The sequence below is a fragment of the Streptomyces smyrnaeus genome, from assembly GCF_017676345.1.
GTDB classification, from domain to species: Bacteria; Actinomycetota; Actinomycetes; order Streptomycetales; family Streptomycetaceae; genus Streptomyces; species Streptomyces smyrnaeus.
On the sequence record NZ_JAFFZM010000009.1, the window covers coordinates 286389 to 338292 of the forward strand.

General features: G+C 72.8%; 34 protein-coding genes (1 of these 34 running past the window's edge). 26 read left to right on the top strand and 8 right to left on the bottom strand.

What is annotated here, in order from left to right; translation table 11 throughout:
• From JW613_RS17345 to JW613_RS17365, 5 genes are all read left to right on the top strand, one after another.
• Nucleotides 1-296 carry the 3' portion of a serine/threonine-protein kinase gene (locus JW613_RS17345; protein WP_209211711.1) on the top strand. Its footprint begins 1330 nt before the window's first position, so 296 of the gene's 1626 nt are visible here — the last part of the coding sequence; the start codon falls outside the window, past its left edge; it ends in the stop codon at nucleotides 294-296.
• Between the two features lie 125 nt (nucleotides 297-421).
• A complete protein-coding gene (locus JW613_RS17350) occupies nucleotides 422-1528 on the top strand; it encodes an NAD(P)H-dependent flavin oxidoreductase (protein WP_209211712.1) in 1107 nt (368 codons plus the stop codon).
• A 38-nt stretch (nucleotides 1529-1566) separates the two neighbouring features.
• Complete coding sequence (locus JW613_RS17355; protein WP_209211713.1) at nucleotides 1567-3120, top strand: acyl-CoA synthetase; 1554 nt, start codon at nucleotides 1567-1569, stop codon at nucleotides 3118-3120.
• Between the two features lie 163 nt (nucleotides 3121-3283).
• On the top strand, nucleotides 3284-4738 hold the full coding sequence (locus JW613_RS17360) for an amino acid permease (protein ID WP_099878447.1): 1455 nt from the start codon (nucleotides 3284-3286) through the stop codon (nucleotides 4736-4738).
• Nucleotides 4739-4756: 18 nt separating this feature from the next.
• A complete protein-coding gene (locus tag JW613_RS17365) occupies nucleotides 4757-5461 on the top strand; it encodes an alpha/beta fold hydrolase (protein ID WP_209211714.1) in 705 nt (234 codons plus the stop codon).
• Nucleotides 5462-5576: 115 nt separating this feature from the next.
• Here the strand turns inward: JW613_RS17365 and JW613_RS17370 are convergent, their stop codons facing one another.
• On the bottom strand, nucleotides 5577-7271 hold the full coding sequence (locus JW613_RS17370; RefSeq protein ID WP_209211715.1) for an acyl-CoA synthetase: 1695 nt from the start codon (nucleotides 7269-7271) through the stop codon (nucleotides 5577-5579).
• Between the two features lie 235 nt (nucleotides 7272-7506).
• On the opposite strand from JW613_RS17370, the gene JW613_RS17375 reads away from it, so the two are divergent.
• From JW613_RS17375 to JW613_RS17405, 7 genes are all read left to right on the top strand, one after another.
• On the top strand, nucleotides 7507-8307 hold the full coding sequence (locus JW613_RS17375; protein WP_209211716.1) for a crotonase/enoyl-CoA hydratase family protein: 801 nt from the start codon (nucleotides 7507-7509) through the stop codon (nucleotides 8305-8307).
• A gap of 63 nt (nucleotides 8308-8370) precedes the next feature.
• On the top strand, nucleotides 8371-9312 hold the full coding sequence (locus JW613_RS17380) for a Zn-ribbon domain-containing OB-fold protein (protein WP_372447954.1): 942 nt from the start codon (nucleotides 8371-8373) through the stop codon (nucleotides 9310-9312).
• Nucleotides 9309-10418 carry a thiolase family protein gene (locus JW613_RS17385; RefSeq protein ID WP_209211718.1) on the top strand — a complete coding sequence of 370 codons (1110 nt, stop codon included), beginning with the start codon at nucleotides 9309-9311 and terminating at the stop codon, nucleotides 10416-10418. The genes JW613_RS17380 and JW613_RS17385 overlap by 4 nt, the downstream gene beginning before the upstream one ends.
• The gene (locus tag JW613_RS17390; protein ID WP_209211719.1) at nucleotides 10415-11608 is read left to right on the top strand and encodes a thiolase family protein; all 1194 of its coding nucleotides are present in this window, start codon (nucleotides 10415-10417) and stop codon (nucleotides 11606-11608) included. The genes JW613_RS17385 and JW613_RS17390 overlap by 4 nt, the downstream gene beginning before the upstream one ends.
• Nucleotides 11609-11717: 109 nt before the next feature.
• Entirely contained in the window at nucleotides 11718-11957 is a 240-nt protein-coding gene (locus JW613_RS17395; protein ID WP_099878435.1) for a DUF397 domain-containing protein, read from the top strand.
• A 131-nt stretch (nucleotides 11958-12088) separates the two neighbouring features.
• Nucleotides 12089-13993, top strand: a complete 1905-nt coding sequence (locus JW613_RS17400; protein ID WP_209211720.1) for an AAA family ATPase — start codon at nucleotides 12089-12091, stop codon at nucleotides 13991-13993.
• Nucleotides 13994-14073: 80 nt separating this feature from the next.
• Nucleotides 14074-14571 carry a hypothetical protein gene (locus JW613_RS17405; RefSeq protein ID WP_209211721.1) on the top strand — a complete coding sequence of 166 codons (498 nt, stop codon included), beginning with the start codon at nucleotides 14074-14076 and terminating at the stop codon, nucleotides 14569-14571.
• Between the two features lie 122 nt (nucleotides 14572-14693).
• Here JW613_RS17405 and JW613_RS17410 read toward each other — a convergent pair whose 3' ends face one another.
• A complete protein-coding gene (locus tag JW613_RS17410; protein WP_307865930.1) occupies nucleotides 14694-16676 on the bottom strand; it encodes an N-acetylmuramoyl-L-alanine amidase in 1983 nt (660 codons plus the stop codon).
• Between the two features lie 318 nt (nucleotides 16677-16994).
• Entirely contained in the window at nucleotides 16995-18197 is a 1203-nt protein-coding gene (locus JW613_RS17415) for an aminoglycoside phosphotransferase family protein (protein ID WP_209211723.1), read from the bottom strand.
• A gap of 246 nt (nucleotides 18198-18443) precedes the next feature.
• Here JW613_RS17415 and JW613_RS17420 point away from each other — a divergent pair, with 246 nt between their 5' ends.
• The gene (locus tag JW613_RS17420) at nucleotides 18444-20009 is read left to right on the top strand and encodes a DNA-binding protein NsdB (RefSeq protein ID WP_209211724.1); all 1566 of its coding nucleotides are present in this window, start codon (nucleotides 18444-18446) and stop codon (nucleotides 20007-20009) included.
• Nucleotides 20010-20140: 131 nt separating this feature from the next.
• On the opposite strand, the gene JW613_RS17425 is transcribed toward JW613_RS17420, so the two are convergent.
• Nucleotides 20141-21718, bottom strand: a complete 1578-nt coding sequence (locus JW613_RS17425; protein WP_209211725.1) for a PP2C family protein-serine/threonine phosphatase — start codon at nucleotides 21716-21718, stop codon at nucleotides 20141-20143.
• A gap of 303 nt (nucleotides 21719-22021) precedes the next feature.
• Between JW613_RS17425 and JW613_RS17430 the strand changes: the two genes are divergently transcribed.
• From JW613_RS17430 to JW613_RS17475, 10 genes are all read left to right on the top strand, one after another.
• A complete protein-coding gene (locus JW613_RS17430) occupies nucleotides 22022-23500 on the top strand; it encodes a HEAT repeat domain-containing protein (RefSeq protein WP_209211760.1) in 1479 nt (492 codons plus the stop codon).
• Between the two features lie 76 nt (nucleotides 23501-23576).
• Complete coding sequence (locus JW613_RS17435) at nucleotides 23577-27203, top strand: hydantoinase B/oxoprolinase family protein (protein ID WP_209211726.1); 3627 nt, start codon at nucleotides 23577-23579, stop codon at nucleotides 27201-27203.
• Nucleotides 27204-27321: 118 nt separating this feature from the next.
• A complete protein-coding gene (locus tag JW613_RS17440; protein ID WP_209211727.1) occupies nucleotides 27322-28020 on the top strand; it encodes a GntR family transcriptional regulator in 699 nt (232 codons plus the stop codon).
• Nucleotides 28021-28133: 113 nt separating this feature from the next.
• Complete coding sequence (locus JW613_RS17445; protein ID WP_209211728.1) at nucleotides 28134-29675, top strand: hypothetical protein; 1542 nt, start codon at nucleotides 28134-28136, stop codon at nucleotides 29673-29675.
• Between the two features lie 114 nt (nucleotides 29676-29789).
• Nucleotides 29790-30608 (top strand): hypothetical protein, encoded by an 819-nt coding sequence (locus JW613_RS17450; protein WP_307865932.1) that lies wholly within the window; start codon nucleotides 29790-29792, stop codon nucleotides 30606-30608.
• A gap of 92 nt (nucleotides 30609-30700) precedes the next feature.
• A complete protein-coding gene (locus JW613_RS17455; RefSeq protein ID WP_209211730.1) occupies nucleotides 30701-35716 on the top strand; it encodes a hypothetical protein in 5016 nt (1671 codons plus the stop codon).
• A 578-nt stretch (nucleotides 35717-36294) separates the two neighbouring features.
• A complete protein-coding gene (locus JW613_RS17460) occupies nucleotides 36295-39024 on the top strand; it encodes a sensor histidine kinase (RefSeq protein WP_209211731.1) in 2730 nt (909 codons plus the stop codon).
• On the top strand, nucleotides 39021-39467 hold the full coding sequence (locus JW613_RS17465; RefSeq protein ID WP_209211732.1) for a roadblock/LC7 domain-containing protein: 447 nt from the start codon (nucleotides 39021-39023) through the stop codon (nucleotides 39465-39467). The genes JW613_RS17460 and JW613_RS17465 overlap by 4 nt, the downstream gene beginning before the upstream one ends.
• A gap of 58 nt (nucleotides 39468-39525) precedes the next feature.
• Entirely contained in the window at nucleotides 39526-39963 is a 438-nt protein-coding gene (locus tag JW613_RS17470) for a DUF742 domain-containing protein (protein WP_209211733.1), read from the top strand.
• Nucleotides 39944-40549 (top strand): GTP-binding protein, encoded by a 606-nt coding sequence (locus JW613_RS17475; protein WP_209211734.1) that lies wholly within the window; start codon nucleotides 39944-39946, stop codon nucleotides 40547-40549. Before JW613_RS17470 ends, JW613_RS17475 begins: the two co-directional genes overlap by 20 nt.
• Before the next feature lie 33 nt (nucleotides 40550-40582).
• Here JW613_RS17475 and glpK read toward each other — a convergent pair whose 3' ends face one another.
• Nucleotides 40583-42088 (bottom strand): glycerol kinase GlpK, encoded by a 1506-nt coding sequence (gene glpK, locus JW613_RS17480; protein ID WP_209211735.1) that lies wholly within the window; start codon nucleotides 42086-42088, stop codon nucleotides 40583-40585.
• Between the two features lie 542 nt (nucleotides 42089-42630).
• Between glpK and JW613_RS17485 the strand changes: the two genes are divergently transcribed.
• Nucleotides 42631-43476, top strand: a complete 846-nt coding sequence (locus JW613_RS17485) for a M15 family metallopeptidase (protein ID WP_209211736.1) — start codon at nucleotides 42631-42633, stop codon at nucleotides 43474-43476.
• A 211-nt stretch (nucleotides 43477-43687) separates the two neighbouring features.
• On the top strand, nucleotides 43688-44503 hold the full coding sequence (locus tag JW613_RS17490) for an SAM-dependent methyltransferase (protein WP_209211737.1): 816 nt from the start codon (nucleotides 43688-43690) through the stop codon (nucleotides 44501-44503).
• Nucleotides 44504-44528: 25 nt separating this feature from the next.
• On the opposite strand, the gene JW613_RS17495 is transcribed toward JW613_RS17490, so the two are convergent.
• On the bottom strand, nucleotides 44529-46967 hold the full coding sequence (locus JW613_RS17495; RefSeq protein ID WP_209211738.1) for a glycoside hydrolase family 31 protein: 2439 nt from the start codon (nucleotides 46965-46967) through the stop codon (nucleotides 44529-44531).
• Between the two features lie 201 nt (nucleotides 46968-47168).
• Between JW613_RS17495 and JW613_RS17500 the strand changes: the two genes are divergently transcribed.
• Nucleotides 47169-49208: an acetoacetate--CoA ligase gene (locus JW613_RS17500; protein ID WP_209211739.1), complete on the top strand. Its 2040-nt coding sequence runs from the start codon at nucleotides 47169-47171 to the stop codon at nucleotides 49206-49208.
• A gap of 86 nt (nucleotides 49209-49294) precedes the next feature.
• Here JW613_RS17500 and ptsP read toward each other — a convergent pair whose 3' ends face one another.
• Nucleotides 49295-50965, bottom strand: a complete 1671-nt coding sequence (gene ptsP / locus JW613_RS17505) for a phosphoenolpyruvate--protein phosphotransferase (protein WP_209211740.1) — start codon at nucleotides 50963-50965, stop codon at nucleotides 49295-49297.
• A gap of 127 nt (nucleotides 50966-51092) precedes the next feature.
• The gene (locus JW613_RS17510; RefSeq protein WP_099878389.1) at nucleotides 51093-51542 is read right to left on the bottom strand and encodes a PTS sugar transporter subunit IIA; all 450 of its coding nucleotides are present in this window, start codon (nucleotides 51540-51542) and stop codon (nucleotides 51093-51095) included.
• Nucleotides 51543-51904 lie beyond the last annotated feature (362 nt).

Genomic DNA, 51904 nt, shown 5'->3' on the forward strand with positions numbered 1-51904 from the left:
CGGCGGCGCTGGAGGAGTACGCGCGCACCGCCGCCGGCCGCGCGGCGGTGCTGGGACCCGACCATCCCGACACGCTCGCGGTCCGGCACGAGCTCGGCCACGCGCTGGGGCGGCTCGGCCGCTGGGCGGAGGCGCTGGAGGTGCACCGGCAGGTGACCGCCGTCCGCGAACGCGTGCTGGGTCCCGACGACCCGGCGACGGCGGCCAGCCGGAACGACGAGGCGCACTGCCTGGAGCGGCTGGGCCGCCCGGGGGAGGCGGCCGAGGTCTACCGGGAACTGGCGCGCAGGCGCTGAACCGCGGTCGGAAGAGCGGCCGGGAGCGCGGCCGGGAGCGCGGCAGGGGGGACGGGCGGCGGTTATCTGACGCGGCATCAGAAAATGTCTTCCCTCGGCGGCGCCGCTGCGGCATCCTGCCGCCCATGCAGACGGAGCTGAGCAGACAGCTGGGAGCAGAGCACGCCATCTTCGGCTTCACGCCCTTCCCCGCCGTCGCGGCGGCCCTCACCCGCGCGGGCGGCTTCGGCGTGCTCGGCGCCGTGCGCTACGGCGCCGCCGACGACCTCAAACGCGACCTCGACTGGCTGGAGGCGCACACCGACGGGCTGCCCTACGGCCTCGATGTGGTGATGCCGGCCCAGAAGGTCGAAGGGGTCACCGAGGACGAGATCGAGGCGATGATCCCTGAGGAGCACCGGCAGTACGTGCGCGACATCCTGGCCGCACACGACGTACCCGAACTCCCGGAGGGCGAACGGAGCGGCTGGCGCATCACCGGCTGGATGGAGAGCGTCGCCCGCAGCCAGCTGGACGTGGCCTTCGACTACCCCGTCAAACTCCTGGCCAACGCGCTGGGCTCGCCCCCGCCCGACGTCGTCGAACGGGCGCACCGCGGCGGCATACCGGTCGCGGCGCTGGCCGGCAGCCCCCGGCACGCGGAGCGGCACAAGGAAGCCGGCATCGACATCGTGGTGGCCCAGGGGTACGAGGCGGGCGGCCACACCGGGGAGATCGCCTCCATGGTCCTCACCCCCGAGGTGGTGCGTGCCGTCGATCCGCTGCCGGTGCTGTGCGCAGGCGGCATCGGCAGCGGCGAACAGCTCGCCGCCGCACTGGCGTTGGGCGCCCAGGGCGCCTGGCTCGGCTCGGTGTGGCTGACGACCACCGAGGCCGACCTGGGCTCGCGCGCACTGACCCGCAAGCTGCTGGCCGCCGGGCCGGGGGACACGGTGCGGTCGCGGGCGCTCACCGGAAAACCCGCGCGGTTGCTGCGGACCGCGTGGACGGACGCCTGGGAGGCGGGGGAGGGCAGGCCGGGCCCCCTGCCGATGCCCCTGCAGGGCCTGCTGGTGGCCGAGGCCAACTCGCGCATCCAACGGTGGGAGGTGGAGCCGCTGCTGGGCACCCCCGTGGGGCAGATCGTCGGCTCCATGGACAGCGAGCGGTCCGTGCAGGCCGTCGTCGACGACCTCACCCGCGGTTTCGACCGCGCGCTCGCCCGGCTCAACGCCATCGCGGACCGGCACTGAGGGGCTTGGTTCGAACCCCGTCCGAAAGGAGAACCAAGGTGGACGCACCCAACGGGTTCTGGGCCCAGGCCCAGCGCGATCCGGGGCGCACCGTACTCGTCGCGCCGAACGGCACCACGTGGTCCGCGGCCCGTCTCCACGAGGAGTGCAACAAACTCACGCACGCCCTCGCGGCGGCGGGCCTGTCGCAGGGCGACGCTTTCGCGACCGTCCTGCCCAACGGCCCGGAGTTCATCGCCGCCTATCTGGCCGCCGCCCAGTCCGGCCTCTACATGGTCCCGGTCAACCACCATCTGGTGGGTGCGGAGATCGCCTGGATCCTCTCCGACTCGGGTGCCAAGCTCCTGCTGGCGCACGCCCGCTTCGGGGAGACCGTGCGAGCGGCCGCCGACGAGGCGAAGGTGCCCCCTTCCCACCGCTACGCCATCGGGCGGATCGACGGCTTCCGGCCGTACGCCGATCTGCTGCGCGGCCGATCGGGGGAGGCCCCGGCAGACCGGGACCGCACCAACGGCTGGGTCATGAACTACACATCGGGCACCACGGGCCGCCCGCGCGGCATCCGGCGGCCGCTGACGGGCAAGCGACCGGAGGAGACGCATCTCGGCGGCTTTCTCGGCATCTTCGGCATCAAGCCGTTCGACGACAACGTCCATCTGGTGTGCTCCCCGCTGTACCACACCGCCGTACTCCAGTTCGCGGCAGCGGCGCTGCACATCGGGCACCGGCTGGTGGTGATGGACAAGTGGGAGCCCGAGGAGATGCTGCGGCTGATCGACCGCCACCGCTGTACGCACACGCACATGGTGCCGACACAGTTCCACCGGCTGCTCGCGCTGCCGGACGAGACGCGCGCGGCGTACGACGTCTCTTCGATGCGGCACGCCATCCACGGGGCCGCGCCCTGCCCCGACCATGTGAAGCGGGCCATGATCGAGTGGTGGGGAGGCTGTGTGGAGGAGTACTACGCCGCCAGCGAGGGCGGCGGAGCGTTCGCGACCGCGGAGGACTGGCTGAAGAAGCCCGGCACGGTCGGCAAGGCCTGGCCGATCAGCGAGCTGGCGGTCTTCGACGAGGAGGGCAACCGGCTGGGGCCGGGGGAGCTGGGCACCGTCTACATGAAGATGAGCACCGGCGGATTCTCGTACCACAAGGACGAGGGGAAGACGCGCAGCAACCGGATCGGGGACTTCTTCACGGTCGGCGACCTCGGATATCTGGACGAGGACGGCTATCTCTTCCTCCGTGACCGCAAGATCGACATGATCATCTCCGGTGGAGTGAACATCTATCCCGCCGAGATAGAGGCCGCGCTGCTCACCCACCCCGCCGTGGCGGACGCGGCCGCCTTCGGGGTGCCGCACGACGACTGGGGCGAGGAGGTCAAGGCCGTCGTCGAGCCGGCGCCGGGCCATCGGCCCGGGCCGCAGCTCGCGGCGGCGATCCTGGACCACTGCGCGGGACGACTCGCCGGATACAAATGCCCCAAAACGGTGGACTTCACCGACGCGATGCCCCGCGACCCCAACGGCAAGCTCTACAAGCGCAGACTGCGAGAACCGTACTGGAGGGAACGCGAACGGCCACTGTGACGGGCGTCGCTTCGCGGGACCGGACGGGTACGTCTGGGAGCCATGCCTGAGAGAAACCTCGTGGTCACTTTTCACCCCTTCCTGGCGCGGCCATGATGATCACGCGGCGTCGTGGGTGCTGCCCATGGCGACGCCGTCATACGCACCAACGTCAGGAGGACCCATGGCCGGGCTCTGGAGCGGCGAGGGCGTACTGCGCCGCAAACCCATCGAGCACATCGAGGACACCGAGGGCGGGGCCGGACCGCAGCTGTCCCGTACCCTGGGCCTGCGGCATCTGACCGCGATCGGCGTCGGCGGCATCATCGGAGCGGGTGTCTTCAGCCTCGCGGGCACGGTCGCCAACGGCAAGGCGGGCCCCGCCGTGCTGATCTCCTTCCTCGTCGCCGGATTGGCCAGCGCGTGCGCCGCGCTCTCCTACGCCGAGTTCGCCGGGCTGATCCCGAAGGCGGGCTCCGCCTACACCTACGGCTACGCCGTGCTGGGCGAGCTCGGCGGCTGGTTCATCGGCTGGGACCTGCTGCTGGAGTACACGGCCATCGTCGCGGTGGTGGCCATCGGTATCTCCGGCTACTTCTCCTTCCTGCTGGGGGAGACCGGTCTCGAACTGCCCACCTGGATGCTCGGCGCACCCGGGACCGGCGACGGGCACCGCGTCGACCTGTTCGCCGCGGTGCTGTGCCTGCTGATCGCCTATCTGCTCACCCTGGGCATCAAGAACGCGGCCCGCTTCGAGCTGATCGTGGTCGCCCTCAAGGTGGCGGTCGTCCTGCTGGTGATCGTGGTCGGCGTCTTCCACGTCAAGACCGGCAACTACCACCCGTTCTTCCCCTTCGGCATCACCGGCGCGTTCACCGGGGCCGCGACCGTCTTCTTCGCGGTCTTCGGCTACGACGCGATGAGTACGGCGGCCGAGGAGTCCAAGGACGCCCAGAGGCACATGCCCAAGGCGATCATCTACTCACTGGCCATCTCCATGGTGCTGTACGTGGCCGTCTGCCTGGTGCTGACCGGTATGCAGAACTACAAGGACATCGACCCCGAGAGCGGCTTCTCCACCGCGTTCAAGTCGGTCGGGCTCAGCGGTATCGCCGATGTCATCGCCGTCGGCGCCATCATCGGCATCCTCACCGTGATGTTCACCTTCATGCTCGGCGTCACCCGCGTCTGGTTCTCCATGAGCCGCGACGGGCTGCTGCCCAAGTGGTTCGCCAAGACCGACCCGGTGCGCCATGTGCCGGTGCGCGTCACCTGGATCGTGGGGTGCGTCTCCGCCGTCATCGCGGGATTCCTGCCCATCGAGGAGGCGGCCGAACTGACGAACATCGGCATCCTGCTGGCCTTCGTCGTGGTCTGTGTCGCCGTCATCGTCCTGCGCTACCGGCGGCCCGACCTGCCGCGCACCTTCAAGGTCCCCGGAATGCCCGTCACCCCGGCGCTCGGGGTGGTGTTCTCGATCTGGCTGACCACCTACCTCACCTGGCAGACCTGGCTGCGCTTCGCCATCTGGCTGGCCGTCGGACTGATCGTCTATTTCGGCTACTCCTACCGCAGGTCCGAGCTGGCCAAGCGCCCTGCCGACACCCTGCCGCCCTCCTCGGGGAAGCGGGACGAGTAGCGGGGTACGGTCCCCCGTATGAGCGAAAACGGAACGCAGACGGTTCGCACGGGCGGGATCCGGCTCAGCTATCGCTCCTGGGGAGCCGAGGTGGGAGTCCCCGTCGTCCTGCTCCACTGCCTCGGTGAGGACGGCGAGGACTGGCGCGGTCCGCTCATCTCGGGCCTGGCCGGCCGGCATCCCGTCCATGCGCTCGATCTGCGCGGACACGGTGAGAGCGACTGGCCCGGCAGTTACGCCCTGGACGACTTCGTCGGTGACCTGCGGGGATTCCTGGACGAGCTCGGCATCGACAAGGCGATCGTCGTCGGCCACTCCTTCGGCTCCGTCGTCGCCTATCTGTTCGCCCAGGAGCATCCCGAGCGGGTGGAGCGACTGGTGCTGGAGGAGACCGGAGCCATGCGCCCCCTCCAGCCGCCGCAGGAGGTGCCGGAACCGCCACCGGGCATCCCCGCCTTCGACTGGGAGGTGAAGGTCCAGTGGGCCCGGCAGCGCAATGACCCCGATCCGCGGTGGTGGGACCGGCTCGGTGCCATCACCGCTCCCACCCTGCTGCTGGGCGGTGGCGACGGCAGCCACCTTCCGCAGCAGGACCTGCACCTGATGGCCGAGCGGATGCCCGACGCGCGCGTCCTGACCATCGACGGCGCCGGCCATCTCGTCCACGAGGCCCGCCCGATGGAGTTCACCAAGGCGGTGCTGGACTTCTTGGCGGAGGACTGAACCCTCCCCTCGGCGGCGGTTACCCAGCCGCCACACAGCGGCCCGGCGGCGCCGAACCGGGCCCGGCCCTGGGCCGGTTCGGCGTGCCTCCCCGGGCTGCGGCCGGGAGGCCCCGTCACCGCGGTCGCGGTGTCTGTTCCTCGCGCGAGGAGGGGGGAGGGGGCGCCCCCTCGACCAGGGTCCGGCGGGCCCAGCGATAGTCGGCCTTGCCGCTCGGCGAGCGGTGGATGTGCTCCGTGAGCACAATGGTGCGCGGCACCTTGTACCCGGCGAGTCGGGTGCGGGCGTGTTCCCGTATCCCTTCGGCCGTCAGCGGCGCGGTGGCGTCGGCCCGCAACTGGACGACGGCGGCCACACGGTGCCCCCACTTCTCGTCGGGAACGCCGGCGACGAGCGCGTCGTAGATGCCCGGGTGGGACTTGAGGGCTTCCTCGACCTCTTCGGGGTAGACCTTCTCGCCGCCGGTGTTGATGCACTGGGAGCCCCGTCCCAGCACGGTGACGACCCCGTCGTCGTCGACGGTCGCCAGGTCGCCCAGCAGCACCCATCGCGCACCTTCGGCCTCGAAGAACGTCTCCGCGCTCTTGGCCGGATCGTTGTAGTAGCCGAGCGGCACATGGCCGCGCAGCGCGATACGGCCCACCTCGCCGGGCGGTACCGGCTGCCGGGTGGCGGGGTCGACCACGGCCGTGTCGTCGTTGACGGTGATCCGGAAGCCCTTGGCCGGGCCGGAGTCCGCCGTCGCCGTGCCGTTGAATCCGGACTCGGAGGAGCCGAAGTTGTTGATGAGGGTGGTGTGCGGCACCAGCGCCGCGAACTGCTCCCGTACCGTCTCGGAGAGGATCGCCCCGGAGCTGGAGACCACGAGCAGGGACGAGCAGTCGGTGCCGTGCAGCGGCCCGGCCAGCGCGTCCACCAGGGGCCGCAGCATCGCGTCGCCCACCAGCGAGATCGCCGTGACCTTCTCGCGTTCGACGGTGCGCAGCACCTCCTCGGGGACGAACTTGCGGTGCAGCACCACCTTCTGGCCGTAGTTCAGCCCGATGAAGAGGGTCAGTGTGGACGTGCCGTGCATCAGCGGAGGCGTGGGGAAGAACACCAGCCCCTCGCCGCCGGCCGCGACCCGTTCGGCCAGTTCCTCGGGCCGGGAGACCGGCGGGCCGGTGGGCGCGCCGCCGCCGAGGCCGGAGAAGAACAGGTCCTCGGCCCGCCACATCACCCCCTTGGGCATTCCGGTGGTGCCGCCGGTGTAGATGAGGAACAGATCGTCGGGCGAGCGGGGGCCGAAGTCCCGCTCCGGTGATCCCGCCGCCTCGGTGTCCGTGAACTCCGCGAAGGCGACGGGCGCGACAGCGCGGGCGGGGTCCGGTGCGGACGGCCCGTCCGGCGGGGCGGCGCCCACCCGCACCAGCTGCCGCAGCTGGGGGGCCTGCGGTACCGCTGCCACGACCCGGGCGGTGAACTCGCCGTCGAAGACGACCGCGGCCAGGTCGGCGTCCCGGTACAGATAGACCAGCTCCTCCTGGACGTACCGGTAGTTGACGTTGACGGGGACGGCGCGGATCTTCAGGCAGGCCAGCAGCGTCTGCACGTACTCGACGCCGTTGTACAGGTGCAGCCCGACGTGCTCTCCGGGCCGGATGCCGCTGTCGGCGAAGTGGTGCGCGAGCCGGTTGGCCGCGTGGTCCAGCTCGGCGTACGTCAGCCTGCGTTCGGCGCCGGTTCCGGGGTGGTCCAGATGAACCAGCGCTTCGCGGTCGGGGACGGTGTCGACGATCGACTCGAACAGGTCGGCAAGGTTGTACTCCACGGCGCGCTCCTCCATACCCCGGCCCGGCGTACGTGCTCGTCTCGCGTGCGCCCCCGTGCGTGTTCGCGTGCTCGCGTACTGGTGTCGTCCGGCGTCATCAGAGCACCGGTGCGCGGAGACGGGAAGAGCTTCCGCACAAGAAATATGACGCAGCGTCAGAAAACCCTTGAAGTTGGCGCGCCGTTACTGCAACCTGTTCCAGATCCTGAGGCGGCCTGCGACGGGAGGAACCGCGATGGGCGGCACCGAGCATCTGACCGTGGAGCGCGAGGGCGCCACCCTCGTGCTCACCCTCAACCGTCCCGAAGCCAAGAACGCCCTCTCCCTCTCCCTGCTGGTGGGCCTGTACGACGGCTGGCTGGAGGCCGACGCGGACGACACCATCCGCTCCGTCGTCCTCACCGGCGCGGGCGGCACCTTCTGCGCGGGCATGGACCTCAAGGCACTCGCCGGGGACGGCATGGCCGGTGAGCACCACCGCGAGCGGCTGCGCGAGGACCCCGACCTGCACTGGAAGGCGATGCTGCGCCACCACAGGCCGCGCAAACCGGTCATCGCGGCCGTCGAGGGCCACTGCGTCGCCGGCGGTACGGAGATGCTCCAGGGCACCGACATCCGCGTCGCCGGCGAGAGCGCCGTCTTCGGCCTCTACGAGGTCCGCCGCGGACTGTTCCCCATCGGCGGCTCGACGGTACGGCTCCCACGCCAGATCCCCCGTACGCACGCGCTGGAGATGCTGCTCACCGGGCGCCCGTACAGCGCGCAAGAGGCGGCGGGCATCGGGCTCGTCGGACGCGTCGTACCCGACGGCACGGCGCTGGACGCGGCGCTGGAGACGGCCGAACGCATCAACGCCTGCGGTCCGTTGGCCGTCGAAGCGGTGAAGGCCTCCGTCTATGAGACGGCGGCCATGAGCGAGCAGGAGGGGCTGGCCGCCGAGTTGGAGCGCGGCTGGCCCGTATTCGACACCGCCGACGCGAAGGAGGGCGCCCGGGCCTTCGCGGAGAAGCGCCGGCCGCGGTTCCGCCGGGAGTAGGTGCGCAACCGATCAGCCACAGACGGAGAGGTACCCACCTTGAATGCGGCTCCCTCACACAAAGTGCTCAGCGCACCGTTGGTCGTCGAGTTCCCCTTCACCCGCTCCCTCGGACCCGTGCAGAGCGCCTTTCTCACCGGGCTCCGCGAACGGACGGTCCTCGGCGTCAAGGCGTCCGACGGCCGCACCCTGGTCCCGCCCACCGAATACGACCCCGTCACGGCCGAGGAGCTCCGCGACCTGGTGGAGGTGGGCCGCACGGGCACCGTCACCACCTGGTCGTGGAACGACCGCCCCCGCAGAGGACAGCCCCTGCGACACCCCTTCGCCTGGGTGCTGGTCCGCCTCGACGGCGCCGACACCGCACTGCTGCACGCCCTGGACGCGCCGGAGGGCCCACAGGCGGTCAACACCGGTATGCGCGTGCGCATCCGCTGGGCGGAGCACCGCAGCGGCGCCATCACCGACATCGCCTGCTTCGAACCCGACGACAGCGTCCCGTCCACCCACCGGGCGCAGCCGCACCCGGGCGAGTTCGCCGACCCGGTCACCGGCATCGTGGCCGAGGCCCGCCTCGACTACACCTACACCCCTGGCCGCGCCCAGACCCGCTACCTCGACGCCCTGACCACCCGCCGCACGCTGGGCGAGCGCTGCCCGCGGTGCCACAAGGTCTACGTTCCACCGCGCGGCGCCTGCCCCACCTGCGGAGTGCCCACCGGGGAACAGGTCGAGGTCGGCCCGCGCGGGACCGTCACCACCTTCTGCGTGGTCAACATCAAGGCCAAGGGGCTGGACATCGAGGTGCCGTACGTCTACGCGCACATCGCCCTCGACGGCGCCGGACTCGCGCTGCACGGCCGTATCGCGGGCATCCCCTACGACCAGGTGCGCATGGGCCTGCGCGTCGAGCCCGTCTGGACCGAAGGCGGACGCTACCCGGACCACTACCGGCCCACCGGCGAACCCGACGCCGACTACGAGACGTACAAGGAGTTGCTGTGACGAGCCGAGCCGGGCGCCGGGAGGTCGCCGTGGTCGCCTTCGCGCAGACGGAGCACGTCCGCGCGGCGGACAACCTCTCCGAGGTCGAGATGCTGATGCCGGTGCTGCGCGAGGTGCTCGACAGCACGGGGCTGGCCGCCGGCCAGATCGACTTCACCTGCTCCGGCTCCTGCGACTACCTGGCCGGCCGCGCCTTCTCCTTCACCATGGCGCTGGACGGCGTGGGCGCCTGGCCGCCGATCTCCGAGTCGCACGTGGAGATGGACGGTGCCTGGGCGCTCCACGAGGCGTGGGTCAAGATCCTCACCGGCGAGGCCGAGACCGCGCTGGTGTACTCCTACGGCGAGTCCTCTGCGGGCGATCTGCCCGAGGTCCTCACCCGGCAGCTCGACCCGTACTATCTCGGCCCGCTGTGGCCCGACTCCGTCTCGCTCGCCGCACTCCAGGCCCGCGCCCTGCTCGACGCCGGGGAGACCGACGAGCGGGAGCTGGCCGGCATCGCCGCCCGTAGCAGAAAGGCGGCCGAGGACAACCCGCACGCCCAACTCAGCGGCTCGCCCGGCGTCGACACGCTGCTGGAGAGCGACTACCTCGCCCGACCGCTGCGACCGCACGACGTGCCCCCGGTCACCGACGGGGCCGCCGCCGTGGTGCTCGCCGCCGGGGACACCGCCCGCCGGCTGACCCGCCGTCCCGCCTGGATCAGCGGTATGGACCACCGGATCGAGGCGCACAGCCCGGGCGTACGCGACCTGACCGACTCGCCCTCGACCCGGCTGGCCGCCGAGCGCGCCGGGCTGTTCGACGCCGGGTCGCCACCACCGGAAGTCGCCGAACTGCACGCCCCGTTCACCGCCCAGGAGGTCGTGCTGCGCAAAGCGCTGCGGCTCGACAGGAGCACCGCTGTCAACCCCTCGGGCGGGCCGCTCGCGGCCAACCCCGTCATGGCGGCCGGGCTCGTCCGGATCGGCGAGGCCGCGGCCCGGGTGAGCCGGGGCGAGGCCCGCCGCGCGGTCGCGCACGCCACCTCGGGGCCCTGCCTGCAGCAGAACCTCGTCGCGGTCCTGGAGTCCGACGGCGCCGGAGCCGAAGGAGAACGCCCATGAGCACCCCGACCAGCCTCGGTGGGAGCGGCAAGGAACCCGTCGGTGTCGTGGGCATCGGCCAGACCAAGCATGTCTCGGCGCGACGGGACGTCTCGATGGCGGGGCTGGTGCGGGAGGCCGCGGTACGGGCGCTGGCGGACGCCGAGTTGGGCTGGGCCGACATCGACGCCGTGGTGATCGGCAAGGCACCCGACTTCTTCGAGGGCGTCATGATGCCCGAGCTGTATCTGGCCGACGCGCTCGGCGCGGTCGGCAAGCCCATGCTGCGCGTGCACACGGCCGGCTCCGTCGGCGGCAGTACCGCGCTGGTCGCCGCCAACCTGGTGGCGGCACGTGTGCACCGCACCGTGCTGACCCTGGCCTTCGAGAAGCAGTCCGAGTCGAACGCCATGTGGGGCCTGTCGCTGCCGGTACCGTTCCAGCAGCCGCTGCTGGCGGGCGCCGGCGGGTTCTTCGCACCGCACGTCCGCGCCTATATGCACCGCACCTCGGCACCCGACCACATCGGCGCGCTGGTCGCCTACAAGGACCGCCGCAACGCGCTGAAGAACCCGTACGCGCACCTCCACGAGGAGGACATCACGCTGGAGAAGGTGCGCTCCTCACCGATGCTGTGGGACCCCATCCGCTACTCGGAGACCTGCCCCTCCTCCGACGGGGCCTGCGCCATGGTGCTGACCGACCGCGCCGGTGCGGCACACGCCCCACGCCCGGCCGCCTGGGTGCACGGTGGCGCGATGCGCAGCGAACCCACGCTCTTCGCGGGCAAGGACGCCGTCTCGCCGCGCGCGGGCCGGGACTGCGCGGCCGACGTCTACCGCCAGGCGGGCATCGGCGAGCCGCGCCGCGAGATCGACGCCGTGGAGATGTATGTGCCCTTCTCCTGGTACGAGCCGATGTGGCTGGAGAACCTCGGCTTCGCCAAGGAGGGGGAGGGGTGGAAGATGACCGAGTCCGGTGCGACCGAACTCGACGGAGAGCTGCCCGTCAACCCGTCGGGCGGCGTGCTGTCCACCAACCCCATCGGCGCCTCCGGGATGCTCCGCTTCGCCGAGGCGGCCCTCCAGGTGCGCGGTGCGGCGGGCGCACACCAGGTGCCGGGGGCGCGCAGGGCACTCGGTCACGCCTACGGGGGCGGCTCCCAGTTCTTCGCCATGTGGCTGGTAGCCGACGAGCCGCCCACCGGCTGAGCCCCACTGCGACACGGCCCCGCGGCACCGGGCGCGGCACCTCGTTTTCCCCGGTGCCGCGCCCTGTCCGAGCGGCCCGGGCCGTGGTTAGGGTGGCGCCGGGACGACGATGACCGGGAGGAGCACCAGCGTGGCCGACAGCACCATCGGGCAGCCCGAACTCGACCTCAGCGGGGCGCAGTGGCAGTCGAGCAGCCGGGGCACCGGCGATGTCGAGATCGCCTTCGTGGAGGGGTTCGTGGCGATGCGGCACGGCCGCCAGCCCGACAAACCCGCGCTCATCTTCGAGCCGGGGGAGTGGCGCGCCTTCGTACGCGGGGCGCGCGAGGGCGAGTTCGATCTGACGTGACGCGCCCCGCGCCGCACCTTTCCCCGCTTCTCTGCCGCAGGCGCCCTCGGCGGGCGTAAGCTCTGGGCATCTGCCCGAGCACGAGGACGGCGAAGACAGCACGGACGGCACGGACGGCGAGGACGGCGACGGTGGCGCTGCTGGAGCGGGAGGCCGAACTCACCGCGGTGGAGCACACCGTGACCGCGCTGTGCGGCACCGGCGCCCCGGATGTGGACGGCCGAACGGCTGAACGGGCAGGCGGTCTCCTCGCCTTCACCGGGGCGCTGGGGCTCGGCAAGACGGCGCTCCTGCGCGAGATCCAAGCGCGGGTGGCCGCACGCGGGGGCACCGTCCTGTACGCGTGCGGAGGCGAGCAGGAGCAGGAGGTCGGCTTCCATCTCGTCCGTCGGCTGCTGAGGCCGCTGCTCCCCGCGCTCGACGAACGCCGGCTCCGCGCCGAGCTCGGCAGCTGGTACGACCTCGCCGCACCCGCCGCCGGACTGCCCGCCCCCGACCCGGCCGTGGTGCCGCACCCGCGCGGCGTACGCCTGGCCCTCGACCGGCTCTTCGCCCACCTCGCCGAGCGCCACGCGCCGCTCGCCGTCCTCGTCGACGACGTCCACTGGGCCGACCCCGCGTCCTTGGCCTGGCTGACCGGATTCGCCCCACGCGTCCCCGAACTCCCGCTCCTGTGCGCGCTCGGCTACGACCCGCGCGAACCGCGCCCCGAAGTGGCGGCTCTCCACTCGGCCCTGGAGAACGGCCGGGCCGAACCGCCGTACGGCCTCGCCGAGCTGAGCACCGACGCGGTGGCCGAACTGGTACGCGGGGTCTGTGCCGGCGAGACCGACACCGCCTTCGCCCAGGAGTGCCGGAAACTCACCGGCGGCAACCCCCGGGCGGTGACCGAGCTGCTGCACCGGGCCCAGGCGGCGGGGATCCAGCCGCACCCCGACAGCCGGCCGCGGCTGGCCGAACTAGCCCCGGCCTCGCCCGACGGGGAACTCCTCCACCGGCTGGAGAAGCTGGGCCCCGACTGCGTACGGCTCAGCTGGGCCGTCGCCGTACTCGGCGCCGACGCCACCCTCCCGTTCGCCGCCCGCGTCGCCGGGCTCCGCGCCGAGGCCGCCCGCGGCGCGGCGGACCGGCTCCGCGAGGCGCGGATGCTGGACGCGCCAGACGGCGCGGGCGACGCGCCCCTGACCTTCCGCCATCCCGCCCTCGCCGGAGAGGTCTACCGGGCCGTCCCCGCCGGTATCCGCACCGCCCTGCACGGCCAGACGGCCGCCGCCCTCGCCGCGGCCCCCGGTACACCCCGCGGCTCCTCCGTGCGTCACCTGCTGGAGGTCCACCCCGACGGCGACCCCGTGCTCGTCGACGAGCTGCGGCGGGCCGCGCACGAGTACACGAGGGCGGGCGCGCCCGACGCCGCCTACCGGTGTCTGGGCCGCGCCCTTCGGGAACCGCCCACCCGGCGTGAGCGGCCCGACGTCCTGTACGAGCTGGCCGCAGCGGCCTTCCGCTCCGGCGCACCGGCCGCCACCGTCCACCATCTGCGTGCCGCACTCGAAGAGCCCGCCTGCGACACGGAGCAGCGCCTGCGGGCCGTCCGCCTGCTGGTCCGGGCCCTGTCCCGCACCGGGCGCCCCGAGGAGGCCCTGCGCACCCTCGAAGCGGAGGTGCGGCGCGCCACCGACCCCGCCGACCGGGAGGCACTGCACGCCGAGCTGAGCCTGTGGCGCGCGCTGCACTCCGCGGCCGACGACGAGAGACCTCCGCCCGTCCCGGCCCTGCGCGCCTGGTACGCCCTGCGACACGGCGAACCCGCCGACACGGTGCTCCGGCTCGCGGAGGACGCCGTCGCCGCCGGACTGCCCTGGACGGACGACCCATGGGGCTGCGAGACCCCGGCCCTGGTGGTGCGGGCCTTCCTGCACTGCGGCCGTCCCGACCGCGCCGAGCACCTGTTACGGCAAGGGATCGCCGCCTGCGAGCGCGTCGGCCTGCACGGCGAGCACCTCGCCCTCGCCCGCACGCTCCTCGACCGCCCCTGAGCGGTCCTGGGCCCTTGCGCGAGTCGCCGTAACGGGGCACTGACTGGGGGCGATCACCGGGGGCCACGTACTATTGCGGCATGTCGTTCCTCCGCCGCCGCAGCGCCGCCGTGCCCGCAGGCCCGGACTTCGATGTCCTGGCCATGGACCCGTCCGACTGGCCGGGGAATCTCGGCGCGGGCCTGCTGCCCGCACCGGACGGCACCTGCCAGGGCGTCTTCCTGCGCTACGACCTGTTCGGCGGACGCGGCCCCGCGATGATCATCGGCAATCTCCCCGAGGGCTCCCCGGCCCGGGACGTCGACGAGGGCGATGTGCCCTTCGAGGTGGCGCATCTTCTGTCCGCGCTGGAGAACGACGAGCACGTCGAGGTCGTCGGCACCGAGGACGACCCGGTGATGCACGAGGACAACCTGCTGATCGTGCGCCGTATCAAGCTGTCCGAAGACCGGATCTCCTGCGTCCAGTTCGACCGCAGCGACGGGGTGCTGGTCACCATCGCGAGCTGGGACCGACCCATCACCAACGATCTGTACGCCCTGCTCAAGCCGCTGCCGGCCGAGATGTTCCAGCAGTAGCCGACCGCACCCGTGCGGCGCCCACCCGCGCCGGTGGGCCGGTGACGCGGTACGCCACGAGGGCGGCGGCACTCGTGCGTGCCGGCCGCCCCCGGACGTCCTGCCGATCGGGTGCGACCAGGTCAGCGGAGCACGCGGACGTCCTCCGCCTTGACGAACGCCACCCGATGTCCGAGCTGGATCTGGTAGTACCGCTGCTTGCCCCGTACCACCTGGAAGTCCTTCGCGTCCGGGTCGTAGGTGACGGCGTACAGATACTCGCCCGGCACCTTGGGGCCCGCCACATAGCGCTGTCCGGCGGCGAACTTGTACGGCAGCGGGGAGAGCGCCTGCGCCGGTACGCCCTCCGGGTACGCGGCCTGCTCCGGGTAGGCGCGTCCGTACACCGGGACCTCGTCGAGCCCGGCGCGCGGTGTGAGCACAGCGCCCCGCCCCGGAACGGCGGTCGGCCGGTCTGCCGGGTTGTGGAACCACGCCTTCTGCCCGAGGTACCAGATCGCTGTCCACTCGCCCCTACGGTCCGCGACGGCGTACTGCTGGCCGGTGGTGGCCCGCGCCCCGGTGTCGTTCACTCCCGTGGTCGACGGTGTGCCGTCGGGCCGCAGCCCGACGTCCTTGACCAGCGGCGAGGAGGCGTCCGGCGCTTGGTGCAGCCGCACGGCGGACGAGCCGTGCTCGGGGCAGGTCCTGCCCGCGGACCCGCATCCGGTGAACACCGGCTTGTGCTCGTCGTAGGTGGGCCGGATCGTCACCACGCCCGACTTGTGGCCCGCCTTCGCGGTGAAGGGCTTGCCCATCAGAGTGAAATAGTGCTGCCAGTCCCAGTACGGGCCCGGGTCGGTGTGCATGCCCTTGATGCTGGAGGTGGTCGGCCCCGGCACATTGTCGTGGCCGAGGACGTGCTGCCGGTCCAGCGGGATGTCGTACCGCTTGGCCAGGTACTTCACCAGCCGCGCCGAACTGCGGTACATGGCCTCCGTGTACCAGGCGTCCGGGTCGGTCAGGAACCCCTCGTGCTCCAGTCCGACCGACTTGGAGTTGATGTACCAGTTGCCCGCGTGCCACGCGGCGTCCTTGTTGCGCACGTGCTGTGCCACGTGCCCGTCGGACGATCGGAGCGTGTAGTTCCACGACACGTACTTGGGGTTGGTCACCAGATCGAGTGTCGTCTCGTACGTGGCCTCGGTGTCGTGGACGACGATGTACTCGATCTTCTGCGACCGGGGCCGCCGCGCCTTGTCGTGGTTGCCGTAGTCCTCGTCGCCGTTCTCGTCGGTCCACTTCTCGTACGGCGCCGGGTACCACTCGCAGTCCACGCTGCGCGGGCACTCCGCGCGGCCGTCGGCCCGGCGCGCCCGGTCGGCCTCCGCGGGCGGGCGCAGCTTCGGCGCGGCCCGCAGAGCGACGGTCTGACCTGTGTCGGTGGTACGGCGCTCGCCCGCCCGCAGGACGTCGAACACGTCATCGGCGAACGCGGTGGCGTCCGGCCCGCCCCGGCCGCCGCCCGGGTACGCGGCAACCGCCTCGTACCAGTCCGCCGGGTCGGAGCTGAGCGGGCGGCCCAGCCGCCGCTGGGCGTCCGCCAGCAGTGCGGCACCGCCCCGCACGTTCGCCTCCGTCGAGGAGCGCAGCCGGTCGGCGGGGAGCCCGGTGAGCTCGGCGGCGCGCTTCAGTGTCCGCAGCCGGGCGGGCAGCTTCCCCGCCGGCTTCGGTTCGGCCGGTTCGGCGGCGAAGCGCGCCGGTCGCCGACTGTCCCCCCGGGCGTCCTCCGCACCGGTGTGGTGGCCCTGCTGCCGGGAGGAGGCCAGCGCCGTCCGCGCGTCGGTGAGGTGCATCGGGCCGTAACCGCCGGAGACGCTGGGCGCCCCCTGATGCGCGTCCCAGCGCGACTGGAGGTACGAGACACCCAGCAGCACGCTCTCGGGCACGTGGTAGCGGTCGGCGGCAGCGGCGAACTGCTGCTGGAGCGTGTCGGCGCGCGGCTGGTCGGCGGTCGCCCGGGTGCCTGCCGCCAGCAGTGGGACGACAAGAGCGGCTGCCGCCGCACCGACCACCGCACGGCGGGCGGTTCGGCGGGTGGTGCGTCTGTCTCGGAATCCGCTCACGCGTCTGTCGGCGCGTGAGCCGCCGCCTGTGTTGCTGCGGCCGTCGTCGGCTGGTGTGTTGTCGGGGGCACGGACGGATCGTGGCAATGCCGCCTCCTGGGACCGGGCGCCGTGGGATCACGTGCGCGAGCAGTCCTCAGACGTACCCATTTGCCGACGATCCGTCAATCATTCCGCACAGTGTGCCCCTTCCGTCGTCGGGCCGCCGGACGAACCCGCACGTCACCCCGGTGGCCAGGCCTGCCAGGCACTCGGGGCGTCACCGGTGCAGACCGGTGACGCCGCCGTGCCGCACCCGATCGGGCGATCCGCCCCCGTTCAGCGGGTGCCCACTGCTGCGCGTACGGCCCGGCGAGCAGTGGCGCAGTCGTCGTGCAGCCTGCGCAGCAGCAGTCGCTGCTCCTCGCCCGTCGGCATCCCACCCGCCCGGACCGCGGCGGCGGCCTCAGCCGCGATCTGCGGGGAGGAGTCCTGCATGGTGCGCTGCACCGCCATCTCGTAGGTACGGATCTCCCGGGTGAGGATCAGCATCAGATTCACCAGGAAGGCGTCCCGTGCCGCGGGACCGGCCGCCTGCGCGAGCTGACTGAGCCGGCGCCGGGCCAGCGGTGCGTCCCCCAGCACCGCCCACAGCGACGCCAGGTCGTAGCCGGGCAGGTACCAGCCGGCGTGCTCCCAGTCGACCAGCGAGGGTCCTGTCGGACCGAGCATCACATTGGTCAGCAGGGCGTCGCCGTGGCAGAACTGCCAGGGCACCCCGCGACGGCCGCCGGGGCGGCCGGGCTGGGCCAGACCGTGCAGCAGCTTCTGCAGATCGCCCAGGTCGCGGTCGGTCAGCAGCCCCTGCTCGTGGAAGCGGGCGAGCCGTGCCGGGTAGTCGAGAGGGCGCTCGAACGCCGACGGCGGCGGCTCCCACTGGTTGATCCGGCGGAACGAGCCGATCACCGCTCGCAGATCAGCGCGCGGTGGCGCCTCGAACGGGTGCCGCTGCGCCGCTGCCACCCTGCCGGGCACCCGCTCGATCACCAGCGTGCAGGTGTCCGGGTCGGCTGCGATCAGCCGGGGGGTGCGCACCGGCGGGCGGTGCCGTACGAAGGCGCGGTAGGCCGCTATTTCGTGCTGGAAGCGTTCGGCCCAGGCGGGCGAGTGGTCCAGCAGGCACTTGGCGATCACGGTGTTGCGGCCCGCTGTGCCGGACAGCAGCACCGAGCGTCCCCGCTTGCGGAGCAGTTGGACGGGCGTGAACTCCGGGCAGATCCGGTGGATCGAGGCGATGGCGGCACGGAGCTGCGCACCTTGCGGGCCGGACAAGTCCAGCCTCCCGCTGACGGGTTGGGACACGGTACCGGGGGCGCGAAGATCCATGCGTGCGCCGGCGTGCGGGCCGGGCGGGCCCGGCACGGGCAAAGGGCCGCGCGACGGATCGGGCGCCAGCATTGCCGGGCCCCTTCCGTAGGGCTGCGGCGCGGGGGCCGCACGAGGCCGGCGCTGCACGGACACGGGGGATGGTGCTGAATACATGGGCGCGCGAGATCCCTTCGTGTGCCGACGGGTTTCGGCGCCTCCCCGGCCGGCTGTCGGCCTGTGCACCCTGGGGAATGCGGGCCGGACGACAACGACCGGGGTGGCGCGTTCCTACAGCACACCCGGGTGCGGGTGGCACACCATCTGGCGGACCCTGGCGAACCCTGGCGAATGCTCTCGGGACCGCCGTACCGAGTCGTACGGAAGCTACTGTCAACACAGCCGAGAACCTGGGGGCTTGATGTGACAAAGGGACCCAACGCACGCCTCGCGGACCTCTTCGCCCTCGCCGGCTGGTCGAAGGGCGAGCTCGCCCGACTGGTCAACCGGCAGGCGGCAGCGATGGGGTACGCGCAGTTGGCGACGGACACCTCACGGGTGCGGCGTTGGATCGACACGGGGGAGACCCCGCGCGATCCGGTGCCCAAGGTGCTGGCGTCCCTGTTCACCGAGCGACTCGGCCGTGTCGTGACCATCGAGGACCTCGGGTTCACCAGGCCGGGACAGTCAGCTCAGGGGGAGCCCGTCGAAGGGCTGCCTCTACCGTCCGGGCAGGTCGCCGCGGTCCTCACCGAATTCACGGGAATGGACCTCATGCTCAACCGACGCGGCTTGGTGGGTGCGGGCGCCGCGCTCGCCGCAGGATCGGCACTCACCAGTGCCATGCACAACTGGCTCAGCACGGACCCGGCGAGGTCGACCGCGCAGACTGCCGGAGGAAGGGCCGACGCCGTCCTGGCCGGCCACTCGTCCTACGACCGCTACGAGGCGGCCCCGGTGGGGCTGCAGGAGGTCGAGGCGCTGGAACACTCGGTGGAGATCTTCCGCGCCTGGGACGCAGCGCGCGGCGGCGGTCTCCAGCGCAAGGCGGTGGTGGGCCAGCTCAACGAGGTGGGCGGCATGCTCTCCTACCACCACCCCGAGCCGCTGCAGCGCCGGCTGTGGGGCGTCGCCGCCAACCTCGCGGTGCTCGCGGGGTGGATGTCGCACGACGTGGGGCTGGAACCCACGGCGCAGAAGTACTTCGTCATCGCCGCGCACGCCGCGCGGGAGGGCGGCGACCGGCCGCGCGCCGGGGAGGCCCTCTCCCGCGCCGCCCGGCAGATGGTGCACCTGGGCCGCCCCGACGACGCGCTCGACCTGGTCGGGCTCGCCCAGTCCGGCTCCGGAAACGAGGCCCTGCCCCGCACCCGCGCCATGTTCGCCACCATCGAGGCATGGGCGCAGGCGTCCATGGGCCGCGGCCAGGAGATGCGCCGCACCCTGGGCCGGGCCGAAGAGCTGTTCGCCTCGGACAAGGGCGACGTGGCGCCGCCCAGTTGGATGCAGATGTTCGACGAGGCGGACCTGCACGGTATGGAGGCGCTGGCCTACCGTACGCTCGCCGACCACGAGCCGGTGGCCGCACGGAACGCGGAGCGGCACGCCGAACGGGCCCTGGCGCTGCGCGAGGAGGGGCGGCAGCGCTCGCAGATCTTCGACTACATCTCGATGGCCTCGGCCTGCTTCATCTCCGACGACCCGGAACAGGCGGACCGCTATGCCCGGCTCGCCCTGCTGTCCATCAACGAGAACTCCTCGCACCGCACCTGGGACCGGCTGCGCGAGATGTACCGGCTCACCGGCCGGTACGCCGGATACGGGAAGATCGAGGATCTGCGTGCGCAGATCGAGGAGGCGCTGCCCCGGGCACCGAAACCGTCGCGGAGCGGGAGGAGTCTCAAAGACGCCGACGAGCTGAAACGGGCGCCCGGCGACATCCGGGACATCCGCGGAGCGCGGGGCTCCAAGGGGACCAGGTCCGGATGAGACGGGAGGACGGGTGAACCGGGACAGGACGCAGTGAGCCGGACGGTCCCCGAGGGGCCGCTCCGGCTCACCGGCTCACGGTGTCACGCGGGTGCTCGGGCGTCATGGTGCTCGGGGCATCAGGTGGGCGCTCACGGTGTGACGCGGGCGACCAGGACGCAGGCGTCGTCCTCGCGCTCCCGGTCGGCGAACTCCTCGGCGACGGCCCGGACGCACTCCTGTGCCGAGCCGGCCGCACCGAACCGGGCCGCGAGCCGCAGCATGCGGGCGCTGCCGGCGTGGAGCGCCGGCTGCCGCGGCGTGCCGCTGCCCGGCCCTCGGCCGGTGGGTGCGCCAGGTGCGTCGTCGGGCGCCAGCCCGTCGGTGTGCAGCACCAGCAGGTCGCCGGGCCGCAGCTGTTCGGTGCGCTGCCCGTACGTCGCACCGGAGGTGACACCGAGCAGCACACCCTCGGGCCGCCGCAGCACACTGCCGACCCCGCCCCGGAACAGGAGCGGCGGCGGGTGACCCGCCTGCGCCCAGGTGAGAGTGCGGGAGCGCGGCTCGTACCGGCAGCACAGGGCGCTGCCCAGGGACGGCTGTGCCGAGGAGTCGAGCAGTTGGTTGAGATGCCCCATCAGCGCGCCCGGCTCCACACCGGCCAGCGCCATTCCGCGGACGGCGCCCAGCAGCATGGCCATGCCGGAGGTCGCGGTGACTCCGTGCCCCGTCAGATCACCGGCGGTCAGCAGCGCCGCACCGTCCGGCAGCTCCATCGCGTCGTACCAGTCGCCGCCGATCAGCGCGCTGGAGGCGGACGGCAGATAGTGGGCCGCCAGGTCGAGGGCGCCGGTGGTCCGCTCGTCACCGTGCGGGAACCGGAGGGAGCCACGCCAGGGCGGCAGCACGGCTTCCTGGAGTTCGACGGCCACCCTGCGTTCGGTCTGGGCGATGTGCCGCTCGCGCTGGAGGGAGTCCCGGGACTCGCGCACCGCGTGCTCGCTGCGCCGCAGTTCGCTGACGTCCCGTACCACCGCCCACATCGAGGCGGTGCTTCCCTCGTCGTCGAGCACCGGCTCGCCGACCATGTGCACCGTGCGCACCGAGCCGTCGGGCCGCACCAGGCGGAACTCCCGGTCGATCGCCCTGCCGTCCACCAGGCAGTCGGTGAACGCGGCGGCGAGCCCGGGCTGGTCCTCGGCGACGACCCAGGAGGGCAGTTCGTCCAGGCTGAGGGGGCCGTCCTCCTCGTGCCTGCCGAAGATCCGGTAGAGCTCCGCCGACCAGGCCACCGCGTCCGTCAGCAGGTTCCACTCGGCGCTGCCGACGCGGCCGACGAGTTGGGAGGGCTTCCCGTGGTGTGACGCGGGCGGGGTGCCGTAGGCGGCGCCGGGCGTCCTCGCCGACGTCTCCTCGGGCGGCTGGTCGGCGGTGGGCCAGGCTCGTGGCGCCTCCGGAGGCATGCCCTCGCGTAACTGGTCGAGCTGGCTGCCGAGGTCGTCGAGCTGGTGCACGGCAAGCTCGCACAGCGCGCGCTGCCACCGCGTGCGCGGGTCGGCGCCGGCGACGCCCGGGTCCGTCCCGGCCCCGTCGCCCGCGTTCCCTCCCGCGCCCCGCCGCACCGCGTCGAGGCCGCCGCGCAGGGTGCGGGCCTGGGTGATGAGAGCGTCGAGCGTGCCGCGGTCCGGTGGCTGCGGTGCTGAGCGGTCCGCATGGAGGTGGGAAGCCATGGAGAGCTCCGATACGGGGGAGAGTCGATTACGACTGTGACACAGCCCGCGACTGCCCGTAAGGGATTCGGCCACACTCGATGTGGTGGTGCTGCTGTCATATGTCCCGGTAGGTCGTCGGCACATCGTCCCCAGGGGCCGCCGGGCTCGGCGGAATAATTGCTTCCGGGTAGGCTCCAGCTCTTGACCGGGTGCCCGCTCCGCCAAGTAAAACGCAGGAGTAGAACCGCGGTCACCGGCAAGAATGCCGGGCAACGGAAATCCCGTTGCCAGTCGAATACCCCGCACCGGATGCTGACTCTTATGTTCGTCGATTCCGTCGATTCAGACATAGCGCCCAGCGGCACGCTGCTCGGCCTCCTTCAAAGGGGCCGTGGCGACGGTACGCTGCACGCCCTCGCGGCGCCGCGCGCCGAAGCGCTCAGTGCGCTACGGCACTGCGTCCTGCACGACCCCAGGCGCGACTGGCAGATCGAACACCGCTCCTTGTACTACGCCCGTCTGCACAGGGAGCTGGACGCCGGGCTCGACGACATCGCCGCCCACCTCTTCGACCCCGCCGACCTGCTGTGCACCCCCGAAGAGGCCGAGGTGCGCACCGGGCTCGCGCTCTCCGTGCTCGGCCACCTGGCCTCCTACGCGGCAGCTCAGGGCGACAGCTGGCAGCAGAACGCCCCCCTGCGACTGCTGCGCCGCTACGCCACCACCGGCACCAACTGGCAGTGGGCCCTCGACGAGCTCGCCGTCCGCGACGACGACGCCGGGCTGCGCCCCCTCGGGCCCGCCGTGCTGGCCCGCTTCCCCAGGACGCCCGAGGGCGACGCCGAGCTCGCCGAAGCCGCCCGTGACGCCTTCGAGCCGCGCCCCTGGCGGCTGTGGGCGGAGGACTCCGCACACCCCGAGCAGGCCGACCGGCTGCGGCGCGCCCAGGAGTGCCGCTCCTTCGACCGCTGGCAGCGCCAGCTGCGGACCCCCGGGCCCCGCCCCGGCTGGAGCGTCCGCGAGATCCTCGAATGGGCGCAGGACGGGTACGACGAGCACCCCCGCCAGTATCGTGAGGCGCCCGCGGCGCGCTGTCTGTCCGCCGTCGCCGGGCCCGAGGACCGGCCGCTGCTGCTGGCCGCCGCGCGCGGCCCTCAGGAGGCCGCCCGCGCCGCGGCCCTGCGGCATCTGTCCGACCGCAACGACCCCGATGTGCTCGACCTCGTCGAAGAGGCCGCCGCCGACCCCTGCGAAACCGTCGCCCGCGCCGCGCTCTCCTCCTTCGCCCGTATGCGCTCCGGGGCGGCGCTGGAGCGCGCCAGACGGTGGGCCGCGGCCCCCGAGGGCACCCTGCCGCCCGGGCTGGCCGCCGTCGCCGCCGAGATGCTCGCCTGCCGGGGCGGCGAACAGGACGCCGACGCCGTCCTCGCGGCCCTGCGCCGCACCATCCGGCTCGAAGGCCCCGACAGCGCCGCCCTGTGGCCGCTCGTGGACGGCGCCGGGCGGCTGTCCATCAGCTGTGCGGCGCCCGTGCTGCGGCACATCTACCGCGAGACCGCCTCCTCCCAGCTGCGCGGCCGCACCGCCCGCTCGCTGGCCGCCACCGATCCGTCCTTCCCCGCCGGGTTCGCCATCGAGTGCCTGTGGGACTGCGAGGAGTCCACCCGGCAGGTCGCCGCCGAGTGCGCGGCGACGGGCGACGCCCGGGTGGTGGAGCGGCTGCGCCGGCTGGCCGCGGACCCGGCCGAGGAGGCCGGGGTGCAAACCGCCGTGCGCGGTCGCCTGGCCCCGCCCGCCTGACGCCGCGCCGCCGGCCCGAGGGCTGCGGGCGCAGGTCTCGTCTTGCGGCGGGGCCGGGCGCGGGCACCATGGGAGGGTGGCTGGTCGGTGGGAGTTCTGGGTCGACCGGGGCGGGACGTTCACCGATGTGATCGGGCGCCGGCCGGACGGCACGCTGATCAGCGCCAAGGTGCTGTCCCACGACCCCGGGCGGCCCGACCAGGACGCCGCTGTCGCGGGGATCCGCAGGCTGCTCGGCCTGTCACCGCGCGACCCCGTCCCGGCCGACCGGATCGACGCCGTCAAGATGGGCACCACCGTCGCGACCAACGCGCTGCTGGAGCGCAAGGGCGAGCCGACGGTCCTGGTCACCACCCGAGGCTTCCGGGACGCCCTGACGATCGCGTACCAGAACCGGCCGCGCATCTTCGACCGCCGTGTCGCCCTGCCGGAGGCGCTCTACGACCGGGTCGTGGAGATCCCGGAGCGGATGGGTGTGGACGGCACCGTCGTCGAACCACTCGACCGGGAAGCCGCAGCGCGGGCTCTGCGGGAGGCGCACGGCGCGGGGTTTCGCAGCGTCGCCGTCGTTCTGCTGCACGCCTACCGGTACCCGGCGCACGAACGCGAGGTCGCCCGCCTCGCGGACGAAGCGGGGTTCTCGCAGGTGAGCTGTTCGCACGAGGTCAGCCCGCTGATCAAGCTGGTGTCGCGCGGCGACACCACCGTCGTGGACGCCTATCTCTCGCCCGTGCTGCGCCGCTACGTCGACGAGGTGGCACGCGAACTGCGCGGGGTGCGGCTGATGTTCATGCAGTCGAACGGCGGGCTGCGGGAGGCCGGGCACTTCCGGGGCAAGGACGCCGTGCTGTCCGGTCCGGTCGGCGGCGTGGTGGGCATGGCCCGCAGCTGCGCCGAGGTGGGGCACGAGCGGGTCGTCGGGTTCGACATGGGCGGCACCTCCACGGACGTGTCGCACTACGCGGGCGCACTGGAACGGGTGTTCGGCACGCAGGTCGCGGGGGTGCGGATGCGGGCGCCCATGATGGACATCCACACCGTGGCGGCAGGCGGCGGCTCGGTGCTGCACTTCGACGGCGCCCGCTACCGCGTCGGCCCCGACTCGGCGGGTGCCGTCCCGGGGCCCGCCTGCTACCGCCGAGGCGGTCCGCCGACCGTCACCGACGCCAATGTGCTGCTGGGCCGCATCCGGCCCGCGCACTTCCCGGCCGTCTTCGGCCCCGCGGGCGACCGGCCCCTGGACCCGGAGGCGGCCCGCGCGGGCTTCGCGCGGATCGCCGAGGAGACCGGCGACGGGCGAACCCCCGAGCAGGTCGCAGCCGGCTTCCTGGAGATCGCCGTGCTCAACATGGCCAACGCCGTCAAGAAGATCTCCGTTCAGCGCGGCCACGACATCACCCGCTACGCGCTGGCCGGCTTCGGCGGCGCCGGAGGGCAGCACGCCTGCGCGGTGGCCGACGCACTGGGCATCCGCACGGTGGTGGTGCCGCCGCTGGCCGGGGTGCTGTCCGCCTACGGGATCGGTGTGGCCGACGCCACCGCGCTGCGCGAGCAGTCCGTCGAGAGTGAGCTGACCGAGGAGCGGCTGGCGCAGGTACGCGACGTGTGCACCCGGCTGGAGCGGCAGACCCGGGACGAGTTGCGGGCCGACGGCCTCCCCGACGAGGCGATCACCACGAGTGCCCGGCTGCAACTGCGGTACGCCGGAACGGACGCCGCACTGACCGTCCCGCTGGACGGCGCGTCGGAGATGGCCGAGAGCTTCGCAACCGAGCACCGGGCGCGCTACGGCTTCCTCATGGACAAGCCGCTGGTGGTCGCCACCGCGGTGGCCGAGGCGACCGGCACGGCGGGCCCGGTCGGCATCCGCACGGCCGCATACGAACCGGGGGAGGGCAGCGCGGAACCCCTTGAGACGGTGCGGATGTTCGCGGGCGGTTGCTGGCGGGACACCCCGCTGCACCGGCGCGAGGAGCTGCGCCCCGGCCGGCACGTGGCCGGTCCGGCCCTGGTCGTGGAGGCCGACGCCACCACGGTGGTGGAACCGGGCTGGCAGGCCGTGGCGGATCCGCGTGGGCATCTGCTGCTGACCCGGGTACGGACGCGGGAGGCCGCGCCCGCGGTGGGCACAAAGGTCGACCCGGTGCGGCTGGAGATCTTCAACAGCCTCTTCATGGCCATCGCCGAACAGATGGGCGTCCGACTGGAGAAGACGGCACACTCCGTCAACATCAAGGAACGGCTCGACTTCTCCTGCGCGCTCTTCGACCCGGAGGGAAACCTGGTCGCCAACGCGCCGCACATCCCCGTGCACCTGGGCTCGATGGGCGACTCCATCAAGGAGGTGCTGCGGCGCACGAAGGGCACGATGCGCCCGGGCGACGTCTACGCCGTCAACGATCCGTACCACGGCGGCACCCATCTGCCGGACATCACCGTGGTGACACCTGTCTTCGACCAGCAGGGCGGCGGTAGGGCGACCGGCAGCCGGTTGCTCTTCCTGGTCGCCTCGCGCGGACACCACGCGGAGATCGGCGGTCTGACCCCCGGCTCCATGCCCGCCTTCAGCCGTACCGTCGAGGAGGAGGGTGTGCTCTTCGACACCTGGCTGCTGGTGCGCGACGGGCGGTTGCGCGAGGAGGAGACGCGCGCCCTGCTCACCGGAGCCCGCTACCCCTCCCGCGACCCGGACACCAACCTGGCCGATCTGCGCGCCCAGATCGCCGCCAACGAGAAGGGCATCGCGGAACTGGGCAGGATGACCGAGCAGTTCGGTCTCGACGTCGTGCAGGCGTACATGCGGCACGTGCGCGACAACGCGGAGGAGTCCGTACGCCGCATCATCACCCGGCTGAGCGACGGCAGCTGTACGTACGAGACGGACAGTGGCGCGGTCATCCGGCTGTCCGTCACCGTGGACCGCGAAAGCCGTACGGCGCTGCTCGACTTCACCGGCACCTCGCCGCAGCGGGACGACAACCTCAACGCGCCCAGCTCCGTGGTGAGGGCCGCGGTGCTCTACGTCTTCCGGACGCTGGTGGCCGACGACATCCCCCTCAACAGCGGCTCTCTGGCCCCGCTGGAGGTCCGTATCCCGGCGGGTTCGATGCTGGCGCCCGTCCACCCTGCCGCCACGGTCGCGGGCAACGTGGAGACGTCACAGGCCGTCACCGGCGCGCTCTACGCGGCGCTCGGTGTGCAGGCGGAGGGCTCGGGCACGATGAACAACGTCACGTTCGGCAACGAGCGCGTCCAGTACTACGAGACGGTCGCCAGCGGTTCAGGGGCGGGGCCCGACTTCGACGGCGCGGACGCGGTGCAGACCCATATGACCAACTCACGGCTGACCGACCCCGAGGTGCTGGAGTTCCGCCACCCGGTGCGGGTGGAGGACTTCCATGTGCGCCGGGGCAGCGGTGGTGCGGGCCGCCGACGGGGCGGGGACGGGGTGGTGCGGCGGCTGCGCTTCCTGGAGCCGGTGACGGTCGCACTGCTGGCGGGACACCGGCGCGTCGCCCCATACGGGATGGCGGGCGGCCTGCCGGGCGCGCTGGGCGCAGATGTCGTCGAGCGCGCCGACGGCACCCGCATGGAGCTGGCCGGGCGCGATGTGGCCGAACTCGGCGCGGGGGACGCCCTGGTGCTGTACACCCCGGGGGGTGGCGGCTACGGCACCCCACCGTCGCCGCCACCTGCCGGTTGACACGCCCCGTACCGCGCCGTCGGACCCCTGTCCTCTCTTTGCCGACAACCGGAGGATCGTTGAACGATTCCGCAATCCTTCTGTTGTCCCCCTCCCGGAACTGCGCTTCACTTCACCCATGAGCGACAACGTGCTGGACGAACTCGACGAGGGCCGGAAGCTGTTGGGGCGCACCAGCACCGCCGAGCGGGTCGCCGGCATCCTGCGCAGCCGGATCATCGAGGGCGGGTTCCAGCCCGGTGCACGACTGGCGGAGGAGGAGATAGGCACGGCGCTGGGCATCTCGCGCAACACCCTGCGCGAGGCGTTCCGGCTGCTCACCCACGAGCAACTGCTGGTGCACGAGCTCAACAGGGGCATGTTCGTCCGCAAGCTCACCGTGGAGGACCTGGAGGACCTCTACCGCGTCCGCCGTCTGATCGAGTGCGCCACACTCCGGCAGCTGTCGGCACCCCCCTACCCGCAGCGGGCCGTGCAGGCCATGGAGGAGGCGGTCGCGGCGGGGCGGAGCGCGGCGCACGAGCACCGCTGGCGGGACCTGGGGACGGCCAACATGCACTTCCACCAAGGACTCGTCGCGCTGGCCGAGAGCCCGCGCACCGACGAGATGATGCGCGGAGTGCTGGCCGAACTCAGGCTCGTCTTCCATGTGATGGAAAACCCCCGCCGCTTCCACGAGCCCTATCTGCCGCGCAACGAGCAGATCCTGCGTACGCTCCGCAGCGGTGACGCGCCAGGCGCGGAGCGGCTGCTCGCCGGCTACCTCGACGACTCCCGCCGCCAGCTCGCGGAGGGGTACGCCCGCCAGCTAGGCTGACCGGTCGGTCCCGAGCGGCACACGGTACGCGGCCCGGGCCGCGGCAACCGTCCCGGACCGTGACAACCGTGCCGTTTCGGATCTTGTCGGTGCGACCGCTTAATGTGTCCGTCGTGACTGAGAGCGCCGCCACGACGAGCACCCCGGCCAGGACAGGTGTATCCGCACCCTCCCCGGCGCCGGGCCCCGCAGCCGACGAGGGCCTGGCCCGCCGCCTGCGCGCGCTCGCCTGCACGGCGCCGCTGCACGACCTGGACACCCGCAAGGCCAACCTCGCGGGGGAGTACAGCACCTACGAGATGGCCGAGCTGGCACTGGCCGCCATCGACCTGGTCACGCTCCAGATGGACTTCGACACCGGCGCCGACCACGAGCAGATCGTCGCCAAGCTACTGCCCCGCGTCGCCGCCCAGGCCCCCACCCGCGAGTCCGCCGAACACGAACGGGTGGCCCGCTGGGTGCTGGAGAACATGATCAACGTCGGCAGTGTCGACCGCGGCTTCCGCGCCGTCTACGGCACGTTCGGCCCCGACGGCAGCTATGTGCGGCGGGACTACGACTTCAAGCTCATCGAGGAGGTGCCGGGACCCGGCGGCAGCGTCTATCTGCGCACCACCGACGAGGCCGTCAACGTCCTGGTCGGCGCCCTCGACACGGACGTCACCAGCGCCCAGATCGCCGCCGAGGTCAAGCTGGAGGTCCTCATCAGCCGCGGCCGGCTGGCCGACGCCCAGCTCGCCGCCGAACAGGCCCGCTACCGCACGGTCCAGTACGCCGAGACGCTGCGCCGCACCCTGGAGGCCACCCGCCGCGACGTACGCGCCGTCGACTGGCTCAGCGCGGTCCCCGACATGATCACCGAAGCCCTCGACCACGTGGCCGACCGCTACCGCCACGAGAACGCCATCCTCACCAACATCCGCAAAGCCCGCGACGAAGCTGCCTCCGAACGGGGCCCCGACCACAAGCGCCGCGCCGCCGAACTCGTGGACATCGTCAAGGACTGCATCCGCCGCCACACCCAGCTCCAGTCCCGGCTGCTGGAGGCCGGCCCGCTCTTCCGTGCCGAACAGGACCGCCAATCCTTCGCACCGCCCGCGGCACGCGCCGGACTCGACCTGTACGGCCAGCTCCTCGCGCCCGCACTGCCGCTGCCGCTGGAGCAGGCCACCCGCGTGACCGACGCCTTCTTCGCCCGGGGCACCGGCCTGCGCACGCCCGGCGCCGTCCGCCTGGGCGACCTCACCGACATGCTGCTGACCCCGCCCGCGCCCCGGGAGCATCTGGGCGCCGAGATGCCCGAGCCCGATCTGGTCGCCACGCCCGACGACAGCCGCTTCAGCGAGGAGCAGTTCGCCGCCGCGATGGAACTGCTGGAGCTGCCGCCGGACGCGCCTCGCCGGCTGTCAGGACTGCTGGCCGACGCCCGCCGCCGGGGCGAGCCCGACCTGCCGTACCTCATCGCCCTGCTGGCCGTCCACGCCGCGAGCCCGCCGGTCGGTACGGCCTACCGCCAGGGCGAGGAGCGGCTGTTGTTCGCCGTCGACGACGGCACACCGCTGGAGGATCCGGAATTCGGCGGCGCTGATCTGATCGTCGGCACGGCCCTGCTGGACGCGGCGGGAATGACAGCGGCCCGGACGGAAGCAGCATGACCAGGCGGAGCGCAACAGCAGCGGCAGCACCGGAAGGCCGAGAAGCACGTGACTGACCACCCACCGGAGCACCACCCCGACGAGACGGCCGGGGAGGGCAGCTGCGCACCACAAGTGACGCCCGCCGACGCGGCCGACGCGGCGCGCCTCGTCTCGTTCGGCCTGCACCCCAAGCTGGCGCCCGCCAGGGACGCGGAGTACACCGAACTCCTCCGCCGCTACCGCGACGAACCCGCGTTCGCACGGCTGGCCGATGCCGTCGCCACCGGACTGGGCCTCGTCGTTCTGGAGGTCTCCACCCGCGCGGGCATGGCGCTGGCCGCCGCCGAGGACTCCGTCTTCGCGGTCCGGATGGGCGACTACGCCCGTCGGGCGGGTGCCGACTCGGCAGACCGCTTCCTGCACGGCCTCGCCCATCTGGCCTGCGCGGCCATGGCCTTCCCCCGCCCGGAGGACCTGGCCGACGACGGGTACATCGGCCGCATCACCGTCAACGGGGTCGACTCGTTCGTCCGCCAGGCCTGCCGCAGGCTGGAGGAGCGGGCCGAGGCCGAGGGCGAGATCACCGACCCGGCCACCGACGCACCGGGCCTGGAGGCGGCCTGGCGGGTCTACGCACGGCGCAGCTCCACGGGCGCCACCAAGGACGCCCGCAGGCTGGCGGGTTCCACCACCGGCATCATCGCCAAGGCCGTCGCCTTCCTCGCCGACTCCGGGTTCCTCCAGCGCACCGGGGACGACGCGGGCGGCACCTACCGCACCACCGCGCGCTACCAGCTGCAGGTCCGCGACATGGCGGGCAGCGCCGCCATGGCCGAGCTGCTGGAGCTCGGCGTCGTCCCGGTCTCGGACGGCACGGCCAGTCTGCTGCCGCCGCCCGAGGAGGACGGCCTGGAGCTGGCGCCCGACGCCGGATTGCCCTTCCACTCCTGACGCACTCCCACTGACGCACCCCCGCCCCTGACCGAGCCCCGACCCGTTCCGGCCCCGCGCCGCCCGCCCCGACCAACGAGAGCCCCGCCGCCATGTACGAGCTGTCCCGGATCCGCCTCTACTCCATCGGGCCCGCCGGTGCGCGCTATGCCGACACCGTGTTGGACCTGCGCGGAGTGGGCGAGCCCGTGCCCAGCCCGGCACCGATGCAGGCGGACTTCTTCGAGGAGGAGCCGCAGGGCCCGCCCCGCCGCCCCGCGCCCGCCGGGGTGCTCTTCCTGGAGAACGGCGGCGGCAAGTCCGTGCTGCTCAAGCTGATCTTCTCGGTGATGCTGCCAGGCCATCGCAACACCCTGGGCGGCGCCAGCTCGGGCGTGCTGCGCAAGTTCCTGCTCGCGGACGACTGCGGCCATGTCGCCCTGGAGTGGCAGCACACCAGGACCGGCGAGACGATCGTCGTCGGCAAGGTCAGCGAATGGCGCGGCCGGCAGGTCTCCGGGGACCCGCGCAAGTTCGCCGAGGCCTGGTATTCGTTCCGGCCGGGCCCCGGCCTGTCCCTGGACTCCCTCCCCGTCGCCGAGTCCGCGGCGCTGCGGCCTCGCGCGGAGGGCACCTCCTCGGCGCGCGGCAGACGGCGCACCATGAAGGGCTTCCGCGACATACTGACCGAGACGGGCAAGGCGTACCCGAACCTGGATGTGGTCTGGGAGGAGATCCACGAGCGCTGGAACGAGCATCTGACCGCGCTCGGCCTCGATCCGGAACTCTTCCGCTACCAGCGCGAGATGAACGCCGACGAGGGCGAGGCCGCGGGCTTGTTCGCCGTCAAGAACGACTCGGACTTCACCGACCTGCTGCTGCGCGCCGTCACCGACACCCGCGACACCGACGGGCTGGCCGACCTGGTGCACGGCTTCGCGCACAAGCTCGGCCGCCGTGCCGAGCTGACCGCCGAGCGTGATTTCACGGCCGGCTCCCTGGACCATCTGCACCGCATCACCGAAGCGGCCGAGGCCCGCGCCAGGTCCCGGGAGATCCACGCCGGAGCCGAGCGCCGCACCCGCCACCTGGCCCACCGGCTGACGGCGCGCGGCACCCAGGAGCGTGGCCGGGCCGCCGAGCTGGCCCAACAGCTGGAGCAGTCCCGGGAGTCGGTCACCGCAGCCGAGGACGCCCGCACCCGCGCTTCCCGGATCGCCGCCGAACTCGCCTACCGGCACGCCTCGCTGGCGCTGGCCGCCGCCGAGAAGTCGGCAGCGGCGCAGAAGCGCGAGCTGAGCGAGGCCCGGACGCTGTACTCCGCCTGGCAGGCCGCCGAGACCGTCCTCGCGCACCGGACGGCCGCCGACCGCTCCGCCCGGGTCGCCGCCGCCATCCAGGAGGCCGAGCGGGACGCGGCCCCCGCACTGGCGGCCCGCGCCCGGGCCGCCGGCGCGCTCGTCCGGGCCCTCAACGGCGCGGCCGAGGAGAGCGAACGGATCGCCGGCGAACAGGAGGAGCGCTCCGCCACCCTCCAGAGCGAGAGCGAGAGCGCCCACCGGGACGCCACCTCGGCCGCCACCGAGGCGCAGCGGGCCCGCAGCGAGACCGAACATCTGCGCCAGCGCCTCGCCGAGGTGGAGCAGGAGATGGACCAGGCGGTGCGTGCCGGCTGGCTCGACGACAGCGACCCGGACGCCGACCCGGCGCGGGCCGCGCTGGCCGCCAGCGACGCGGAGAAGAGCGCCGTCGCCGCCTTCGAGTCGGCCCGGGAGGCGGCGGCACGGAGCGCCGAGCGCGCCCGTGAACTGGCGGACCGGCACGCGAGCGCCGAACTCGCCGCCGCCCGCGCCGCGGACGCCGCCGAAGCCGCCGAGGGCTCCTGCACGGCGGAGCGTGCCACTGCTGAGACCCTCGGCGCCGAGGAGCGCCTTGCCGAACTGCTCGGACTGCCCACCGGCCCGGCCGCGGGCCCGGCCGGAGCGGCGCGTGCGGCCGTCCCCGGCCAGCGGGTCGGGGGCGGTTCGCCCGACGCGCGCGGTCACGGAGGGGCGGACTCCGGCCCGGGATCGGACACCGGCTCCGATGCAACCCCCGGCAGCGGCACCGTGCCGGGACAGGGCCGTGGCCCGGGCGCCGGGGCCGGAGCGGGCCCGGCCGCACCCCGCACGGGCCCGGGCGGCGCCGACGCCGCTCCCCAGGGCCCCCTCACGGCCGAGGAACTGGACCGCAACGCCGAGGCGCTGCAGGAGCTGCTGGACGAGGGCGTGGCCGCCGCCGAGCGGCAGCTGTTCGAGCTGCGTACCGCGGCGGCGGACGACGCACGGATGCTGGGCGCCCTCGGTGACGGCGGGCTGCTGCCGCCCGGACCCGATGTGACGGCCACCGTCGAATACCTGGGCGAGCACGGTGTTCCCGCGCTGCCAGGCTGGCGCTATCTCGCCCAGGCCGTGGACTCCGCGGACCACGCCGCGGTGCTCGCCGCGCGGCCCGAGCTGGTCGACGGGGTCATCATCACCGACCCGGACAGTCACGCGCGCGCCCGCGAGGTGCTGGCGGGTGCGCCGCTGCTGCCGCGTTCCGCCGTAGCCGTCGGCACCTCCGCCGCGCTGCTGGCCCCCGCCCCCGCGCCGGACACCGACGGGGGGTCGGGCGAGGCCGAGGTGTTCCTCGTGCCGCCCAACCCGGCGATGCACGACGAGTACGCGGCCGACGACGAGCGCCGCCGGCTGCGCGAACGCGCCGCTGCGCGGGACGAGGAGATCCGCACGCTGGCGGCGCGGCTGTCTGCCGACCGCGCGTTGGCGGCCCGCCTCGCCTCCTGGCGCAGCGGCTGCCCCGAGGGCCGTCTCGACGAGCTCGCGCGCGGCGCGGAGGAGGCCCGGGAGGCCGCGGAGGCTGCCCAGCAGCACCTCGCGGAGGTACGTGAGGCCCGAGCGGAGGCCGACGAGCAGGCCGCCGAGACCGCCCGCGTCCGCGACGAGCGCCAGGAAGCGGCCCAGCGCGCCCGCCGCAGCGCCGACGCGCTGGCGGGCCTCGCCTTCCGGCTGCGGGAACGCGCCCGATGGCAGACCCGGTTGCGGGAGCTGGCCGACGACGTCGCCACCGCGCAGGAGCGCGCCGAGCAGTGTCTGGAGCGGGCGCGTTCGGCCGACGAGGACCGCCGCGCCGCCCAGCGCGCGGCCGACGACGCCCGCCGTACGGCGCGTGCCCTGCGCGCCGAGCGGGCCGAGATCGCGGGCGTACCCGACGGCCCGGAGGAGCAGCCGCAGCCGCCGCAGCCGGTGGACGGGGCGGACGGCGGGCCCGCGGACCCGGCCGGCGACTCCGCCGCCGGGCCCGAGCGCACCGCGTCGCTGCCCGACCTGCGCGAGGCCTACCGTTCGGCCTCCCAGCTGTACGAGAAGGTCGGGGTCGGCGCCGATCTGCGTGCCGAACAGGCCCGCGCCGAGGGCGACGAGTCCGCCGCCAAGGCGGCGCTCGACCGGCTCACCAACAAGGTGCGCACCCGCGCGGCCCAGCTGCTGGAGGGCCCGGACGGCGCCGACGGCCCCACCCGGCAGGCCGCGGCGGCCCGCGCCGAGGCGCTCGTCCAGCGGCTGGAGGCACGCAACTCCGACGCCAGCGAGCAACTCGGCAGGCTCCGCGGCGAGGCCGAGCGCCTCGCGCCCGGCGAGGGCGACTGCCACACCCGGCTCCCGGACGAGCTGGTGCCCGCCGACGCCGCACAGGCCCAGACGCTGCTGCGGACGGCCAACGCCGAACTGGCGGCGCGCGGTGACGAACTGGAAGCCGCCCGCGCCGCCCATGCCGCACTCCAGCGCGCACACGCCGCCGCCGAGGACGCCGCGAGCGGTTTCGACGAGACCGCGGCGACCCTGCGCGACCTGCTGCGCGACCCGGCCGGTCCCGCCCCCGGCGAACAGGACGGCGAAGAGCCTCCCGAGCCGTACGCGGGCACCCCCGCCGAGGCCCGGCAGGCGGCTGCCGAGGCGCGGCGCTCACTGCGCGGCTGCGCCGCCGACCTCACCGCCGCCGAGCAGGCCGTGCGGGAGGCGTGCGATGTGCTCGTACGGCACGCCAACTCAAGCCGCTACGAACAGGTCCGTACTCCGGCGCGGCAGCAGGTGCGCGAGCTACCCGCCTCCGCACTGCCCGACCACGCCGCTTCCTGGGCGGCGGCGTTCGCGCCTCGGCTGCGGGTGCTGACGGACGAGCTGGCCCAGTTGGAGCGCAACCGCGACAGCATCGTGGACAGGCTGCGCGGGCTGGTCGAGTCCTCGCTGACGACGCTGCGTTCGGCACAGCGGCTCTCCCGGCTGCCGGAGGGGCTGGGGGAGTGGTCGGGTCAGGAGTTCCTGCGCATCCGCTTCGACGACCCCGACCAGGCCACGCTCACCGAGCGGTTGGGCGAGGTCATCGACGAGGCCACCCGCGCGGCAGTCCGCAAGAACTCCGACCTGCGCCGCGACGGTATGACGCTGCTGCTGCGCGGGGTGCACGCCGCACTGCAGCCGCGCGGCGTCTCGGTGGAGATCCTCAAGCCGGACGCCGTGCTGCGTGCCGAGCGGGTCCCGGTCGGACAGATGGGCGACGTCTTCTCCGGCGGTCAGCTGCTGACCGCGGCCATCGCCCTCTACTGCACCATGGCGGCGCTGCGCAGCAACGACCGCGGCCACGACAAGCACCGGCACGCCGGCACCCTCTTCCTCGACAACCCCATCGGGCGGGCCAACGCCACCTATCTGCTGGAGCTCCAGCGGGCGGTCGCCGACGCGCTGGGCGTCCAGCTCCTCTACACCACGGGGCTGTTCGACACGACGGCGCTGGCGGAGTTCCCCCTGGTGATCCGGCTGCGCAACGACGCGGACCTGCGCGCGGGGCTGAAATACATCAGCGTGGAGGAGCACCTGCGGCCCGGTCTGCCCCAGCCGGAGGCCGAGGAGGGCGAGCCCGCGGTGCACGGTGAGATCACCGCGACACGGATGTTCCGCCGCCCCGACCCCGAGCCGTCCGACGCCCGGGACGCCCCGCGTGCGCAGTCGCCGGAGCCGGATGCCCGGCCGGACGTGCCCGCCCCTCATCCGCCGGGCGACGCGCCGGACGGGGCGCATCTGCCGCAGTCCTGACGTCGTGGTCGGCGCTGGGCGCCTGCGCGCCACCGTGCTCCGCGCCGGTACGCGGCGCGGGGTGGCGGTCGGCCAACGCCCGCCGTCTGGCCGCGCTGCTGGGCTCGGAGACGACCCCGTGCCGCTGGATCCACACCTGGCGGGTGATCCACACGTCGAGCACCGCCCACGTCGCCACGACGGTGCTGCCGATGGTGGACAGCACCATCGGAAAAGCCAGCCATACGGCGGCCATCGAGCAGAAGAACGCGACCATGAGCTGTACCAGCGTCAGCGCCGCGATGATCACTGCTCGCACCGCCGCCGCCCGTACCGGGTCCGGCAGACGGGGCTTCGCATACATCCTTTTCACTCCCCCTTCACTACCCACGATCCTCGCACGGTTCCGGAAACGTGGGCTGTGCCACAGACTTCGAACGTCCAGCGGGGCATCGACGGACAACTCAGGATGAGGCACCCTGGATTGCCTGTTCGGACGCTCAAACGTACCTACGAGTTGCCAGCGCCTCAGTAGTAAGCTCGCGCCGCTTGCTGTCGGTACAAGGCCCCCATGCGCTGGGGAAGACGTAGGGGAGGCCATGCGCTTTCGCGGGAAGTCCATCCGCCGGAAGATCGTGGTGCTGCTGTTGGTGCCGCTGGTCTCCCTGCTGTCCATCTGGGGCTTCGCGACGTACATCACCGCCTCCGAGGCGAACAGCCTGCTGCGACTGGACGAGGTGACCCACAAGATCGGCGAGCCGGCCGAGGACGCGACCGCGGCGCTCCAGCGGGAGCGCCGGGAGATCATGGTCCGGGTCGCCGATCCCGACGGGTCGAGCGGGCTGACGAAGCTGCGCGAGCTTCAGCACGCCACCGACCGGAAGTTCGCCGTGGTGCGCCGCAACGCCGACGACAGCAGCCTGCGCTCCGACCTCGGCGCGGACTCCGAGGCCCGGCTGGACGACTTCCTCGAAGCCGCGGAGGGGCTCAAGGCGCTCCGCTCCCGTGTCGAGCGGAACACCATCACCCGGGGCGGCGCCTTCCAGGCGTACAACGAACTCGTGGATTCCGCCTATGCGCTGGTCAACTCGCTCAGCGCCGTCGACGACATCGACCTGGAGAAGCAGGGCCGTGCCCTCATCGGCGTGAACCGCGCCAGTGAGTACCTCTCCCGGGAGGACGCCCTGATGGCCGCCGCCTACGCCGCCGGCCAGTTCACCCGCGGGGACCAGCGCGCGCTCTCCGACCGTGTCGCCGAGCGCAACATCTCCTACGAGACCAACCTGCCGGCACTGCCCGCCGAGGACCGGCAGCTGTTCGAGAACTACTGGAACGGCACCGACGGACGCACCCTGCGCAGCTATGAGGACGCCGTCATCGCCGCCGGGCCGCGCACCACCGAGGGGCCGGTCGGCGAGGAGCGCTGGCGCTCGGCCATCACCACCGCCCTGGACGACCTGCACAAGATGGGCAAGCAGGCCCATCAGCGGTACCACGAGCGCGTCGACCCCGTCGCCACCCGTGTGCTCATACAGGCCGCAGCCGCGGGCGTGCTCGGCTTCCTGGCGGTACTCGCCTCCCTCGTCATCTCCATCCGGGTCGGCCGCAGCCTCGTCCGCGACCTGAACACGCTGCGCAAGGAGGCCAACGAGTCGGCGGACGTGCGGCTGCCCAGCGTGATGCGCCGGCTCGCCGCGGGCGACAAGGTCGACGTCGACACCGAGTCGCCCCGGCTGGAGTACCCCTCCGACGAGATGGGCCAGGTCGGCCAAGCCCTCAACACCCTGCAGCGGGCCGCCGTCGAAGCCGCCGTCAAACAGGCCGACATGCGCCGCGGCGTCTCCGAGGTCTTCGTCAACCTCGCCCGCCGCAACCAGGTCCTGCTGCACCGCCAGCTCACCCTCCTCGACGTCATGGAGCGCCGCACCGAGGACGCGGACGAACTCGCCGACCTGTTCAAGCTCGACCACCTCACCACCCGGATGCGCCGCCACGCGGAGGGGCTGGTCATCCTCTCCGGCGCCGCGCCCTCCCGGCAGTGGCGCAAGCCCGTCCAGCTGATGGACGTGGTACGGGCCGCCGTCGCCGAGGTCGAGGACTACGAGCGGATCGAGGTGCGCAGGCTGCCCAGGCTCGCCGTCGACGGCAGCGCGGTCGCCGACCTGACCCACCTGATCGCCGAACTCCTGGAGAACGCCACGGTCTTCTCCCCGCCGCACACCGCGGTGCAGGTGCTGGGGGAGCGCGTGGCCAACGGCTTCACCCTGGAGATCCACGACCGCGGCCTGGGCATGACGGCCGACGCGATGCTCGATGCCAACCTGCGGCTGGCCGAGACACCCGAGTTCGAACTGTCCGACACCGACCGGCTCGGCCTGTTCGTCGTCTCCCGGCTCGCTCAGCGCCAGGGCGTACGCGTCTCGCTCCAGCCCTCGCCCTACGGCGGCACCACCGCCGTCGTGCTCATCCCCGGTGCCGTCCTCACCGAGACCCCGGACCGGGACGACGACCGGCGCGCGCCCGGCCGCACCGCCCTGGAGGCGGGGGAGTCCGGCCGGCCGCTGGACGGGCCGGTCGAGCTGGAGGCGCCGGTGGAGGAGGAGAACAGCACCCACCGGGAGAGGCGCGGCAGCCCGCACAGGCGCGAGCGCGGTACCACGTCCGCCTCGGTCGCCCCGGCGGGCGAGCAGCACCACCAGACGCGGGACGAGGCACCGCCCGCCGGCCGCGCGGACGACGCCCGCGCCGAGCCGGGCACCGGCTCCGGGCCGGGCGCCGGGACCGGGTCGAACCCCGGTGGACCGACACCGCTGCCCCGTCGGCGGCCCGGCGCTCCGGTGCTGGTCTCCGACAACGGGCGCACCGTCGACCCCGATCGCCAGGCCTCCGGCGACCGCGCGAGCGGCAGCGGCCCCGCGCCGTTGCCCCGCCGCAAGAAGCCCCGTACGGACGCACGCGCCGAGGCGGAGCCCGGTGCCGGGCCGGAGGGCGCCGCCGACGCCGCCCCGGGGCCCGGGGCCACCACCGGAGCGGCACGGCCCGACCCGGCGCCGGACCGCGGCGGCGGCCTGCCGCGCCGGGTGCGCCAGGCCAACCTCGCGCCGCAGCTCAAGGCGGACGCGCCGACGGTCGACACCCGCATGCCGCGGTCTCGGACGGGCACCCAGGACTCCAGCTCGCCGGATGTCGCCGATCGCGACGCCGACGAAGTGCGCAGCAAGATGGCCTCCCTCCAGCGCGGCTGGGAACGCGGCAGACGCGAGAGCGAACAGCCGTACGAGTCGGGGGAGTCAGCACCAGGAACAACACCGGGAGGGGACGGTCGATGACCGCACCGAACGCCGCATCGCACAACGCTGGAAGCGGCGAGCTCAACTGGCTCCTCGACGAGCTGGTCCAGCGCGTCGGAAGCATCCGCAAGGCGCTCGTACTCTCCGGGGACGGCCTCGCCAGGGGCGCCTCGGAGGGACTCACCCGCGAGGACAGCGAGCACCTCGCAGCCGTCGCCTCCGGGTTCCACAGCCTCGCCAAGGGCGTCGGCCGCCACTTCGGGGCCGGGGGCGTACGGCAGACCGTGGTGGAACTGGAAGAAGCGTTTCTCTTCGTGACCGCGGCAGGGGACGGCAGCTGCCTGGCCGTCCTCGCCGACGCCGACGCCGATGTCGGCCAGGTCGCCTACGAGATGACGCTCCTGGTCAAGCGCGTCGGGGCGCATCTGGGCACACCGACGCGCAGCACACCGGCCGGGGGCGACCCCGGCGGGGCCAACTGACCGCACGACGGGGTACGACAGGTCGAGAGGACGAGGGAGCGAGAGGGCGGGGCTGGCCATGACGGACCACTGGTTCGACGACGCGGCGGGACCCGTGGTGCGGCCGTACGCGATGACCCGTGGCCGCACCCGCAGCGGTGCCGAGGGCGCACAGCTCGACCTCATCGCCCTCGTCGTCGCGGAGGACCTGGGCGCGGCGGAGCCGGAACCCGGCTCCGCCGCCGGAGGCGGGCTTCCGCCGCACCAGGAGGACAAGCTCCTGGCCGACCACTCGCTCGTGCCCGAGCACCTCGACATCGTCGCGCTCTGCCGCCGCTCCCCGCTCTCGGTGGCGGACGTCGCCGCGGAGCTCGACCTTCCCGTGGGGGTGGTGCGCGTCCTGATCGGCGACCTGGTGGAAGCCGAACTGGTGCGCGTCACCCGCCCCGTCCCTCCGGCGGAGCTGCCGGACGAGAGCATCCTCAGAGAGGTGATCAATGGTCTTCGGGCGCTCTAAGCGAGGCGACAGGCCGGCCCCTGCCGAACCGGTCACGCTGAAGATCCTGGTGGCCGGCGGCTTCGGTGTCGGCAAGACCACCCTGGTGGGGGCGGTCAGCGAGATCAGACCGCTGCGTACCGAGGAGGTGCTGACCGAGGCCAGCCGTCCCGTGGACAGCATCGCGGGCGTGGAGGCCAAATCCACGACCACCGTCGCCATGGACTTCGGCCGCATCACCATCAACGACGGACTGGTGCTGTATCTGTTCGGCACCCCGGGCCAGGACCGGTTCTGGTTCCTGTGGGACGAACTGGCCACGGGAGCGCTCGGTGCCGTGGTGCTCGCGGACACCAGGCGACTGGAGAACAGCTTCGCCGCGATCGACTACTTCGAGCGGCGCGGCATTCCCTTCACCGTGGCGGTCAACTGCTTCGACGACGCCGAGCGCTACCCCGTCGAGACCGTCCGCGAGGCGCTCGACCTCGACGGGGGCATTCCGGTCCTGCTGTGCGACGCGCGGCAGCGCGAGTCCGCGCGGGACGTGCTCATCTCGGTGGTCGAGCATGCCATGCACACCGCTGCGCGGGCGCCTGCCGACAGGTGACGGGGCGCCCGCTTCCGCCTCGGTGCTGCCGGCTCAGTCCGACTTCTCCCACCCGAAACTGCGTTCGACCGCCTTGTGCCAGTTGGCGTACTCGCGGTCGCGTTCCTCCGCGCTCATCGACGGGGTCCACTCGGCGTCCCGCTTCCAGTGGGCACGCAGCTCGTCCAGATCGGACCAGACACCGGTGGCCAGGCCGGCGGCGTACGCGGCGCCCAGACACGTCGTCTCGGCGACCACGGGACGGATCACCGGCACGCCGAGCACATCGGCCTGGTGCTGCATCAGCAGGCTGTTCGCCGTCATACCGCCGTCCACCTTCAGGGTGGTGATCTCCACCCCGCTGTCCTGGTACATCGCGTCGACGACCTCGCGGGTCTGCCAACTGGTCGCCTCCAGCACGGCGCGGGCCAGATGCGCCTTGGTCACATACCGGGTCAGTCCGGCGATGACACCGCGTGCGTCCGAACGCCAGTACGGCGCGAAGAGCCCGGAGAACGCCGGGACGATATAGGCCCCGCCGTTGTCCTCCACGCTGGCGGCCAGCCCCTCGATCTCCGAGGCGTCGTTGATGAAGCCCAGCTGGTCACGGAACCACTGCACCAGCGCGCCGGTGATGGCGATCGAGCCCTCCAGGCAGTAGACGGGCGCCTCGTCGCCCAGCCGGTAGCCCATCGTGGTCACCAGCCCGTGCTTGCTGGGCACGGGTCGGTTGCCGGTGTTCAGCAGCAGGAAGGAACCGGTGCCGTAGGTGTTCTTGGCCTCACCGACCCCGTAGCACGTCTGTCCGAAGACGGCTGCCTGCTGGTCGCCGAGCGCCGAGGCCACCGGCACACCCGCGAGCTGCCCGACAGCCGTGCCGTACACCTCCGAGGAGGACCTGATCTCCGGCAGCACGGCGGCGGGCACGTTCATCGCGTCCAGCACCGACTGGTCCCACTCCTGCGCCTCCAGATTCATCAGCATGGTGCGCGAGGCATTGGTGACGTCGGTGACGTGCCGGCCGCCGTCGGTGCCGCCGGTCAGGTTCCAGATCAGCCAGGAGTCGATGGTGCCGAATGCGATCTCGCCGTTGACCGCGCGCTCCCGCAGCCCGGGTACGTTGTCCAGCAGCCAGGCCACCTTGGGACCGGCGAAATAGCTGGCCAGCGGCAGGCCCGTGCGGTCCCGGAAGCGGTCCTGGCCCACCTCGCCGCCCAGCTCCGTGCAGAGCGCCGAGGTACGGGTGTCCTGCCAGACGATGGCGTTGTGCACCGGTTGGCCCGTCGCCCGGTCCCACAGCACCGTCGTCTCACGCTGATTGGTGATACCGATGGCGCTGAGCTGGTCGGCCCGCAGCCCCGCCCGCTCCAACGCGCCGCCGACCACGGCCTGGACCTTGGTCCAGATCTCGTCGGCGTCATGCTCGACCCAGCCGGGTTTCGGGAAGATCTGGCGGTGCTCTTGCTGGTCGACGGCGACGATCCCGCCCTGCTGGTCGAAGACGATGCAGCGGCTGGAGGTGGTGCCCTGGTCGATGGCAGCGACGTACTTGTCCGTCATGGTTTGACGACCCCTCGATAGGTGCGTTCGGACGTCACGATCAGAATGCGGCCTTGCGGAGCAGCACGCCGAAGCCCCGCCGATCGGAGCACGCAGGCCCCGCCGATCGGCGGCTCCACCCGGCATGACGGCGGCGTCCGCGATGAGCGTGACGGCAGTGTTCAGCCCAGCTGAGAGGCAGTCAAGGCCGGGCGCACAACCGGACGCTCGCGCCTCCAGTGCGACGCTCCTGTCGCGACTGTCACCGGGGTGTCACCAGATCCTCACGTCCCCGTACGTCCCGCCGATCATGCGAACCGCCCCCGGGGGACCGGCGTCCACACACAACGAGAACGGTGGCACGGGACCGACGGGGGTGGCCCCGAGCCACCGTTCTCCTTTTCTCCACTTCTCCTCGTCTCCGCTCTTCTCCGGCCTTCTCCTCTTCTCGGGCCGCCGGTTCTCGCGGCCCGGTCCCGGCCTCTCCCGCACAGCGCCGGTCTCTCGCACGGGCGGCTCGTTCTCTGGTGAAGGAGCGGGAACCCCTGATAGAGGAGAGGGGCATGAGACGCATCCGCACCGCATCCCGTGCCCCGCTCGCCGCAGCCGCCGTCCTCCTAGCGCTCCTCGTCGCCCCCGCCCCCGCCGCCCAGGCGGCATCCCCGGCGGCCCGGGCGGCATCCGGGCAGGGCCACGAGCCCAAGGCGCCCGAGGAGTTCGTCGCGCTCCGCGACGTCGCCCCGACCATCCGGCAGGACATCCGCTACTTCACCGAGCACAACTTCGTCGGCGAGCGCATCGACGGCTACCGCCGGCCGATGTGCATCGTCACCGAGGACACCGCCAAGGCGCTCGCCAGGGCCCAGCGCTCCCTCCTGAGGCGGGGGTACACCCTCAAGGTCTACGACTGCTACCGCCCGCAGCGCGCCGTCGACCACTTCGTACGCTGGGCCGAGGACCTGGACGACGAGAAGATGAAGCGCGAGTTCTACCCCCGCGTCGAGAAGAGCCGGCTCTTCGAGGACGGCTACATCGCGGAGAAGTCCGGGCACAGCCGTGGCAGCACCGTCGACATCACCGTCGTCGAGCTGCCCGCCAAGCCCACCCGCCCCTACCGCCCCGGTGAGCCACTGGTGCCGTGCTACGCACCCCAGGACGAGCGGTTCCCGGACAACTCCGTCGACATGGGCACCGGCTTCGACTGCTTCGACACCCTCTCGCACACCGACGATCCCCGTATCACCGAGGAGCAGCGCTCCAACCGGCAGCTGCTGAAGACCACACTGGAGCGCCAGGGCTTCACCAACCTGCCCGAGGAGTGGTGGCACTTCACCCACAAGCCGGAGACCTTCCCGGACACCTACTTCGACTTCCCGGTCTCCCGCCACTCGCTGAGGCCGCACCGCTGACCTCGCGCCGCTGAGGCCGCGCGGCGAGCCCGTCCGCCGCCGAGGCCGCCCGCCACTGGAGCCACCGGGCGAAAGCCCGCATGTGGCTCCAGTGGCTGTGCCTTTGGCGCTAGGTTGAGTCGACAGGTCGAGCAGGCCGAACCGCCGCCACCCGTACCATCCGCACCACAGCCACCAGCCCAGCCACACCAGTCGACCAGGGGAGTCAGCCATGACGGACCGCATCGGGCGGGCGCAGCAGCTCGCGAGCCAGATCGACACCACGGTCCCGCACTCCGCACGGATCTGGAACTACCTCCTCGGCGGCAAGGACCACTACGCCGTCGACCGCGAAGCAGGCGACAAGGTCTGTGAGGTCTTCCCCGGGATGGTCGACATAACCCGCCATTCACGCGCCTTCATCGGCCGCGTCGTACGCCATCTCGCGGGGGAGGCGGGCATCCGGCAGTTCCTCGACATCGGCACCGGCCTGCCCACCGTCGACAATACGCACGAGATCGCCCAGCGGGTGGCACCGGAGTGCCGCATCGTCTACGTCGACAACGACCCGCTCGTCCTGGCACACGCCCAGGCCCTGCTCACCAGCACCCCCGAGGGCGCGACCAGCTATCTGCACGCGGACGTACGCGACCCGGCGCGCATCCTCGCCGAGGCCGCCGAGACCCTCGACTTCGACCAGCCCGTCGGACTGATGCTGATGGGGGTGCTCGGTCTGGTCGGCGACCACGACGAGGCCCGTGCCGTGACCCGCGAACTGCTGGACGCGCTGCCGCCCGGGAGCTACCTCGGCTTCAACGACGGCAGCACCACGGACCCCGCCTACGTCGAGGCCATCCGCCGGTTCAACCAGCGCAGCGGTGCCGTGCCCTACACCCCGCGCACCCCGGAGCAGATGGCGGCCTTCTTCGAGGGGCTGGAGCTGCTGGAGCCCGGCATCGTCTCCATCCCGCACTGGCGCCCCGAGGCGCTCCCGTTCGGCGAACCGCCCGAGGTCGCCGCCTACGGGGGAGTCGGCCGCAAGAACTGACCGACGGACACCCGCCGGGCCCGGCTCAGTGGCCAGGACCAGCGGTCCGGTCCCGGCGGGCCGGCGGGTCGACGGGCTGCCGCACCCGCACCCGGTACCCCACCGCGCCACCACCGTCCCGCTCCACCACCACGGAACCGTCGTCGGCCCCGCGGACCGTGAACCGCTCCGCGGCCGGCCGCTCCCACCCCTCACCCGGGTCGGGGATCAGCAGCCCGCCCCCGGTACGCCCCGGCGCCGGCGGCCACACCTCCAGCTCCGGCTGCCTGTCGGCGCCCCGAACCGGTACCGCGGAACCCGCACGCGCCAGCACCGGCAACCGCCCCAGCGGCGCCGCCACCCGCACCGTCGCCGGACCCTGGTGGCCGTGTCCGGTGCGGGTGTCGTACCAGCGGCCGGCCGGCAGCCGCACCGGACGCGACCGCACCCCGGGCTCCAGCACCGGCGCGACAAGCAGCGCGTCACCCAGCAGGAACGCGTCCTCGCAGTCCCGCAGCGCCCGGTCCCGCGGATGCTGCCACCACACCGGCCGCACATAGGGGGCACCCGTCCGGTGCGCCAGCTGAGCCAGCGTCATCAGATACGGCAGCAGCCGCTCCCGCTCCGCCAGCGCGGCGCGGACATGCTCCAGCACCTCCTCGCCGAACTCCCACGGCGCGCCGGGCCCGGGAGCGTGCGCGCGGGTGTGCGTACGGAACAGCGGCAGGTACGCCGCCAGCTGGAGCCACCGCAGATACAGCTCGGCGGAGGGGCGCCCGCTGCGACCGCCCACATCCGGCCCCGCGTACGGCACCCCGCACAGCCCCAGGCCCAGCACCAGCGACAGCGTGGACCGCAGCCCCGCCCAGCCGGTCTCCAGCTCGGCGCCGCTGCTGCCGCCGTACCGCTGCATGCCCGCCCACCCCGCGCGGGAGAGCACGAACGGACGCTCACCGGGCCGCAGCTCCCGCAGCCCCGCATAGCCGGCCTCGGCCATCGTCAGCGCGTAGACGTTGTGCCCCTCGCGATGATCCCCGCCCCGGCCCTCCAGCGCATGCCGCGCCGAGCGCGGCAGCGTGCGGTCGCCGAACGCGCACAGTGACAGCGGCTCGTCCCCGGTGTGCCACACCCCGGCGAAGCCCAGCTCCAGCCGTTCCGCGTACAGCGCGCCCCACCACTTGCGCGCCCGCCGATCGGTGAAGTCGGGAAAGACCACGTCACCGCGGGTCCCACCGCCCAGCACCGTGCGCTCCCGCGCGTCCCGTACGAACAGGTCGGCCGCACTGCCACTGTCGTACACCGGGCGGCCCGGCTCCGCCCGCACCCCCGGCTCCACCCCCGACACCAACCGCACCCCGGCCTCCCGCAGCCGGCCCGCCAGCCGCGGCAGCGCCGGGAAACCGGCCGCCTCCCCCGTACGGTCAGTACCCCGCCGGCATGCGGAATCAAGATGCAGTGCGCTCAACGGCAGGCCGTGCTCACGGTGGCCGTCCACCACCCGCCGCACCTCCGACTCCGCGTCGGCCCCCCGGTGCAGATGCTGGTGGCCCAGCGCCCAGCGGGGCGGCACGGCAGGGGCGCCGGTCAGCGCGGCCCAGCCGTGCAGCACCCGGGAGGGCGCGCCCGCCACCACCCAGTACCGCATCGGACCGCCGCTCATCCGCACCTCGCACCGCGCGGGCCGGTCATGGCCCGAGCCCCGCCCCTCCGCGCCGTCGCGAACGGTCACCGAACCGTCCCAGGAGTTGTCGTGGAAGACGAGCAGCGTGCCGGCGTCCGCCACGCTCACCAGCACCGGCATGGTGACCGACAGCGGATCGCCACCCGGACCGACCGGGCCCGCCGCGGTGTTCCACAGCCGATAGGTGCCCGCCCGCAGCCGGGGCCCCACAGCTCTGCCGCCCAGCCCGAAGAACCGCGCGTCCGGCGGGAGTTGCGATCGCTGCATCCACCGCGGCCCGGCCCCGGCCTCCGGCCCCTCCGCGTCACCCGCGGCGCCCTCGGCCGCAGCCTCGGCCGCGCCCTCCCACCAGCGGGGCGGCTGATCCCTGCGCAGCAGCGCGCCGCCCGGGGTCCGCATCTCGACGGCCCCGCGCCGGGAGACCGTCAGCAACATCCGCTCCGAGACCACCCGCCAGCCGCCGTCCTTGTCGGGCTCCAGCCGGGCCCGCGGATCGGCCTCGGGCCCCGCGCCCGCCAGCGCGTACGACGGCTCCGGCAGGGCACCGTCCCACCCCAGGAACACCGCGCCGCCCACCGTCACCCGCACTTCCAGCACCGAGCGCGCGAACCGTACCCTCCCACCCCCGGGCCCCGGCTCCGCACCCGCCGCCTCACCCGGCGTACGGGCCCGCTCCGCGCGCTGCCGGGGCAGCCCGACCACGTCCGCCCGCCGTCTGCGCCACGCCGCACGCAGCGCCCGCGCCCGCATCCCCTGCCCCGAACCGACAACCGTCACCGACCGCACCAGGCCCCGCCCGTCCATGCTGCTCAGCCTGCCACCGGCAACCGTCCGCGTCAGGGCTGTTCAACGGCCGTTCACCCGGTGGTCACCCCATCGGTTGGGGGCCGCGCACACTCCTCACAGCCGTGATGTGTGACTCCTGCCCTGGCACAACGAATGATCACATGGCATCGTCCCGCGCGAAGGGACGCGACGACGCGTACAGGACGCCAGGGAGCCGCCATGACCGCAGCGCACAGCGACAGGACCGCCCACACCTCGCAACCCTCCCAGTCCTCGCAGCCCGAGGCGCTGTGGCGGCCCGACCCCGGCGACTTCCCCGCGGCCCGCATCACCCGCTTCCAGGACTGGGCAGCCCGCCACCACGGAGCCCCGGCCCCCGACCCGGCCGACCCCGTCGCCTCGTACGCCGCGCTGCACCGCTGGTCCACCGAGCAGCTGGCGACCTTCTGGGGCGCCTTCGCCGAATGGGCCGGCATCCGCTTCAGCACCCCGTACGAGACCGTGCTCGCCGACGCGCGGATGCCCGGCGCCCGCTGGTTCCCCGGTGCCACCCTCAACTACGCCGAGCACGCGCTGCGCCCGGCCGACGACCCCGCACGCGCCGCCGGACCCGCCCTCCTGCACGTCGACGAGACGCATGAGCCCACCCCCGTCAGCTGGAGAGAACTGCGCGCCCAGGTCGCCTCCCTGGCCCAGGAACTGCGCCGCCTCGGCGTCCGCCCCGGCGACCGCGTCAGCGGCTATCTGCCCAACATCCCGCAGGCCGCCGTCGCACTGCTGGCCACCGCGGCCGTCGGCGGCGTATGGACCTCCTGCGCACCCGACTTCGGGGCCCGCAGTGTCCTGGACCGCTTCCAGCAGGTCGAGCCCGTCGTCCTGTTCACCGTCGACGGCTACCGCTACGGCGGCAAGGAGCACGACCGCCGCGAGACCGTCGCCGAACTCCGCGCCTCCCTGCCCACCCTCCGCGCCGTCGTCCACGTACCACTGCTGAACACCCCCGCACCCGAAGGTGCGCTGGAGTGGGCGGACCTGACCACCCTGGACGCCGAACCCCGCTACGAACAGGTGCCCTTCGACCACCCGCTGTGGGTCCTGTACTCCTCCGGCACCACAGGACTGCCCAAGGCCATCGTCCAGTCCCAGGGCGGCATCCTGGTCGAACACCTCAAACAGCTCACCCTGCACAACGACATGGGCCCCGGCGACCGCTTCTTCTGGTTCACCTCCACCGGCTGGATGATGTGGAACCTGCTGGTCTCCGGCCTGCTGACCGGCGCCACGGTCGTCACCTACGACGGCAGCCCCGGCTACCCCGACACGGCAGCGCAGTGGCGCGTCGTCGAACGCACCGGTACGACGATCTACGGCACCTCAGCCGCCTACGTCATGGCCTGCCGCAAGGCCGACGTCCACCCGGGCCGCGACTTCGACCTCAGTCGGGTGAAGTGCGTCGCCACCACCGGCTCCCCGCTGCCGCCCGACGGATTCCGCTGGATCCACGACGAGGTCTCGCCCGACATGTGGATCGCCTCCGTCAGCGGCGGCACCGACGTGTGCAGCTGCTTCGCCGGCGCCGTGCCCACACTCCCCGTGCACACGGGCGAACTCCAGGCCCCGTCCCTGGCCACCGACCTCGCCGCCTGGGACCCGCACGGGCAGCCACTGGTGGACGAGGTCGGCGAACTGGTCGTCACCCAGCCCATGCCCTCCATGCCCGTCCACTTCTGGAACGACCCCGACGGCTCCCGCTACCACGACAGCTACTTCGACATGTACCCCGGCGTCTGGCGGCACGGCGACTGGATCACCCTCACCAGTCGCAACACGGTCGTCATCCACGGCCGCTCCGACTCCACCCTCAACCGCCAGGGCGTCCGGATGGGCTCCGCCGACATCTACGAGGCGGTCGAGCGCCTTCCCGAGATCCGCGAATCCCTCGTCATCGGCGTCGAACAGCCCGACGGCGGCTACTGGATGCCGCTGTTCGTCCACCTCGCCGAAGGCGCCGTCCTCGACGACGCGCTGCGCGACCGCGTCAAGCAGACCATCCGGCACAGCCTCTCGCCCCGCCACGTGCCCGACGAGATCATCGAGATCCCCGCCGTCCCGCACACCCTCACCGGCAAGCGCCTGGAAGTACCCGTCAAACGGCTCCTCCAGGGCACCGCCATGGAGAAGGCCGTCAACCCCGGCTCCGTCGACAACGCCGAACTCCTCCGCTTCTACGAGAAGATCGCCCGCGAACGCAGCTCCTGACACCCCGCACGTCCTGACCCCGGCACGCCATGAGGGCCGCCCCGCAGCAGCGGAGCGGCCCTCACCGCTTCGGTGGACCGGCCGGATCACTCCCCGGACAGCACCGCCTGCGCCGCAGCACGCGCGTCCGGACCGCTGTCGGCCGCCCGTGCGGCAGCTGCCGCACGCTCGCACTGGGCCAGCGTGTGCTTGGCGAGCTGCGCCCTGACGAACGGGATCGCCGAGGCACCCATCGACAGGCTCGTCACCCCCAGCCCCGCCAGCACACACGCCAGCAGCGGGTCGGAGGCCGCCTCGCCGCAGACGCCGCAGCTCTTGCCCTCCGCCTGCGCGGCCTCCGCCGAGATCGCCACCAGGTCCAGCAGCGCCGGCTGCCAGGGGTCCTGCAGCCGGGAGACGGCCCCGACCTGCCGGTCAGCGGCGAAGGTGTACTGCGCCAGATCGTTGGTGCCCAACGACAGGAACTCCACCTCCTGCAGCACCGAACGCGCTCGCAGCGCAGCCGACGGGATCTCCACCATCGCGCCGAACTTGGCGCTCAGCCCCGCCTCCCGGCAGGCGTCGGCGAACGCCCGCGCGTCCGTCCTGTCCGCCACCATCGGCGCCATGACCTCGAGGTAGACCGGCAGCCCCTCGGCGGCCTTCGCCAGCGCCCGCAGCTGCCCCTGCAGCACCTCGGGATGGTCCAGCAGCGTCCGCAGCCCACGCACACCCAGCGCGGGGTTCGGCTCGTCGGCGGGCGTCAGGAAGCTCAGCGGTTTGTCGGCGCCCGCGTCCAGCACGCGCACCACGACCCGCCCCTCCGGGAACGCCTCCAGCACCTGCCGGTACGCCTCGACCTGCTTCTCCTCCGACGGCGCCCGCTCGCTGTCGTCCAGGAACAAGAACTCCGTACGGAACAGCCCCACGCCCTCCGCGCCGGCCTCCACGGCAGCCGGCACATCACCGGGACCGCCCACATTGGCCAACAGCGGCACCTTGTGCCCGTCCGACGTCGCCCCCGGGCCGTTGGCCGCCTCCACGGCCGCCTTCCGCTCCTCGGCGGCCCGCGTCAGCTCCTCCCGCTCCGCGTCCGTCGGGTTCACCATGACCTCGCCGGTGCTGCCGTCCACCGCGATGACCGTGCCCTCGGCCAGCTCACCCGCGCCCGGCAGCGCCACCACGGCAGGCACACCCAGCGCCCGCGCGAGGATCGCGCTGTGGCTGGTCGGCCCGCCCTCCTCGGTCACGAACCCCAGCACCAGCGCCGGGTCGAGCAGGGCCGTGTCAGCCGGCGCCAGATCCCGCGCGATCAGGACGTACGGCCGGTCGCTGTCCGGCACGCCCGGCATCGGGACGCCCAGCAGCCGGGCGACGATACGGTTCCGCACATCGTCCAGGTCCGCCACCCGGCCCGCCAGGTAGTCGCCCGCCTGGGCCAGCAGCGCACGATAGGCGGCGAACGCGTCGTAGACCGCGCGTTCAGCCGTACTGCCCACGGTGATCCGCCGCTCCACGTCGGCCATCAGCTCGGGGTCCTGGGCCATCATGGCCTGTGCCTCCAGGACGGCCTGCGCCTCACCGCCGGCGAGATTTCCCCGGGCGACCAGGTCGGCGGCGACGGCCTCCACGGCCTGCCGCGCCCGCTGCTGCTCACGCGGCGCCTCATCGGCGGCGATCTGCTTGGCCGGGGGCTCCAGCACGGCCGTGCCCATGTGCCGCGCCTCGCCGATCGCCACCCCGTGGCTCACGCCCACGCCTCGAAGCGTTGTGTCCATCTCACCCGTCTCCGCTCGGCGGCGGCCTCAGACCACCGCAGTCGTTTCCGCCCGGCCCGCGCACGCGCAGGAGGGGACTCCCGGTGACGCGTGGAGGATGACAAGGGAAAGGGGCCGGGCCCGTACGTCAGCTCCAGCCGAAGAGCGCCTGTCCGCGCTCGACGTCACCGTCCTCCAGCACGTCACCGAGCGCTTCAGCGGTGGCCTCCAGGGCGATGACCGGAGAGATGGGGGACTTTCCCTTCTCCTCCACGGCCGCCGGGTCCCAGCGCACCACGGGCTGCCCACGGGTGACGGTGTCCCCCTTGGCGGCCAGCAGCTCGAATCCCTCCCCGTTCAGCTGCACGGTGTCGATCCCCAGATGCGTGAGCACCCCGTGCCCCTCGGAGTCCACCACCACGAACGCGTGCGGATGCAGCGAGACGACGATTCCGTCGACGGGCGCCACGGCCTCCGTGCGCTCCCGCACGGGGTCGACGGCGGTACCGGGGCCCACCATCGCACCGGAGAACACCGGATCCGGTACAGCGGCCAAGCCGATGGCGCGTCCGGTCAGCGGGGACGACACGGTGGTCATGGGGACCTCCCAGGGGCGGAGTCTCGATCAGCCGCCGTCGCTACCTGTCCAGGACGGCGCACCGTGCAGAAGCGTAAGTCATAGGAACAGCTGATTCCGCAAGAGGCGCGACCGCACCGCTACCCGGCGTCGCACCTCGTCGGCGCAGTGTTGCGACGGTCCGGGCGCGGGCGGCCGGCTGCTGCTGCGCAGAACCGATTTGCCTCTGTCGCGCGGACCGCTGTACCGTCGTATGCCTGCCGGGCACCGAGGGTGTCGGCAGCACCTCCCAAGACCTACCGATTTCGGTTTGCGATCCGTCGCGCTTCGCCGCGGAACGGTTTCGGACCACCGAAATCACGGTGGTAGGCTTGGGAAGAAGC

Excerpts from the sequence above, each read along its gene's own strand:
- JW613_RS17350 (WP_209211712.1), top strand. The coding sequence starts at position 422 with ATGCAGACGGAGCTGAGCAGACAGCTGGGAGCAGAGCACGCCATCTTC.
- JW613_RS17360 (WP_099878447.1), top strand. The coding sequence starts at position 3,284 with ATGGCCGGGCTCTGGAGCGGCGAGGGCGTACTGCGCCGCAAACCCATC.
- JW613_RS17365 (WP_209211714.1), top strand. The coding sequence starts at position 4,757 with ATGAGCGAAAACGGAACGCAGACGGTTCGCACGGGCGGGATCCGGCTC.
- JW613_RS17375 (WP_209211716.1), top strand. The coding sequence starts at position 7,507 with ATGGGCGGCACCGAGCATCTGACCGTGGAGCGCGAGGGCGCCACCCTC.
- JW613_RS17390 (WP_209211719.1), top strand. The coding sequence starts at position 10,415 with ATGAGCACCCCGACCAGCCTCGGTGGGAGCGGCAAGGAACCCGTCGGT.
- JW613_RS17395 (WP_099878435.1), top strand. The coding sequence starts at position 11,718 with ATGACCGGGAGGAGCACCAGCGTGGCCGACAGCACCATCGGGCAGCCC.
- JW613_RS17405 (WP_209211721.1), top strand. The coding sequence starts at position 14,074 with ATGTCGTTCCTCCGCCGCCGCAGCGCCGCCGTGCCCGCAGGCCCGGAC.
- JW613_RS17415 (WP_209211723.1), bottom strand. The coding sequence starts at position 18,197 with ATGTATTCAGCACCATCCCCCGTGTCCGTGCAGCGCCGGCCTCGTGCG.
- JW613_RS17425 (WP_209211725.1), bottom strand. The coding sequence starts at position 21,718 with ATGGCTTCCCACCTCCATGCGGACCGCTCAGCACCGCAGCCACCGGAC.
- JW613_RS17430 (WP_209211760.1), top strand. The coding sequence starts at position 22,022 with ATGTTCGTCGATTCCGTCGATTCAGACATAGCGCCCAGCGGCACGCTG.
- JW613_RS17440 (WP_209211727.1), top strand. The coding sequence starts at position 27,322 with ATGAGCGACAACGTGCTGGACGAACTCGACGAGGGCCGGAAGCTGTTG.
- JW613_RS17455 (WP_209211730.1), top strand. The coding sequence starts at position 30,701 with ATGTACGAGCTGTCCCGGATCCGCCTCTACTCCATCGGGCCCGCCGGT.
- JW613_RS17460 (WP_209211731.1), top strand. The coding sequence starts at position 36,295 with ATGCGCTTTCGCGGGAAGTCCATCCGCCGGAAGATCGTGGTGCTGCTG.
- JW613_RS17465 (WP_209211732.1), top strand. The coding sequence starts at position 39,021 with ATGACCGCACCGAACGCCGCATCGCACAACGCTGGAAGCGGCGAGCTC.
- JW613_RS17470 (WP_209211733.1), top strand. The coding sequence starts at position 39,526 with ATGACGGACCACTGGTTCGACGACGCGGCGGGACCCGTGGTGCGGCCG.
- JW613_RS17475 (WP_209211734.1), top strand. The coding sequence starts at position 39,944 with ATGGTCTTCGGGCGCTCTAAGCGAGGCGACAGGCCGGCCCCTGCCGAA.
- glpK (WP_209211735.1), bottom strand. The coding sequence starts at position 42,088 with ATGACGGACAAGTACGTCGCTGCCATCGACCAGGGCACCACCTCCAGC.
- JW613_RS17485 (WP_209211736.1), top strand. The coding sequence starts at position 42,631 with ATGAGACGCATCCGCACCGCATCCCGTGCCCCGCTCGCCGCAGCCGCC.
- JW613_RS17490 (WP_209211737.1), top strand. The coding sequence starts at position 43,688 with ATGACGGACCGCATCGGGCGGGCGCAGCAGCTCGCGAGCCAGATCGAC.
- JW613_RS17495 (WP_209211738.1), bottom strand. The coding sequence starts at position 46,967 with ATGGACGGGCGGGGCCTGGTGCGGTCGGTGACGGTTGTCGGTTCGGGG.
- JW613_RS17500 (WP_209211739.1), top strand. The coding sequence starts at position 47,169 with ATGACCGCAGCGCACAGCGACAGGACCGCCCACACCTCGCAACCCTCC.
- ptsP (WP_209211740.1), bottom strand. The coding sequence starts at position 50,965 with ATGGACACAACGCTTCGAGGCGTGGGCGTGAGCCACGGGGTGGCGATC.
- JW613_RS17510 (WP_099878389.1), bottom strand. The coding sequence starts at position 51,542 with ATGACCACCGTGTCGTCCCCGCTGACCGGACGCGCCATCGGCTTGGCC.